This is a genomic window from Streptomyces sp. NPDC001941, assembly GCF_040296945.1.
Taxonomy (GTDB): domain Bacteria; phylum Actinomycetota; class Actinomycetes; order Streptomycetales; family Streptomycetaceae; genus Streptomyces.
Genome location: NZ_JBEOYE010000052.1, coordinates 1 through 57,671 on the forward strand (window position 1 = coordinate 1; position 57,671 = coordinate 57,671).

The 57,671-nt window shown below is 73.5% G+C and carries 43 protein-coding genes and 1 tRNA gene; 32 read left to right on the forward strand and 12 right to left on the reverse strand.

The window, feature by feature from the left end:
• Window positions 1–68: 68 nt before the first annotated feature.
• On the reverse strand, window positions 69–3,392 hold the full coding sequence (locus ABT160_RS29315; protein WP_351650891.1) for a LamG-like jellyroll fold domain-containing protein: 3,324 nt from the start codon (window positions 3,390–3,392) through the stop codon (window positions 69–71).
• A 545-nt stretch (window positions 3,393–3,937) separates the two neighbouring features.
• On the opposite strand from ABT160_RS29315, the gene ABT160_RS29320 reads away from it, so the two are divergent.
• The 23 genes from ABT160_RS29320 to ABT160_RS29430 all read left to right on the forward strand — a co-directional run bounded on the left by ABT160_RS29320 (window position 3,938) and on the right by ABT160_RS29430 (window position 28,459).
• A complete protein-coding gene (locus ABT160_RS29320) occupies window positions 3,938–5,023 on the forward strand; it encodes an ABC transporter substrate-binding protein (RefSeq protein ID WP_351650892.1) in 1,086 nt (361 codons plus the stop codon).
• Window positions 5,024–5,115: 92 nt separating this feature from the next.
• On the forward strand, window positions 5,116–6,795 hold the full coding sequence (locus ABT160_RS29325) for a sugar ABC transporter ATP-binding protein (protein WP_351650893.1): 1,680 nt from the start codon (window positions 5,116–5,118) through the stop codon (window positions 6,793–6,795).
• Entirely contained in the window at window positions 6,792–7,766 is a 975-nt protein-coding gene (locus ABT160_RS29330; RefSeq protein WP_351650894.1) for an ABC transporter permease, read from the forward strand. Before ABT160_RS29325 ends, ABT160_RS29330 begins: the two co-directional genes overlap by 4 nt.
• Window positions 7,763–8,812: an ABC transporter permease gene (locus ABT160_RS29335; protein WP_351650895.1), complete on the forward strand. Its 1,050-nt coding sequence runs from the start codon at window positions 7,763–7,765 to the stop codon at window positions 8,810–8,812. The genes ABT160_RS29330 and ABT160_RS29335 overlap by 4 nt, the downstream gene beginning before the upstream one ends.
• 127 nt (window positions 8,813–8,939) lie before the next feature.
• Window positions 8,940–10,025 carry a LacI family DNA-binding transcriptional regulator gene (locus tag ABT160_RS29340; protein ID WP_351650896.1) on the forward strand — a complete coding sequence of 362 codons (1,086 nt, stop codon included), beginning with the start codon at window positions 8,940–8,942 and terminating at the stop codon, window positions 10,023–10,025.
• A 49-nt stretch (window positions 10,026–10,074) separates the two neighbouring features.
• Window positions 10,075–11,166: an aldose epimerase family protein gene (locus ABT160_RS29345; protein ID WP_351650897.1), complete on the forward strand. Its 1,092-nt coding sequence runs from the start codon at window positions 10,075–10,077 to the stop codon at window positions 11,164–11,166.
• Window positions 11,167–11,244: 78 nt separating this feature from the next.
• Window positions 11,245–11,790 (forward strand): hypothetical protein, encoded by a 546-nt coding sequence (locus tag ABT160_RS29350; protein WP_351650898.1) that lies wholly within the window; start codon window positions 11,245–11,247, stop codon window positions 11,788–11,790.
• Between the two features lie 107 nt (window positions 11,791–11,897).
• The gene (locus ABT160_RS29355) at window positions 11,898–13,049 is read left to right on the forward strand and encodes a sensor histidine kinase (RefSeq protein WP_351650943.1); all 1,152 of its coding nucleotides are present in this window, start codon (window positions 11,898–11,900) and stop codon (window positions 13,047–13,049) included.
• Window positions 13,050–13,106: 57 nt separating this feature from the next.
• A complete protein-coding gene (locus ABT160_RS29360; RefSeq protein ID WP_351650899.1) occupies window positions 13,107–13,784 on the forward strand; it encodes a response regulator in 678 nt (225 codons plus the stop codon).
• 147 nt (window positions 13,785–13,931) lie between these two features.
• Entirely contained in the window at window positions 13,932–14,141 is a 210-nt protein-coding gene (locus tag ABT160_RS29365) for a hypothetical protein (RefSeq protein WP_351650900.1), read from the forward strand.
• Window positions 14,142–14,344: 203 nt separating this feature from the next.
• Entirely contained in the window at window positions 14,345–16,594 is a 2,250-nt protein-coding gene (locus ABT160_RS29370; RefSeq protein WP_351650901.1) for a PQQ-dependent sugar dehydrogenase, read from the forward strand.
• A gap of 206 nt (window positions 16,595–16,800) precedes the next feature.
• On the forward strand, window positions 16,801–17,412 hold the full coding sequence (locus ABT160_RS29375) for an SRPBCC family protein (RefSeq protein WP_351650902.1): 612 nt from the start codon (window positions 16,801–16,803) through the stop codon (window positions 17,410–17,412).
• A 183-nt stretch (window positions 17,413–17,595) separates the two neighbouring features.
• Window positions 17,596–17,904 (forward strand): hypothetical protein, encoded by a 309-nt coding sequence (locus ABT160_RS29380; protein WP_351650903.1) that lies wholly within the window; start codon window positions 17,596–17,598, stop codon window positions 17,902–17,904.
• A gap of 232 nt (window positions 17,905–18,136) precedes the next feature.
• Complete coding sequence (locus ABT160_RS29385; protein WP_351650904.1) at window positions 18,137–20,095, forward strand: S53 family peptidase; 1,959 nt, start codon at window positions 18,137–18,139, stop codon at window positions 20,093–20,095.
• Window positions 20,096–20,271: 176 nt separating this feature from the next.
• Entirely contained in the window at window positions 20,272–21,492 is a 1,221-nt protein-coding gene (locus ABT160_RS29390; protein ID WP_351650905.1) for an RNA ligase, read from the forward strand.
• A 3-nt stretch (window positions 21,493–21,495) separates the two neighbouring features.
• Entirely contained in the window at window positions 21,496–22,413 is a 918-nt protein-coding gene (locus tag ABT160_RS29395) for a phosphatase domain-containing protein (protein ID WP_351650906.1), read from the forward strand.
• Window positions 22,414–22,634: 221 nt separating this feature from the next.
• The gene (locus tag ABT160_RS29400; RefSeq protein ID WP_009192932.1) at window positions 22,635–22,838 is read left to right on the forward strand and encodes a cold-shock protein; all 204 of its coding nucleotides are present in this window, start codon (window positions 22,635–22,637) and stop codon (window positions 22,836–22,838) included.
• Window positions 22,839–22,892: 54 nt separating this feature from the next.
• Window positions 22,893–22,967 (forward strand) — tRNA-Met (locus tag ABT160_RS29405).
• 126 nt (window positions 22,968–23,093) lie between these two features.
• Window positions 23,094–24,119, forward strand: a complete 1,026-nt coding sequence (locus ABT160_RS29410; protein WP_351650908.1) for a Gfo/Idh/MocA family protein — start codon at window positions 23,094–23,096, stop codon at window positions 24,117–24,119.
• 117 nt (window positions 24,120–24,236) lie between these two features.
• Complete coding sequence (locus ABT160_RS29415) at window positions 24,237–26,306, forward strand: ATP-binding protein (protein WP_351650909.1); 2,070 nt, start codon at window positions 24,237–24,239, stop codon at window positions 26,304–26,306.
• Window positions 26,307–26,584: 278 nt separating this feature from the next.
• Window positions 26,585–26,788 (forward strand): cold-shock protein, encoded by a 204-nt coding sequence (locus ABT160_RS29420; RefSeq protein ID WP_007502648.1) that lies wholly within the window; start codon window positions 26,585–26,587, stop codon window positions 26,786–26,788.
• Window positions 26,789–26,982: 194 nt separating this feature from the next.
• Window positions 26,983–27,375 (forward strand): VOC family protein, encoded by a 393-nt coding sequence (locus ABT160_RS29425; RefSeq protein WP_351650910.1) that lies wholly within the window; start codon window positions 26,983–26,985, stop codon window positions 27,373–27,375.
• A gap of 142 nt (window positions 27,376–27,517) precedes the next feature.
• Entirely contained in the window at window positions 27,518–28,459 is a 942-nt protein-coding gene (locus ABT160_RS29430) for an AurF N-oxygenase family protein (protein ID WP_502984324.1), read from the forward strand.
• Between the two features lie 23 nt (window positions 28,460–28,482).
• Here the strand turns inward: ABT160_RS29430 and ABT160_RS29435 are convergent, their stop codons facing one another.
• The 6 genes from ABT160_RS29435 to ABT160_RS29460 all read right to left on the reverse strand — a co-directional run bounded on the left by ABT160_RS29435 (window position 28,483) and on the right by ABT160_RS29460 (window position 37,819).
• Window positions 28,483–29,508 (reverse strand): TolB-like translocation protein, encoded by a 1,026-nt coding sequence (locus ABT160_RS29435; protein WP_351650911.1) that lies wholly within the window; start codon window positions 29,506–29,508, stop codon window positions 28,483–28,485.
• On the reverse strand, window positions 29,505–30,824 hold the full coding sequence (locus ABT160_RS29440) for an MFS transporter (protein WP_351650912.1): 1,320 nt from the start codon (window positions 30,822–30,824) through the stop codon (window positions 29,505–29,507). The genes ABT160_RS29435 and ABT160_RS29440 overlap by 4 nt, the downstream gene beginning before the upstream one ends.
• Before the next feature lies 1 nt (window position 30,825).
• A complete protein-coding gene (locus ABT160_RS29445) occupies window positions 30,826–31,707 on the reverse strand; it encodes an alkaline phosphatase family protein (protein ID WP_351650913.1) in 882 nt (293 codons plus the stop codon).
• 163 nt (window positions 31,708–31,870) lie between these two features.
• The gene (locus ABT160_RS29450; RefSeq protein WP_351650914.1) at window positions 31,871–34,984 is read right to left on the reverse strand and encodes a CHAT domain-containing tetratricopeptide repeat protein; all 3,114 of its coding nucleotides are present in this window, start codon (window positions 34,982–34,984) and stop codon (window positions 31,871–31,873) included.
• A 269-nt stretch (window positions 34,985–35,253) separates the two neighbouring features.
• Entirely contained in the window at window positions 35,254–36,627 is a 1,374-nt protein-coding gene (gene gad, locus ABT160_RS29455; protein WP_351650916.1) for a glutamate decarboxylase, read from the reverse strand.
• A gap of 217 nt (window positions 36,628–36,844) precedes the next feature.
• Window positions 36,845–37,819, reverse strand: a complete 975-nt coding sequence (locus tag ABT160_RS29460; RefSeq protein WP_351650917.1) for a LacI family DNA-binding transcriptional regulator — start codon at window positions 37,817–37,819, stop codon at window positions 36,845–36,847.
• A gap of 368 nt (window positions 37,820–38,187) precedes the next feature.
• Between ABT160_RS29460 and ABT160_RS29465 the strand changes: the two genes are divergently transcribed.
• The 8 genes from ABT160_RS29465 (at window position 38,188) to ABT160_RS29500 (ending at window position 48,204) form a co-directional block, all read left to right on the forward strand.
• Window positions 38,188–39,564: an RICIN domain-containing protein gene (locus tag ABT160_RS29465; RefSeq protein WP_351650918.1), complete on the forward strand. Its 1,377-nt coding sequence runs from the start codon at window positions 38,188–38,190 to the stop codon at window positions 39,562–39,564.
• A 26-nt stretch (window positions 39,565–39,590) separates the two neighbouring features.
• Window positions 39,591–41,837: a pectate lyase-like domain-containing protein gene (locus tag ABT160_RS29470; RefSeq protein ID WP_351650919.1), complete on the forward strand. Its 2,247-nt coding sequence runs from the start codon at window positions 39,591–39,593 to the stop codon at window positions 41,835–41,837.
• Window positions 41,834–43,081 (forward strand): ThuA domain-containing protein, encoded by a 1,248-nt coding sequence (locus ABT160_RS29475; protein WP_351650920.1) that lies wholly within the window; start codon window positions 41,834–41,836, stop codon window positions 43,079–43,081. The genes ABT160_RS29470 and ABT160_RS29475 overlap by 4 nt, the downstream gene beginning before the upstream one ends.
• A 143-nt stretch (window positions 43,082–43,224) precedes the next feature.
• The gene (locus tag ABT160_RS29480) at window positions 43,225–43,677 is read left to right on the forward strand and encodes a phage tail protein (protein ID WP_351650921.1); all 453 of its coding nucleotides are present in this window, start codon (window positions 43,225–43,227) and stop codon (window positions 43,675–43,677) included.
• A 470-nt stretch (window positions 43,678–44,147) separates the two neighbouring features.
• Window positions 44,148–44,753, forward strand: coding sequence for a helix-turn-helix domain-containing protein (locus tag ABT160_RS29485; protein WP_351650923.1), 606 nt, complete (start codon window positions 44,148–44,150; stop codon window positions 44,751–44,753).
• Between the two features lie 282 nt (window positions 44,754–45,035).
• Entirely contained in the window at window positions 45,036–46,040 is a 1,005-nt protein-coding gene (locus ABT160_RS29490; RefSeq protein ID WP_351650924.1) for an asparagine synthetase A, read from the forward strand.
• Window positions 46,041–46,056: 16 nt separating this feature from the next.
• Complete coding sequence (locus ABT160_RS29495; RefSeq protein WP_351650925.1) at window positions 46,057–46,935, forward strand: helix-turn-helix transcriptional regulator; 879 nt, start codon at window positions 46,057–46,059, stop codon at window positions 46,933–46,935.
• Between the two features lie 12 nt (window positions 46,936–46,947).
• Window positions 46,948–48,204 (forward strand): ATP-grasp domain-containing protein, encoded by a 1,257-nt coding sequence (locus ABT160_RS29500; protein ID WP_351650926.1) that lies wholly within the window; start codon window positions 46,948–46,950, stop codon window positions 48,202–48,204.
• A 166-nt stretch (window positions 48,205–48,370) separates the two neighbouring features.
• On the opposite strand, the gene ABT160_RS29505 is transcribed toward ABT160_RS29500, so the two are convergent.
• The 4 genes from ABT160_RS29505 to ABT160_RS29520 form a co-directional block, all read right to left on the reverse strand.
• Window positions 48,371–51,451, reverse strand: a complete 3,081-nt coding sequence (locus tag ABT160_RS29505) for a non-ribosomal peptide synthetase (protein ID WP_351650928.1) — start codon at window positions 51,449–51,451, stop codon at window positions 48,371–48,373.
• A 75-nt stretch (window positions 51,452–51,526) separates the two neighbouring features.
• Window positions 51,527–53,344 carry an amino acid adenylation domain-containing protein gene (locus ABT160_RS29510; RefSeq protein ID WP_351650930.1) on the reverse strand — a complete coding sequence of 606 codons (1,818 nt, stop codon included), beginning with the start codon at window positions 53,342–53,344 and terminating at the stop codon, window positions 51,527–51,529.
• Entirely contained in the window at window positions 53,341–53,565 is a 225-nt protein-coding gene (locus tag ABT160_RS29515; RefSeq protein WP_351650931.1) for an MbtH family protein, read from the reverse strand. Before ABT160_RS29515 ends, ABT160_RS29510 begins: the two co-directional genes overlap by 4 nt.
• Window positions 53,543–54,823, reverse strand: a complete 1,281-nt coding sequence (locus tag ABT160_RS29520) for a glutamate synthase-related protein (protein ID WP_351650932.1) — start codon at window positions 54,821–54,823, stop codon at window positions 53,543–53,545. Before ABT160_RS29520 ends, ABT160_RS29515 begins: the two co-directional genes overlap by 23 nt.
• Before the next feature lie 248 nt (window positions 54,824–55,071).
• Here ABT160_RS29520 and ABT160_RS29525 point away from each other — a divergent pair, with 248 nt between their 5' ends.
• A complete protein-coding gene (locus ABT160_RS29525; protein WP_351650933.1) occupies window positions 55,072–56,238 on the forward strand; it encodes a LeuA family protein in 1,167 nt (388 codons plus the stop codon).
• Window positions 56,239–56,500: 262 nt separating this feature from the next.
• On the opposite strand, the gene ABT160_RS29530 is transcribed toward ABT160_RS29525, so the two are convergent.
• Entirely contained in the window at window positions 56,501–57,496 is a 996-nt protein-coding gene (locus tag ABT160_RS29530) for a TauD/TfdA family dioxygenase (RefSeq protein ID WP_351650934.1), read from the reverse strand.
• Window positions 57,497–57,671 lie beyond the last annotated feature (175 nt).

Genomic DNA, 57,671 nt, shown 5'->3' on the forward strand with positions numbered 1-57,671 from the left:
CCGTCCAGTGCGCGGGCCGGGGCCCCGGACGGCCGCGCGGTCGTCACCGCGCGGCCCCGCCCGCCGCCCTACGGCTTCTCGGCGGCGTACAGCGCGGACACCTCCTGGGGCGAGAGCGCCTTGTCGTAGGCGTGCACCTGGTCGACCGAGCCGTGCCAGAAGTCCACGTTCCCGCCGCCCCACTTGGCCCGGCCCACCGAGAGCGGGCCGGTGCTCACGTCGGCGGGACCCGGCGTCGCGGTGGCGGCAAGGACCCCGTCGACGTACAGCCGGATCTCGTTCCTCGCCGCGTCCCGCACGCCCACCAGGTGGTACCAGCGGCCCGGTTCGGGCGTCGTCGCGTACCGCGCCCGGTTGCCGCCCGGGGTGCTGAAGGCGAACGCGCCCTGCCCGTACTGGAGGTAGAAGGGGTTCTCCTGGCGCCGCCCGTCCTGGCTCACCACCGTGGCGTAGTTGCCCGGCAGCGAGTCGAGCGTCGCCCACGCGGACACCGAGTAGCCGGTGGTCGTGTCGAGCACCGGCCCCGCGGTCTGCGCGAAGTGGCCCTGTCCGTCGAACTTCAGCGCGCTCCCGCCGCGTACTCCGGCCGTCCAGGTGGTGCCCGGAGTCAGCGTCAGCGGGCTGTTGTTGGGGCCGGAGTCCCGTGCCGTCGTGCCGGATCCCTCGTCCAGGGCCCACGCGCCGCCGCCCGTCAGGGGGCCGCGCTGCCCGGCGGCGGCTCCGGCCGCGATGACCTTCAGGTTCACCTCGCGGACCCGGGCCGGGTCCACCTTGATCTCCCTGCGGTCGTACGTGTAGAGGCCGTTGAGCTCGTTCTCCAGGTCGGTGATCTGGGTGTACACCGAGCCGGACAGCTCGGCGCCCGCCGCCTCCAGGTAGAACTTCTCGGTGTTCTCGACGTACTTGCGGGTCAGGGCCTCCTTGTCGGCCACTCCGCTGTAGATGACCGTCGGGGCGCCCGGCCACATGTGGCCCGGCGTGCGCAGCGTGAAGCCGCCGTGCTCGCCGTCCATCGCGGCGCGCTTGTCGTCGGGGAAGGCCGGGTCGGTGTTGTTGTAGTCGTGGTGGTCGACGATGTCACCCTTGCCCGAATCCCCTTTGGAATTGCAGCAGTTGACGCCGCTGTGCGCGTTCACCACCCGGGACGGGTCGGCGGCCTTCACGGACTCCGCGAGCCGCCCGGTCTCCTCCCGGTCCCACTCGCCCCAGCCCTCGTTGAAGACGATCCAGCCGATCACGGCGGGGGAGTCGTGGTGCTCGCGCGCGATCTCGCGGCCCTGCTCGACGAAGGCCGTGCGGCCCGAGGCGTTCGGCAGGGCGCCGGAGACGAAGTCCTGCCACACCAGCAGCCCGAGCCGGTCGGCGTGGTAGAACCAGCGCTGCGGCTCGACCTTGATGTGCTTGCGCACCGCGTTGAAGCCCAGCTTCTTGTGCGCCTCCAGGTCGAAGGCGAGGGCCTGGTCGCTGGGCGCGGTGTACAGGCCGTCGGGCCAGAAGCCCTGGTCCAGCGTGGCCAGCGAGAAGACCGGCTTGTTGTTGAGCACCAGCTTCCGGAAGCCGCCGACGTCCGCGACCGCGATCTTCCGCATCCCGAAGTAGCCGTCGACGCGGTCCGCGGACCCGCCGTCGGTCAGCCGGACCTCCAGGCCGTACAGGTACGGGTCGTCCGGGCTCCACAGGTGCCGGCCCGCAACGGGCAGGCGCAGCTCGACGTTGGCGGCGCCGCTCACCCGGCCGACCACCTGGCCGGCCCTGTCCCGGGCCACGGCCTCGACGCGCGCCCCGGCGGACGCCTTCGCGGCGACGGCCTTCACCCGCAGCGTGCCGGTGTCGATGTCGGGCGTGCTCACCACGTCGTCCACGGCGACCGGGGCGACGGGCTCCATCCACACCGTCTGCCAGATGCCCGACGACTGGGTGTAGAAGATGCCGCCGGGATTGGTGGACTGCTTGCCGGTCGGCTGGTCGGCGCCACCGGTGTCGGTGACCGCGACGACCAGCTCCTGCGGGCCGCTGCCCCTGAGCGCGTCGGTCACGTCCGCCGTGAAGGCGTCGTAGCCGCCGGTGTGGTCGGCGACCTGCTTGCCGTTGACGTACACCCGGGCCCGGTAGTCGACCGCGCCGAAGTTCAGCCTGAGCCGGCCGGCGCCGGAGCCGGTGCCGACCTTCCAGTCGCGGGGCACGTCGACGAGCCGGCGGTAGACCATGTGGTCCTCGTGCCGCTCCAGGCCGGACAGCTGGGACTCCACCGGGAAGGGCACGGTGATCCGCTCCGGGAGGTCCTTGCCGAACACCGGGACGTCGTCCGTCCTGGCGCCCGTGAACTGCCAGCGCCCGTTGAGGTTCTTCCACCGGGAGCGCACCTGCTGCGGGCGCGGGTACTCGGGCAGCGGGTTGTTCCGGTCCACCTGATCGCCCCACGCGGTGGTCAGCCGGTGGGTGGAGGAGTTGGCCGCGTAGCGCAGGAGGCGGGGCACGGTCCTGTCGCCGTCCTTGAGCCCTCCCGCCCCGTCGTAGTCGACGCGGACCTGCTGGCCCTTCTGGACCGGCTCGGCCAGGTCCACGACCGCCGTCGTCGGGTCATCGGCCGCCGCGCTGACCGAACGCACCGTCAGGGGCGTGGTGTCGGCCTCGACCTTCAGGTGCCGGGCGACCCCGTCCAGGCCGCCCACCCGGTTGTCGAAGCGCAGCCGCACCCGGAGACCGTCCGCCGGGACGGTCGGCTCCACCGGGTAGACCTCGAAGTCGGCGGGCGGGGTGAACGCGGACTCCGGCACGAGCTGCTTGGGCAGTGCCGGGGTCGACCAGCGCAGGAACATGTTGGCCCCGCCCACGTCCTGGAACATCTCCAGGCGGAAGTCGTGGGCCTCGCCCGCGGTGAGCCGCAGCGGGGCGCTGGTCTGCTCCTTGTCCCAGTCGGGCACCCAGTGGTCGATCACCGCCTTGCCGTCGACGAACAGCCGGAAGCCGTTGTCCCCGATGGCGTGGAAGGTGTAGTCGCCGGTGGCGGGGGCCGTCAGGCGGCCGGTCCAGCGGGCGGTGGTGTGCTCGGTGCGCCCGGTCAGCGACTGGAACGTACCGGTGAGGCCGGAGAAGTTCACCTGGGGGTCGAGGGCGGTGCCGCCGAGTTCGGCGAAGTCCCGGGCGCCCGGGGCCGACATGCGGAAGTACTCGCCCTTGAGGCCGTGCACCACGATCGCCGCCTTCTTCGCGGCGGCGGCCCGCGGGGCGGCGGCGGGCGGCTCGCCCGTCACGGCCGGGCGCGCGCCGGGCGTCGTGGCGGCGGTGGTGGTCGTGGTGGCGGTGGCCTGCGGGGCGGCGGCCAGGAGCAGGGCCGCCGCTGTCAGCAGGGCCCATGTACCTCTTCTGGTGCGGGTGTTTCGTCGTGGCATCGAATCGTTCCTCATCCTCAACGGAGAGCGAAGGGGAGCCGGACCGAGAACACGTGACGCCGCGCGGCACGCGCGGCGAACAGCCCGCCCGGACGCGTGGAGGCGCAGGCAGGGGTGCCGAGGGGGCGGACGACCGTCTTTCCCCCGTGAGAAGGGCGCCGGACATGCGCCTTCCAACGTTGGAAAACCGTGTGCAGCGGAATGACAGCACGCGCCGTGGAGGCTGTCCAGCCCCCGTGCGCGTCCTCGTCGCCGTGGCGCCGGTGGCGGGTGCTCCACCGCCGGGACGCATTCCGGAAACGTTCGTCCCGAGGCCTTGCCGAGCCCGCCGGACCGCGCTTATAACGTTGTAAAGCCCGAGTCGCCGACCCCTCGGCCGACTGCTCCGAGCTGTGATCTTCCCTGTTCAGGGCCCCGGTCCCGGCTGACCGGGCCACCCGTACGACACGTCCGCCGCCCCGTGCCGCGGACCGGCTCCGCTTTCCCGTCCCGCGCGACCGCACGCCACTCGGCGGTGCTGTCCCCCGCCAAGGAGTGTCCCACCGATGACCCTTCCGCAGAGATCGCGCACGCTCTCCGTCGCCTGCGTCGTCGCCGCCACCGCCGCGCTCGCCCTGTCCGGCTGCGCCAAGTCGGAGACCACGGACGACGCGGGCGGCGACAGCGGCCAGGGCGCGCAGAAGGTCCAGACGCCGACCGCCTCCGCCGGGCCCGGCTGCACGCTCACGAGTTACGGCGCCCCGAAGCTCGACCTGAAGGACGCGGTCGTCGGCTTCTCCCAGTCGGAGAAGGAGGCCAACCCGTTCCGCATCGCCGAGACGCGGTCCATCAAGGACGAGGCCGCCAAGGCCGGGGTCAGGAAGCTGCTCACCACCAACGCGCAGTCGCAGCTGTCCAAGCAGATCAGCGACATCCAGGACATGCTCGCCCAGGGCGCCCAGTTCCTCATCGTCGCCCCGCTCAACTCCGACGGCCTCGAACCCGCCCTGCGGGCCGCCGCCGCCAAGAAGGTCCCCGTCCTCACCATCGACCGCAAGATCAACGCGACCGCGTGCAAGGACTACCTGTCCTTCCTCGGCTCGGACTTCGTCGAGCAGGGCAAGCGCGCCGCCGACGCCATGGCCAAGGCGACCGGCGGCAAGGGCAAGGTCGCCATCCTGCTCGGCTCCTCCGGCAACGGCGTCACCACCGACCGCACCAAGGGCTTCGTCGACCAGGTCGAGGCCGCGGCACCCGGGCTGCGGATCGTCGCCCAGCAGACCGGTGAGTTCGCCCGCGACAAGGGCCAGCAGGTGATGGAGCAGCTCATCCAGTCCAAGCCCGACATCACCGCCGTGTACGCGGAGAACGACGAGATGGCCCTCGGCGCGGTCACCGCGCTCAAGGCGGCCGGCAAGGCCCCAGGCAAGGACGTCAAGATCGTGTCCATCGACGGTACGCGCAACGCCGTACAGGCCCTGGTCAACGGCGAGTTGAACGCCGTGATCGAGTCCAACCCGCGGTTCGGCCCGCTCGCCTTCGCCACCGCGCGGAAGTTCTACGGCGGCGAGGGCATCCCCGAGGACGTCATCATCCAGGACCGCGCGTACGACCCCGCCAACGCCGAGCAGTCCCTGGGCGGGGCGTACTGACCGCCGTGTGACCGGAAGGGGACCGCGGTACGGGAGACCGGCCGCGGCCCCCGGGACCCGTCGCCACCCACCCTCCCCGGAAGGCCCTGCACATGGCACCCCCCGAAGCGGCGCCGGCCGCCGCGAGCGGCACCGCGCCCCCGGCCGCGCGGACCGTCCTCGAAGCGCGCGGCGTCGGCAAGCGCTTCCCCGGCGTGGTCGCCCTCGACGACGTCACGTTCACCCTGGCCGCAGGCGAGACCCACGCCCTCGTCGGCGAGAACGGCGCGGGCAAGTCCACCCTGATCAAGGTGCTCACCGGCGTGCACCGCCCCGACAGCGGCGAACTCCTGCTGTCGGGAAGGCCGGTGGCCTTCGAGCGGCCCTACGAGGCCCAGGCGGCGGGCATCTCCACCATCTACCAGGAGGTCAACCTCGTCCCGCTGATGAGCGTCGCCCGCAACGTCTTCCTGGGCCGCGAGCCCAGGAACCGGCTGCGCCTCATCGACTTCCCGCGGATGCACGTCGAGGCAGCCGACCTGCTGCGCGGATTCGGCGTCACCGTCGACCCGCGCCGCCCCCTGGGCACCCTGGGCCTAGGCACCCAGCAGATGGTCGCCCTGGCCCGCGCGGTCTCCGTCGACGCCCACGTCGTGGTCATGGACGAACCCACCTCGTCCCTGGAACCCCGCGAGGTCGAGACCCTGTTCGGCGTCATCGCGGACCTGCGCCGACGGGGCATCGCCGTCCTCTACGTCAGCCACCGCATGGACGAGCTCTACCGGATCTGCGACCGCGTCACCGTCCTGCGCGACGGCCGCCACGTACACACCGGGCCGCTCGACGGGCTCGACCGCGTCCAGCTGGTGTCGATGATGCTGGGCCGCGAGGTCGCCGAGGTCCGCAGGCACGGCGTCACCAGCTTCGCCGACGAGGGCCACGACATCGCCCGTACCCCCGTCCTCACCGCCGACCGGCTCAGCCGGCGCCACCAACTCGACCGGATGTCACTGGAGTTGCACCCCGGCGAGGTCCTCGGCCTCGGCGGCCTCCTCGGCTCCGGGCGCAGCGAGACCGCCAAGGCGCTGGCCGGCGCCCTGCCCCTGGACGCGGGGGAGGTGCGCGTCGGAGGGACCTCGATCGGCCGCCCCTCCCCGGCCGCCGCCATCCGCGCCGGCATCAGCCTGCTCCCCGAGGACCGCAAGGCGGAGGGCATCGTCCCCGGCCTCTCCGTGCGCGAGAACATCGTGCTGGCCGCGCTGCCGCGCCTCTCGCGCGCGGGCGTCGTCTCCCGGGCGCGCCAGGACCGGCTCGTCGAGGTCTTCATGAAGCGTCTGCGCATCAAGGCGTCCAGCCCCGAGCAGAAGGTCGGCGAACTCTCCGGCGGCAACCAGCAGAAGGTGCTGCTGGCCCGCTGGCTCTGCCTCGCGCCCAAGGTGCTGCTCCTGGACGAGCCCACCCGGGGCATCGACGTCGGCGCCAAGGCCGAGGTCCAAGCGCTCATCGACGAACTCGCCCAGGAGGGCCTGGCCGTGCTGCTCATCTCCTCCGACGTCGAGGAACTCATCGAGGGCGCCGACCGGATCGTCGTCCTGCGGGCCGGAGCCACCGTGGACGAACTCCTCGGCGACGACGTCCGCGAGGACGCCCTGCTCGCCGCCCTGGCCGACCACGCGCCCCCCGCCACCCCGCGCGACGCCCCCGGGCCGGAGGCGTCCGCGACGGACGGCGCCCCCGCCCCCGTACCCCTCACCAAGGACACCGCCGCGCGCCCCGAGGAGGACCCCCGATGACCACCCGGGCCCCCGCGGCCCCGGTCCGCGCCGCGAGGAGCGGGACCGGGACCGCCGCCTGGCTCCAGGAGTACGGCGTGTACGCGGCCGTGGCCGCCCTGCTGCTCTTCAACGCCCTCTTCACCGAGCACTTCCTCACCGCCGACAACCTGCGCACCCAGCTCGTCCAGGTCGCCCCGATCGTCATCGTCGCGCTCGGCATGGCCCTGGTCATCGGGACCGAGGGCGTCGACCTGTCCGTCGGCTCCACCATGGCCCTGGCCGCCGCCCTGCTGCCGCTCTACCTCGGCTACGGCCTGGTACCCGCGCTCCTCGTCGCCCTGCTCGCGGGCGTCCTGGTCGGCGCGGTCAACGGCACCCTGGTCTCCGTCGTCGGCCTCCAGCCCATCGTCGCCACCCTGGCCCTGTTCGTCGGCGGGCGCGGCCTGGCGCTCGTCCTCGCCGACGGACAGCTCAAGCAGATCGTCAACCCCGACCTGCTGGCCCTGGGCACCGGCAGCTTCCTCGGCGTCCCGCTCGTCGTCCTCGTCGCGGCGGTCCTCGCCGTCGCCGTCGCCCTCGTCGTCCACCGCACCACCTTCGGGCGCCAGGTCGTCGCCATCGGCGGCAACCGCGCCGCCGCCGCACTCGCCGGACTCCCCGTCAAACGCGTGCTGACCGGCGTCTACGTCCTGTGCGGCGTCCTCGCCGCGCTCGCCGGGGTGCTCGCCACCGCGCGCCTGACCGCCAGTGACCCCTCCTCGCTCGGCACCCTGATGGAACTCTCCGCCATCACCGCCGTCGTGGTCGGCGGCACCCCGCTCAGCGGCGGCTCCATCCGGGTGCTCGGCACCGTCGCCGGCGCCCTGCTCATGCAGCTGCTGCGCGCCACCCTCGTCAAGCACGACCTGCCCGACTCCACCGCCCAGATCGCCCAGGCGGCCATCATCATCGCCGCCGTCTACGTCGCACGGGAGCGCCGATCCCGATGAACACCGACTCGTCCTCCCTCGGCCGCGGACCGGGCCTCCCGGCCGCCCGCGCCACCGCCCCGGCCGAGGCCGGGCCCCGGCCCGGGGCCGCCGCGGCGGAGCGCCTCCTCGACCTGGTGCGGGGCCAGGGCGTCCTCGCCGTCCTGCTCCTCGTCGTGGTCGTCGCCTCGGTCGCGTACCCCACCTTCGCCACCCTCGACAACGCCCGGGGCGTCCTGGTCCAGGCGTCGTTCCCGGCCGTGGTGGCCCTCGGCATGACCCTGGTCATCATCACCGGCGGCATCGACCTGTCCGTCGGCTCCGTCTTCGCCCTCGGCGGCGTCCTCGCCGCCTGGGCCTCCCCGTGGGGCGTCCTGCCCGCGCTCCTGCTGCCGCTCGCGGTGTGCGGCGCCATCGGCACCCTCAACGGGCTGCTCATCGCCCGCGCGGGCATGGCGCCCTTCATCGTCACCCTCGCGTCCCTGCTCGGCGCGCGCGGACTGCTGCTCGCCCTCACCGACGAGGGCGCCACCACCTACCTGGTGCCCAAGGGCTCGGCGTTCGCCGCGCTCGGCCAGGGCAGCGTGGGCGGCTTCGGGTACCCGATCCTCATCGCCCTGGCACTGTTCGGCCTCGGCGGCCTGGTCCTCCAGCGCACCTCCTTCGGACAGACCCTGTTCGCCGTCGGGGGCAGCGGCGACGCGGCGACCCTGATGGGCCTGCCCGTCGCCCGCGCCAGGGCCACGGTGTACGTACTGAGCGGACTGCTCGCCGGGTTCGCCGGGGCGCTCAACGCCGCCCGGCTGTCCTCCGGGGTCACCATCATCGGCACCGGCATGGAGCTCGACGCCATCGCCGCCGTGGTGATCGGCGGCACCCTCCTCGCCGGCGGCGCCGGATCGGTCAGCGGCACCCTGTGGGGCGTCCTGCTGCTGGCCGTCATCCAGAACCTCATCAACCAGATCGGCTCGCTGAACTCCTCCTACCAGTCGGTGGTCAGCGGCGGATTCCTGATCCTCGTCGTCCTGGCGCAGAGGTACGTTTCACGCAAGCGAAGAACGCTCTGACGCCGGAACCACCCGCCCGGACCGCCCGGCCCACGGCCCCGCGGCGACCGGCCCGCCCCGGCGCGGGCCGGCCGCGGCCCGGGACCGCCCGGCGCACACCCGGTCAGAGCCGAACCAGAGGAGTTCCGTGGGCGTCAGCCTCAAGGACGTCGCGCAGCGGGCCGGCGTCTCGATCAAGACCGTGTCCAACGTGGTCAACAACTTCCCGCACGTCACCCCGCAGATGCGCGCCAAGGTGCAGCAGGCCATCGACGAGCTCGGCTACCGCCCCAACCTGACCGCCCGTCACCTGCGCAAGGGGCGCACCGGCATCATCGCCCTCGCCGTCCCCGAACTCGGCAACCCCTACTTCGCCGAACTCGCCGGCGCCGTCATCGACGCCGCCGCCCAGCACGACTACACCGTCCTCGTCGACCACACCGCGGGCCTGCGCGAGCGCGAGCTCCTGGTCTGCCAGGAGTTCCGCTCCCACGTCATCGACGGCCTCATCCTCAGCCCCATCCACCTGGAGAACGACGACCTGCTCGCCCGGCACGAGACCTCGCCCCTGGTCCTGCTCGGCGAACGCGAGTACCAGGCGCCCTACGACCAGATCGCCATCGACAACGTCGCCGCCGCGCGCAGCGCCGTACGCCACCTCCTCGACCTCGGACGACGGCGCGTCGCCTTCCTCGGCTCCCGCACCGGCCGCGAGCGCCAGCCCGCCCACCTGCGGCTGCGCGGCTGGCGGGAGGAACTGGCCGCCGCCGGGTGCACGCCCGACGAGGAACTGGTCGCCGTCACCGACGGCTACGGCCGCAGCGACGGCGCCGCCGCGATGGCCGCCCTGCTCGACCGGGGCGCCCGCCCGGACGCGGTCTTCGCCTACAACGACCTGATCGCCCTCGGCGCCCTGCGCACCCTCGCCGAACGCGGCCTGCGGGTGCCGGACGACGTCGCCGTCGTCGGCTTCGACGACATCGAGGAGAGCAGCTACGGCGCGGTCAGCCTCAGCACCGTCTCCCCGGACAAGCGGGCCATCGCCCGCCACGCCGTCGACCGCCTGGTCGCCCGGCTCGCCGGTGACACCGCCGCCGAACCCCGGCGCATCCGCCCCGGCTACCGCCTCGTGGTGCGCGAGTCCACCGGTGGTACGCACACGGTCGAGCCGGCCCGCACCGCACCCGCCACCGGGGGAGGGGCCGCCACCGCCGGGACCGCGACCGCCGACTGAGCCCCGCCGCCCGCAACCCGCACCCGCCCCCTGCCCCCGAGGACGCCCCATGCCCCGATCCGCCCCGCAGCCCACGCCGTTCGGCACCACCCCGGCGGGCGAGCCCGTCACCCGCTGGCGCCTCGCGTCCCCCTGCGGCGTCCACGCGGAGGTCCTCACCCACGGGGGCGTGCTGCACGCGCTCGGCGTCCCGGACACCGCGGGACGCACCGCGAACGTGGTCCTCTCCCTGCCCTCCCTCGACCAGTACGCCGAGAAGAGCCCCTACCTCGGCGCCCTCATCGGCCGCTACGCCAACCGCATCGCCCACGGCCGCCTCACCCTCGACGGCGCCGCGCACCAGGTCCCCGTCAACGACCGCGGCCACGCCCTGCACGGCGGCCCCGACGGCTTCGACGCCCGCGTCTGGCAGGCGGAGCCGTACACCGAGGGCGACACCAGCGCCCTGCGCCTCTCCCTGCACAGCCCCGACGGCGACATGGGCTTCCCCGGCGCCCTGGACGTCACCGCCACCTACGCCCTCGACGCGGCGGGCACCCTCTCCCTGGAGTTCACGGCCACCACGGACCGCGCCACCGTCGTCAGCCTCAGCAACCACGCGTACTTCAACCTGGCCGCCGACGGCCGCGACGTCCTGGACCACACCCTCCAGGTGACCGCCACCGGCTACCTCCCGGTCGCCCCCGACGGCATTCCGCTCGGCCCGGTCGCCGCCACCGGCGGCACCCCCTTCGACCTCGGTGCGCCCCGCCCCCTGCGCGACGGCGTCCTGGACGAGGGCGACGCGCAGGTCCGCGCCGCCGGGGGGTACGACCACTGCTGGACCCTCGCCGACCACGAGTCGGCCGTGCCGCGCCGCGCCGCGCGCCTGGCCACGGCCGACGAGTCCCGCGTGATGGAGGTCTGGACCACCGCCCCCGGCCTGCAGGTCTACACCGCCAACCAGCTCGACGGCACGCTCGGCGACCCCGACGGGCGCCCGCTGGTCCGGCACGGCGCCGTGTGCCTGGAGGCCCAGCACTACCCCGACGCCCCCAACCGCCCCGGCTACCCCAGCCCGGTCCTGCGCCCCGGTGACACGGCCCGCCGCCGCACCGAACTGCGCTTCCCGCACCTCGCGGCACCCGGATCCTCGTCCTAGCTCCACCCGAAGTCTCCACCCCCCTCTTCCACCCACGGGTCCAGGTGCGAGAGGCCCGGCGAGAACACCCTTGGAGGCATGACAACCACCGACTGGATCACCGACATCGCCCTCCTCCTCGTCGTCTTCCGCCAGCTGCGCGAAGGCGTCCTCGGCCCGAAGTCCTACCTGGTCCCGCTGGGCATCGTGGCCTTCGTCGCGAACTCCTACCTCGACACGATCCCGACCGCGGGCAACGACCTGGTCCTGATCGGCGCCCTGGTCGCCGTCGGAGCCGTGCTCGGCATCGCGGGCGGCGCCTACACCCGCATCCGGGTCTCCGGCGGGAACCTGCTGATCAAGGCCGGCGCCGTCTCGGCGGTCCTGTGGGTGGTCGGCATGGGCGCCCGGATGGGCTTCCAGCTGTGGGTCACGCACGCCGGGGGCGCCGCCGACGTCGCCCGCTTCAGCGCCGCGCACCAGATCACCAGCAGCGACGCCTGGGTCGCCGCCTTCGTCCTGATGGCCCTCACCGAGGTCGTCACGCGACTGGCCACGATCTTCGTACGCAGCCGGACGGTGGCCCGCACGACCGCCGCGGGCACCGCAGGGACGGCCGCCCCGGTCCTCGACCGCGTGGCCTGACCGTGGGCTATGGTCTGGCCGTGGCCCCCACCGAGACCGAACCGCCGTCCGGGACGCAGCCGTCCCGGGCGGCAGTCCCGCGCCGGGTCCCGGTGCGGGACCCGCGCGTGCAGTGGGTGCTGACCCTGGCGGTGATCGTCGCCGGGGTCCTGACCATCCGGCCCATGGGGTTCAGCGGGCGCGGGCTCGTCGTCGGCGCGCTCTTCGTCGTGAACTGCCTGGCGCTCCTCGCCCGGGCCCTGCCCGAGTCCCGGGTGCCGCCGCGCGCCGCCCTGGTCTGGCTCGGCCTGGGGGTGGTCGCGGCCGCGGCGCTCACCGGACTGGCCGCCAGCGGCTCCTCGTACCTCTTCGCCTTCTTCATCGCCGGGCACCTCGGCTACCGCCTGGAACCCCGGCCGGCGCTGGCTCTGGCCCTGCTGTGCAGCCTGCTGTGCGGCGGCGTCCTGTACTTCCGCATCGGGCCGGGCCATGAACTCGTGCCCTGGATGCTCGGTCTCGCCGCCGGCTCACCGGTCCTGGTCGGCATCGTCAACCGCAGCCAGTACCGCGCCGTCGAGGCCGCCATCTCCGCCGCCGAGTCCGCCGAACGGGCCGCCCGCGCCGAGGCCCAGGCCGCCGCCCTCGCCGAGCGCAGCCGCATCGCCCGCGACGTGCACGACGTCCTCGCCCACTCGCTGGCCGGGATCAACATGCAGCTGGAGCTCACCGACGCGCTGCTCGACAACGGCGACCTGGAGCGGGCCCGCGCGTCCAACGACAAGGCCCACGACCTCGCCAAGGACAGCCTGAAGCAGGCCCAGTGGACCGTGCACGCCCTGCGGGAGGACGCCCTGCCGCTGGTCGGGAGCCTCACCGCGATGTGCGAGTCCACCGGCCACCGCGACGCCCTCACCGTCACCGGCACCGTCCGCGACCTGCCGGCCCGGGTCTCCCAGAACCTGCTGCGCGTCGCCCAGGAGTCGCTGACCAACGCCGCCCGCCACGCCCCCGGCGGCACCGTCGCGGTGGGCCTCGCGTTCGACGCGGGGTCGACCGCGCTGCGGATCCGCAACGGCCCCGCCATCCGCGCCGTCACCGTCGGCGCGGGCAGCGGGATGGGCCTGATCGGCATGCGCGAGCGCGTCGCCCTGCTGGGCGGCACCATCACCGCGGGCCCGATCACTGAAGGACCGGACGCGGGCGGCTGGCAGGTGGAGGCGGTGATCCCCGACGCGGTGGGTCCCGTCGCCGGGGCAACGGACGGGAGCGGCCGCCGATGACAGTGGCCCACGACGAGATCCGGCCGACGACGACCGGCCCCGACGAGAGTGGATGCGATGAGTGAGCAGGCAGCGGGCGCGCAGGGGACACCCTCCGAGCGCCTGAGGGTCGTCGTCGCGGACGACCAGGCAGCCGTGCGCGAACCCCTCGCGGCGGTCCTCGGCCTCGCCGAGGACATCGACGTGGTCGCCGCCGCGGCCGACGGCACCGAGGTCCTCGCGGCGGTCGCGACGGGCCCCGTCCACGTGGTGCTGATGGACCTGCGCATGCCGGTCATGGACGGCATCGACACCACCCGGCGCCTCGCCCAGGAGCACCCGGAGGTCGCGGTGGTGGTGCTGACCACGTTCGCCGACGACGAGTCGATCCTCGCCGCGCTCAGCGCGGGCGCCCGCGGCTACCTGACCAAGAACGCCGGGCGCCAGGACATCCTGCGCGCCATCCGCGCGGCCGCCGCCGGGCAGTCCGTGCTCGACCGGGAGGTCCAGGACCGCCTGCTGGCCACCGTGCGCGGCAGCGCCCCGCCCGCCCAGCCGCTGCCCGCCGACATGACGCCGCGGGAGCGGGAGGTGCTGGCGCTGATCGGGCAGGGGCTGCCGAACCGGGCGATCGCCGAGAAGCTGTTCATCAGCGAGGCCACGGTGAAGACCCACATCAACAACCTCTTCGCCAAGGCCCACATCCGCGACCGCGCGGACGCCGTCCGCCGGGCGCTCGCCGCCGGGCTCGCCTGACCCGTCCCGGGGCGCCGACCGTCTCCCCGGCCCGGGGCCGAATGCCACGGTCGGCCACCCCATCAGCCGGTTCCGCGCACCGGAAAACGATCAAGCTCGTTGACGGGGCGGGGCCGCCGAAGGGCGGTGGTCCCGGGAAGGCGGAGCATGCACAGCACCCTGGTCGCCGTACTGGCCCCCCTGTCGCTCATCGCGGGCGCGGTGGCGGCCACCGCGCGGCTCTGCCCGGAGCGGCGCGAGCGGCCGGGGAGGAGCGAGGCGGGCAGGGTGCCGGGGCAGGCGAGGGTGCCGGACGGCGCGGCGGAGGCGGGTGCGGCCCGCGAGCGCGGCGCCAAGGTCCCCGCCTGCCGCTCCTGAGCGTCCCCGGCCCGGGAGCGCGCCCGGGCGGCGCGGCGCCCTCCGTCCCGAGGTCCGCAGCAACTCCCGTGCCGCGAGGGTGGGTTGTGGGGAGATCCGGTGCCCGGCATTCTTGTACCGCTCATGCCAAGGAGGCGGGGCGGAGGGGGCTGGAGCCGGTGAAGTCGATGCGTACGCACACGCGGTCCACGGGCCGCGCACGCGTGTCCGTGACCGCCCTCGCGGTGCTGGGGGCCCTGGTGGCGGCCCCGGCGCCCGCGCGGGCCGAGCCCACGTTCGCGGTGAAGGTGGACTTCGGGACCGCGACCACCACCCCGGTGTCCGGCTACGTGCTGGACTACGGGCAGCCCTACGGCGCCCGCACCGGAGCGGGCCAGGGCAGCGGACTGACGTACGGCTGGGTCGGGCTGACGAACGCGACCCCGCTGAACCTGGTCGGCAACGGCCGCGACCGGGGCACCGCCGAACCCGACCGGCTGCTCGCCACGCTGATGCACATGCAGCTCCCGGCGGGCTCGGCGGGCGTGCAGACGCCGGGCCGCTGGGAGGCCGCCGTGCCCAACGGCACGTACCGCGTCACCGTCACCACCGGCGACTCCACCGCCGTCAACAGCACCCACGCCCTCCAGGTCGAGGACCAGAACGCCGTCGACGGCTTCGTCCCGACGACCTCCACCCCCTACCGCACGGCCACGGTGTACGCCGACGTGACCGACGGCCGCCTCACCGTCAGCCCGGCCACCGGCACCAACACCAAGATCACCCACCTGACCGTGGACCCGGTCGCCGACGCGTCCCAGCACCCCGAGGTGCGCGCCGTCACCCCCGCCAACACGGCCACCGGCGTCCCGCCCACCAGCAGCATCGTCGCCGACCTGCGCCTGGTCGGCTCCGGCGTGGACGCGGCCTCGCTCTCGTCCTCCACCGTGACGCTCAAGGAGGCGGTCAGCGGCGCGGCGGTCGCCACCCACGTCATCACCTCCGGCGGCGGCGACGTCATCAACGTCTCGCCGACCGCCGGCCTCAAACCGAGCACCCGCTACGTCCTGGCCGTCACCAGCGGGGCCAAGGACCTCGCCGGGCACGCCTTCACGCCCTGGCGCTCGGTGTTCACGACCGGCGCGGGCAGCGGCGGCGGCTCCGTGGCCTTCACCAAGGTCGCCAGCGGCGCCTCGGGCCGCAGCTTCACCTCCGTGACCAAGGGCCCCGACGGCAAGCTGTACGCGGCCACCCTCGACGGCTACGTGATGCGCTGGACCATCGCCGCCGACGGCACCCTCACCGGCGCCCAGACCATCACCGCCGTCCGCGACGACGCCACCGCGCGCGGCCTGCCCGGCGCGCCCGATCGCACCGTCATCGGGCTCGCCTTCGACCCGGCGTCCACGGCCGCCGCACCGGTGCTGTGGATCAGCTCCAACACCATGTACGCGGGCGGCACCCCGAGCGAGCCCGACTTCTCCAGCAGCATCGGCAAGCTGACCGGCGCCTCCCTCGGCACGTACACCGAGGTCGTCTCCCACCTGCCGCGCTCGGTCAAGGACCACGAGACGAACTCCCTCGCCTTCGGGCCCGACGGCGCGCTCTACGTCACCCAGGGGGCCAACAACGCCATGGGCGCCGCCGACGGCGCCTGGGGCAACCGTCCCGAACGCCTGCTCAGCGCCGCCGTGCTGCGCCTGGACCCGGCCAAGCTCCCCGCCACCCTGCCGCTGAACGTGCAGACCGAGGGCGGCGGCAGCTATGACCCGTTCGCCGCGAACGCCCCGCTGACGCTGTACGCCACCGGCGTGCGCAACGCCTACGACCTGGTCTGGCACAGCAACGGGCACCTCTACACGCCCACCAACGGCTCCGCCGCGGGCGGCAACTCCCCGGCCACGCCCTCGCCGCTGCCCGCGTCCTGCGCCAAGCGCGTCGACGCCGCCGCGTCCGGTCCGTACACCGGACCGGCCGTCCCGGCGCTGACGAACAACCCCAACGCGGAGACCGACTACGTCTTCGACGTCAAGAAGAACCGCTACTACGGCCACCCCAACCCGGCGCGCTGCGAATGGGTCCTCGCGGGCGGCAACCCCACCTCGGGCACCGACCCCTTCCAGGCCGCCGCGTACCCGGTGGGCACCCAGCCGGACCGCAACCTCGACCTCGCCGGCATCTACGACGCCGGCCTGCACGCCTCCGCCAACGGGGTCGTCGAGTACCGCTCCGGCACCTTCGGCGGCGCCCTGCGCGGCAAGCTCCTGGTGGTGCGCTACTCCAGCGGCCAGGACATCGCCGTCTTCGGCGTCGACGCCCAGGGCCGCCTCGCCGCTCCAGTCACCGGCACCACCGGCATGACCGGCTTCCAGCAGCCGCTGGACGTCACCGAGGACACCGCGAACGGCAACCTGTACGTCACCGAACTGGGCGCCAACCGCATCACGCTGCTCCGCCCGAACCCGGCGGGCTGACCCACCGCACCCCCCGAGCGCCCCGTCGGCCGGTCCACGCGCTCTGCCCGGCCGACGGGGCTTCCTGCTGCGCGCCTCCGGCGCCCTCCGCCGGCGACGCACCCGTTCAGTGAGAGGGTCTCACGTTCACAATTGACGCTCGCCGCAAGAGAGTTATAGCTTCTCACTGTCACGAGAACGGCTAACTCACCTCCCGGGAGCCCGACATGCCCACCCGTGCCCGCGCCCGACGCCGCTCCGCCCTGCTCACGGTCCCGCTGGCCCTGGCGGCCCTCTCGACGGCCGCCCCCGCCCAGGCCCACCCGGCGCCCGCGCTCACCTGCCGGGGCCAGGGCGTCGACCCGGCCGCCAAGATCCGCTACCGCACCGAGGCGTTCGTCGCCGCGTCCGCGTCCGAGGTCTGGCGGCTGCAGACGGACGTGGCGCGGTGGCCCGCCTGGCAGTCCACGGTGACCAGTGCGAAGCGCCTCGACCCGGGGCCGCTGCGGCCCGGCTCCCGGTTCCGCTGGACCACCCCCGTGCCCGAGACGCCGACGACCCCCGCGACGACGCTGGTCATCACCTCGACCGTCCACCAGGCCCGCCCCGGCCGGTGCGTCCGCTGGTCCGGCCCGGCCGTCGGCGACGGCCTGCGCATCGACCGGGGCGTCCACGTCTGGACGTTCACCCCGGTACGGGGAGGGGTCGTCGTCCGTACGGAGGAGACCTGGTCCGGGGCCCAGGTGGAGGCCGACCCGGAGACGTCCCGCGGGTACCTCGCGCAGGGCCTCGACCTGTGGCTCGCCGACCTGAGGAAGACGGCCGAAGCGCGCGCCTGAGACGGCCGAGGCGCGCAGGTGAGACGGCCGAAGCGCGCATCTGAGACGGCCGAACCGTGCACCCGGGGCGGCCGGGGCACGCCCCTGAACGGGTGGAGTGCGCCACTTCGCACGTTTGGCCCGGGCCGGCCAGGGCGGCCGCACGGGCAGCCAACCAGGCAGCGGAACTGTGCGAGGAGCGCCATGACCACCTTCGTCATCACCGTCCCGGGCACGTTCACCGGGGATGTCGCCGACACCGCACGAGACTCCCTGCGGCGCCGACTGCTCCCGCAGCACTCGCAGGTCAGCGAGGATGAGGGGCTCGACCTGCTGACGGTGAACGACGACGACACCTTCTGCGTCCGCCTCGAGGTGGAGGCCGCCGACCGCTACGAGGCCGAACTGGACGCCGTACGGACCGTCGAGCGCGCGCTGGCGGACACCGGCATCGCCTCCGGCGACGCACCGCTGGGGCCGCCCGCGGTCACCGGCATCGACAGCGACATCTGACACCGGGGCCGATCCGCGGGGCCGTTTCCTGCCGCTTCATGTCGTGTCGTGACGGGTTGGTGACCTGGAAGTTCCCGCATGGCGCGACCATCTGTCCGCTCACCGAAGCTTTTTGTTCTCTCTTGGCACGTGCATGCCCCCTACATGAGACGTTCCTGACAAGAGTGGGGCCCCGCACCCGTGGGGCGATCAGCCCCGCGGGAACGGTCAACACCTCATAGCAGGGGGTTACATGAGAACGAGCCGCACTTGGCGGCGCACCGGCGTGGGCGTGGCGGTCACACTGCCCCTCCTCGCCGGCACGCTCGCCCTCGGCATACCGTCCGCCCAGGCGGCGGATCCCGTACCGAGCGGCCGCGCCGCCCTGGCGGGCACCAAGCCCGCGTGGGCCACCGGCTCCGCGGACCAGGGAGCCACCGCGGCCGGGAACTCCGTCCAGGCCCGGGTCTTCCTGGCGGGCCGGGACGCGAAGGGCCTCGACGCGTACGCCGCGGCGGTGTCCGACCCGTCGTCGTCCCTGTACGGGAAGTACCTCGCGCCGCAGGCCGCGCAGGCCCGCTTCGGGGCGACGCGGGCGCAGATCGACGCGGTCACCGCGTGGCTGAAGTCCTCCGGACTGACCGTGACGGGCGCCAACCAGCACTACGTCACCGTCACCGGCGACGTCGCGTCCGCACAGCGCGCGTTCGCGGTACGGATGCACAACTACCGCAAGGGCAAGCACACCTACCGCGCGCCCGCGCAGACGGCCTCCGCGCCCCGGGCGCTGAAGGACGCGGTCCTCACGGTCACCGGCCTGGACAACGCGCCGCACACCGCGACGCACCACGAGGAGCTGCCCCCGCCCGGACCGGGCTTCCGCAACTCGGGTCCGTTCTCCTCGTACTTCGGCTCCAACACCGCCAAGTCGGCGCCGAGCGCCTACGGTTCCAAGGCGCCGTACGCGATCAAGGGCTACACCGGCAAGCAGCTCCGCTCCGCCTACGGCGCGGGCGGCTACACCGGCAAGGGCGTCACGGTCGCCATCACCGACGCCTTCGCCTCGCCGACGATCGCGAAGGACGCCTCGACCTACGCCGCCCGCAACGGCGACAAGCCGTACAAGCGGGGCCAGTTGACGCAGGTCACCCCGGCTGACTACAACCACACCGAGGACTGCGACGCGGCCGGCTGGTACGGCGAGGAGACCCTCGACGTCGAGGCGGTGCACGCGGTCGCCCCGGACGCGAACGTCGTCTACGTGGCCGGCGCGTCCTGCCAGGACGCGGACCTGCTCGACGCCCTGAACAAGGTCGTGGACGGCCGTCTCGCCGACATCGTCTCCAACTCCTGGGGCGACATCGAGGCCAACGAGACCCCGGACGTGGCCGCGGCCTACGACCGTACGTTCAAGCTGGGCGCGATCGAGGGCATCGGCTTCTACTTCTCGTCCGGCGACAACGGCGACGAGGTCGCCAACACGGGCAAGAAGCAGGTCGACACCCCGGCCAACTCCGCCTGGGTGACCGCCGTCGGCGGCACCGCCCTCGCGGTCGGCAAGGGCGACAAGTACCAGTTCGAGACCGGCTGGGGCACCGTCAAGGCGAACCTGTCGGCCGACGGCAAGAGCTGGACGGACTTCCCCGGCGCGTTCACCTCGGGCGCGGGCGGCGGCACCAGCGCCACCGTGGGCCAGCCGTTCTACCAGCGCGGCGTCGTCCCGGACTCGCTGGCCAAGGCCAACGGCGCGACCCGGATGCGGACCGTGCCGGACATCGCCGCGGTCGCCGACCCCAACACCGGCTTCCTGGTCGGCCAGACGCAGAGCTGGCCGGACGGATCGGTGAAGTACGACGAGTACCGCATCGGCGGCACCTCGCTGGCCGCCCCGGTCATCGCGGGCGTCCAGGCGCTGGCGCAGCAGGCGCGCGGCTTCTCGATCGGCTTCGCCAACCCGTCGATCTACGCCCGCTACGGCACCCGGACCTACCACGACGTCACGGACCACCCGCTGGGTGCCCGCGGCATCGCCGAGGTCCGGGTGGACTTCGCCAACAGCGTGGACGCCTCCGACGGCCTGCTGACCTCGCTGCGCACGCTCGGCCGGGACAGCTCGCTCAAGGCGGTCAGGGGATACGACGACGTGACGGGTGTCGGCACGCCGGCCCCGGGCTACGTCACCTCGTACCGCCTGCCCCACCGGGGTCACTGACGGCCCCCGGCCACCGGGCGGGGAGCGCCCGCCCGCCCCTCGCCCGGTAGCCACCGCGACGCTCCGGACCCCGCCGCTCTCCCGGCGGGTCCGGGGCTTCGCCGTGCCCCGCGAAAACCAGTGTCCCGACGGCGTATGCGCAGGTGAGAATGGTTCCTCACCCACCAGGAGGAACCATGAGCCAGGCATCCCTGACTCTCGATTCGCTGCTGCCCGCACCCGAGCTGGCCGCCGCGATCAAGGACGGGCACGTCACCCGCAAGACCCACCCCGAACTGCCGCTGTCGATCTACACGTACACGCGTGCGTGCCAGTACGAGCGGGTCTGGAACCGGGTCACCACGCGCTGCCGCGGACTCGTCGCCGACGACGTCACCGGCGAGATCGTCGCCCTGCCGCTGCCCAAGTTCTTCAACGTGGGTGAGCACGAGAGCGGGCAGCCCTACGCGCCCGCGCTCCCCGACGAGCCCTTCGAGGTCTACGACAAGGTCGACGGCAGCCTCGCCGTCGTCTTCCACTACGCCGGCCGCTGGCGCGCCGCGTCCAAGGGCTCCTTCACCAGCGCCCAGGCCACCTGGGCGCAGCTGCGGCTCGACGCCCGCGACACCTCCGCGCTCACGCCCGGCACCACGTACCTGGCCGAGGCCGTCTACCCGGAGAACCGCATCGTCGTGAACTACGGCGACCGGCGCGACCTGGTCCTGCTGGCCGCCTTCGGCCCGGACGGCACCGAGGTGCCGCTGGCGCACGCCGCCGGCCACTGGGCGGCGGTGGGGTCCGTGGTGCGCACCTGGCCCGCCATGCCGCTCGACGAGCTCCTCGCCCTCACCGAGTCCAACACGCTGCCCGGCGGCGGGACGGCCACCGGCACCGACGCGGAGGGCTTCGTGCTGCGGTACGCCTCCGGGCTCCGCGCCAAGGCCAAGATCAGCGAGTACGTGCGCCTGCACAAGGTGCTGACCGGCGTCACCGAGCGGGACATCTGGCGCGCCCACGGCATCCAGCGCTTCGCCGGCACGTCCGTCAAGCGCCTCGCCCAGGGCCTGGGCTGCTCGGTCGCCGAGCTGTCCGGCGTCACCTCGCGGGGCGGCCGTCCGCTGGACGCGCTCCTGGAGCAGGTGCCCGACGAGTTCGACCACTGGGTGCGCGGCGTGGTCGCCGCCCTGGAGGACGAGGCCGCGGCCCGCGAGCGGGCCATCGACGAGGCGTACGCGCCGCTCGCCCATCTGGCGGCCGACCGGGGGGCCTTCGCGCGCGCGGTCAAGGCGCTGCCCGCCGCCCCCGAGGTACGGTCGGCGCTGTTCCTGCGGCTCGACGGACGCCCGACCGACCTGTACGTGTGGCGCTCCGTCCGCCCCGAGACCGCCGTACCTTTCACCACCGACGTGGAGAGCTGACCCGTGCACGAAGTACACGTCATGACCGGGCTCCCCGCCTCCGGCAAGACCACCGCCGCCCGCCGGCTCCAGGAGGAGTCCGGGGGCCGGATGCGCCGCGTCAACCTCGACGACCTGCGCGGGATGCTGGACGTCCCTGACCCCGAGCGGCGCCGCTCGCACGCCCACGAGCAGACCGTCCTCGACATCCAGGACGCCGCCGTGCGTTCGGCCGTCGAGGGCGGCTTCGACGTCGTCGTGGACAACACCCACCTCACGCCGCACATCCCCCGGCGGCTGAAGGCGGCCGTCGTCGGCCTCGACGCCCGGTTCGTGGTCCACGACTTCACCGATGTACCGCTGGAGGAGTGCCTGCGGCGGGACGCCGCGCGCGAGCGGCCCGTCGGCGAGGAGATCATCCGCATCCTGGCCGACAAGCACGCCAAGGCGGTACGGGGCGGCTGGAGGCTCACCTCCGAGTGGCTGGAGGCGCGCCCCGCCGCCACCCCGTACGTCCCGGACCCGGCGCTCCCCCCGGCCGTCCTCTGCGACATCGACGGCACGCTGGCGCTGCGCGGCGACCGCGGCCCCTACGACTTCGGCCGCTGCGACGAGGACCAGCTCAACGCCTCGGTGTCCGGTGCGCTGCGGGCCTTCCGGCGCGCCGACGGCGACACGATCGTGCTGCTCTCGGGGCGCAGCGAGGACCACAGGGCGCTGACGGAGGCGTGGCTGGCCCGCCACGAGGTGCCCTACGACGAGCTGTGGATGCGCGCCTCGGGCGACGGCCGCAGCGACGACGTCGTGAAGGCGGAGCTGTTCGACGCCCACGTGCGCGACCGGTACGCCGTCCGGCTCTCCCTGGACGACCGCGACCGGGTGGTCGCGCTCTGGCGCCACATCGGCCTGCCGACCTGGCAGGTCAACTACGGAAACTTCTGAGCGGGCGCGCGCGGAGAGTCATCGACGGCCCCGATCCGGGGCCGGTTGGACGCGGAGAGTGACAAAGGTGTCGCTGAGCCGAACCGACGCACGATATGACAGCCCCGAAGACGGGACAGTTGTGCCGTTCACAGGGTAGAACAGTGCTGGGCACCGTCCGGCGACGGACGGTCCCGTACACACACCAGCCGGTTTTCCGGCGATATCGAAGGATTCAGAGCATGGCCAGCGGCACCGTGAAGTGGTTCAACTCCGAGAAGGGCTTCGGCTTCATCGCCCAGGACGGCGGCGGACCGGACGTCTTCGCGCACTACTCCAACATCTCCGGCAACGGCTACCGCGAGCTCGTCGAGGGCGAGCCGGTGACGTTCGACGTGACCCAGGGCCAGAAGGGCCCGCAGGCCGAGAACATCGTGCGCGGCTGACAACGACAACAGCATCCGTCCCGTGACGGCCGCCTTGCAGCGCGTCCGTACGTGAGCAGGGCGGAGCAACTCGGTAGCTCGCTGGGCTCATGACCCAGAGGCGGCAGGACCCCGGTCCCGCTCCCGCTACGAGAAGACGAGGGGCCCGGCACCAGCCGGGCCCCTCGTTCGTTCCCCGGGCGCCCCGCGGGACCGCCCACCACCTTGAACACCCCTTGACCGGCGGACGCCCCGGGGACTGACACACTCCTCCCCATGCCCACCCGGATACGCATGGGGCTGCTCGGCGCCGCAGCCGTCGCCCCCGCCGCCCTCCTCGCCCCCGCCCGGCGCGACCCGCGCGTCACCGTGACGGCGGTCGCCGCGCGCGACCGGGCCCGGGCCGACGCGTTCGCCCGCAAGCACGGGATCCCGCGGGTCCACCACGGCTACGAGGACCTCCTCGCCGACCCGGACGTGGACGCCGTCTACGTCCCGCTGCCCAACGGGCTGCACGCGGACTGGACGCTGAAGGCGCTCGCGGCGGGCAAGCACGTCCTGTGCGAGAAGCCCTTCACCGCCAACGCCGCCGAGGCGGAGCGGGTCGCCGACGCCGCCCGGGCCGCCCACGAGCGCAGTGGCCTGGTCACCATGGAGGCCTTCCACTACCGCCACCACCCGCTCGCCGCCCGCATGCGCGAGATCGTCGACGGCGGTGAGCTCGGGACACTGCGCAGGGTCGAGGCCGAGGTCTGCTTCCCGCTGCCCCGCTTCGGCGACATCCGCTACTCCTACGAACTGGCGGGCGGCGCCACCATGGACGCGGGCTGCTACGCCGTGCACGTCCTGCGCCTGCTGGGGCCCGGCGAGCCCGAGGTCACCTCCGCACGGGCCCTCACGCTGCGCGGGGAGCCCCGCATCGACCGCGCGATGACCGCCCAACTGGCCTTCGACGACGGTACGACCGGTGGCGTCCGCGCCTCGATGTGGTCCCGCCGGCTGCTCTCGATCAGGGCGCGCGCCACCGGTGACGACGGCGCCCTCGACGTCACCAACTTCCTGATGCCGCACGTGTACCACCAGCTCACCGTCCGCCGTCCCGGCGGGCGGGGCGGCCGGGTCGTGCGCCGGGAGCGGCTGGCCCGCCGCCCGTCGAGCTACGACCACCAGCTGTCCGCGTTCGCGGCGGCGGTGCTGGACGGCGCACCGGTCCTGACGTCACCCGAGGACGCCGTGGCCAACCTGCGCGTACTGGACGCGATCTACCGGGCGAGCGGCCTGCCCGTACGCGGAACGCCGTGACGTCCGTACGCGCGTGGGCCCGGGAGCCCTGAGGGGCGGCCGGGACGCGCCCTTCCGGAATATGCCCGCCGCGCCATCGCCGGGGCCCCGACCAGCCGAACCGGTCACACTGGGGTGGTGACACGGAACTTGCACCCGGAAGCAGGGCTGTTCGTCGGCCGCCACCGCGAACTGCGCGCCCTGGCCCAGGCACTTGAGGACCACCGGCTGATCACCGTCAGCGGTCCCGGCGGAACGGGGAAGTCCCGGCTGGTGCGCCGAAGGGTGGAACTGTCCCTGCCCGGCTTCGACACCGTCTGCTGGGCCGACCTGTGGCCGTTACGCGACGAGGGGCTGATAGCGGCCGCCGTCGCCGAGGCGTGCGACCTGGCCGACCACTCGCCCCGGCCGCCCGTCGAAGCCGTCACCTCCTGGATCGGCCGTCGCCGCCTGCTGCTGGTCCTCGACTCCTGCGAGCACCTCACCGAGGGCTGCCGCCGCCTGGTCGGGACGCTGCTCGACCGGTGCCCCCGCCTCACCGTCCTCACCACCAGCCGCGAGGCCCTGGAGCTCAAGGACGAGTACGTCATCCACCTGGAGCCGCTGCCGCCTCGGCGCGAGGGCGTGGAACTCTTCCTGGCCCGCGCCGCCGAGGCGGGCCACCGGCCGCTGGACCGCGCCGAGCACGAGCTGGCCCTGGAGCTCTGCGCCCACCTCGAAGGGCTGCCGCTGGCCCTGGAGCTCGCCGCCGCGCAGCTCGCGGACAGCACCCTCGCCACCGCTGTGCGCGGAGCCGGCCGGCGGCTGGACCTGCCGCACGCCACCGGACCGTGCGCCCCGGAGCACCACCGGGCGCTGCGCAGCGCGGTGGGCTGGAGCCATCAGCTGTGCAGCCCGCCCGAACGCCTGCTGTGGGCCCGACTCGCCGTCGTGCGCGGCCCGTTCGACGCGGACGCGGCCGTCGCGGTGGCGTCCGGCGGCCCGCTCGCCCGGGAGGAGGTGCCGGGCGCCCTGGAGGCCCTCGTCCGCAAGTCCGTGGTCAACCCGCTGCCCGACGGCCGCTACCGCATGCTCGACACGCTGCGCGAGTACGGGGCGATGTGGCTCGACGAACTCGGCGAGGCCGAGCAGGCCGCCGACCGGCACGCCGCCCACCACCTGGAACGCGCGCGGCACGCCGACGGCGCGTGGTCGGGCCCGGAGCAGATCGCCGCGTACCGGATGATCGCCGACAGCCACCTCGACCTCTGCGCGGCCCTCGACCACCTGCTCGCGCGGCGCCCCGCCGAGGCCCTGGAGCTGGCCGGCCTCATCGCCTTCTTCTGGACCTGCTGCGGCCATCTGCACGAGGCCCAGAGCTATCTGGAGCGGGCGCTGGCCGCCGACAGCGCCTCCGACGCGCCCCGCGTACAGGCGCTGTGGGCACTCGGGCTCACGTACATCCTCCAGGGCGACTACGCGGCCGGGCACGGCGTCGCGTCGGCCTGTCTGCACGAGGCGCGCACCGCGCGCGACGCGCGGGGATTGCTGAAGGCCGCCTACCTGCACGGCCTCAGCGACCTCCTCAAGGGACGGCCCGAGCGTGCGCTGGAGCGCGTGGACGCCCTGCTGCCGCCGGCCGCCGCGGGGGCGTCCACGGACGGCGTGCCGGAGCTGCCGGGCCCGCCGGCGGGCGACGGGCCCGAGGACGCCGCCGCGCTCATGTGCCGGCTGGTCCGCGTGTTCGCGCTCACCGCCGGCGGACGGCTGTCCGAGGCGCGGCAGGAGGCGGAGGCGCAGCGCTGGCGTTCGGTGATCCAGGGCGAGCACTGGGCCCGCTCCTACCTGGACTACCAGCTCTGCCTCATCGCGCTGTTCCAGGACCGCCCCGAGGAGGCGATCCGGCACGCGCGGCAGATGCTCGCCTCCAAGCAGCAGATCGGGGACCGGTTCGGCATCGCGCTCGGCCTCGACGTGCTGGCCACCGCCCTGGCCGCCAGCGGTCGCGCCCACCAGGCCGCGCTGGCCTTCGGCGCGGGGCTGCGCTACTGGGAGTGCGTGGGCCACCCGCAGCGGGGCACGCCCGAGGTGGGCCTGCTGCGCGACCGCGCCGAGCGGACCGCGCGCGCGGCCCTGGGCAACGCCCGCTACGACCGGGCCTTCCGCACCGCCGGGGAGGCGCCCCTGCGGACCGCGCTGGAGCTGGCCGCCCGGGAGGACGACGGCTGACGACGGGACGAGCCCCGCCCCTTCGCCCATGAGGAGGCGGGGCTCTGTCCCCCCTTCCGGTGAGGGGCGTCCCGCGGATGCGCCCGGCATTCCCGGGCCGTGGCCCGTCGATGACACGGCACTGAGTTATCCGCGAATAACGCTGTGCTACGCTGCCGGAGTTGCAGTCGTGGTACCCATGAACTTAAGTGCGCCTCACGGGAACGCTTCTCGTAGGGCGCACTGTTTGTTGTCCGGACATCTCCGGATGGGGCCTCTGCCTACAGAAGGAGAAAGTCATGGCACAGGGAACCGTGAAGTGGTTCAACTCGGAAAAGGGCTTCGGCTTCATCGAGCAGGACGGCGGCGGCCCGGACGTCTTCGCCCACTACTCGAACATCGCCACCCAGGGCTTCCGTGAGCTGCAGGAGGGCCAGCGCGTGTCCTTCGACGTCACGCAGGGCCAGAAGGGCCCGCAGGCGGAGAACATCGTTCCCGCCTGATTTCGGACGCTCTCGTCCTCGACCGGGGTCCGCACCGTCACGGTGCGGGCCCCGGCTCGTTTCCGGACGGGTGAGGTGCGCGATACCGGCTACCGCCGATCGGATCGTACGGCTAATGTCTGCGGGGACATCGCGTGCCGGTCACCGACTGGGTGAGGCATGGAGGTGTCGGGACATGCCCTCGGAGGCATTCCTTGTCAGTCGAGTTGAACCACACGATCGTCCACGCCCGGGACAACCGGGAGTCCGCCGAATTCTTCGCCGGCCTGCTGGGGCTCGAAATCACCGCTGAGTGGGGCCCGTTCGTCGCGGTCGCCCTGGCCAACGGCGTCACGCTGGACTTCGCCGCCATCCCCGCGGAGCTCATCACACCGCAGCACTACGCCTTCCTCGTCTCGGAGGAGGAGTTCGAGGCCGCGTACGCGCGGATCCGGGAGCGCGGCATCGAGCACTACGCCGACCCGCACAAGCGGCAGCCGAACGCGATCAACCGCAATGACGGCGGTCGCGGGGTGTACTTCATGGACCCGGCGGGCCACGCCATGGAACTGATCACGGTGCCGTACGGCGGCCGGCCCGGGGCGTAGTCACCTGACCGCGGCCGGGGGCGTGAGCCGTGGCGCACGCCCCCGGCCCGTTCGGTGCGGCAGGTCTTGACGGCCTTGCTGACAAGCAGTCTCCTAAGGGGTAACCGCCGGTAACGTCGTCGACGTGAACAGGATGGCCCCGATGACCGCAGCCACCGCCACCGTGCCCCCGGCCGCTCTGAGCGACGCGCTCGGCGCCCTGCGTGACCGCGAGCACACCGCCCAGCGCCTGCTCCAGGCCTCGGCACGCCACTCCTTCGACCCCGACACCGAGCTGGACTGGGACGCCGACTGGGTGGAGGGCAAGTGGTTCACCCCGCCGGAGCTGTGCTCCCTGTACGGGACACCGCTGTGGGACGGGATGAGCCCTGAGCAGCGCATGGACCTCTCCCGGCACGAGGCCGCCCAGGTCGCCGCCTCCGGCATCTGGTTCGAGACGATCCTGATGCAGCTCCTGGTCCGCCACGCCTACGACTGCGACCTGACCAGCGGGCACGTGCGCTACGCGCTCACCGAGATCGCCGACGAGTGCCGGCACTCGATGATGTTCGCCCGGCTCGTGGACAAGATGGCCACCCCCGACTACGCCCCGCGCCCGCTCGACCACCAGCTCGGCCGCGTCCTGAAGACCGCGAGCACCGCCACCGTCACCTTCGCGGCGGCCCTGTGCGTGGAGGAGATCCTCGACTGGAACCAGCGGCTCACCTTCTCCGACGAACGCGTCCAGCCGCTGCTGCGCGGCGCCACCCGCATCCACGTCGTCGAGGAGGCCCGGCACGTCCGCTACGCCCGCGAGGAGCTGCGCCGCCAGCTGGTCGCCGCGCCGCGCTGGGAGCGGGCGGTGGTGCGCCTGGTGACGGCCGAGGTCATCCTCGCCGTGATGCGCACCCTCGGCCACCCGCGCGTGTACGCCGCCGTCGGCCTCGACCCGCGGCTGGCCGCGCAGGTGGCGCGCCAGAGCCCGCACCGCCGCCTGGTGCTCCAGCGCAGCGCCGAGCGCGTGGTCGCCTTCTTCACCGAGATCGGTGTCATCCGCGGCGCGACCGTACGCGCCGCCTGGCGCAGGGCCCAGCTGCTGCCCTGAGGCACCGGCCGGCGCCCCGGTCGTCAGCCGAGCGGAACGGGGGCGAGCCCCGCCGTCATCAGGCGCCTGGGCGCGCCCGTGCCGTCCGCCGGCAGGGTGTACAGGTCCGCGCCGAAGTCGCCGGGCAGCGAGTACGCGACCGTGCGGTCGTCCAGCCAGACGGCCTGGTCGTCCACGCTGCGCCGCTCTGCGAGCGCGGTCTCGCGCAGGGTGCGCAGGTCCAGCGCGTACGGGCGCCACGGGGCGTCGGCGGGGGCGCCCGCGACGCGCTTCTTGTAGACGATCCGGGTCTCGTCGGGGGAGAGGGACGGGCACTCGACGTTCCGGTGGAGCGTCGTCACCGAACGCGCGACCAGGTCGCCGCGCACCAGGTAGGTCGCGCCGCCGGTCGCCATGGTCGCGTAGAAGTGCCGGTCGTCGCGGGAGAAGGTGACGCCCCAGAAGTTGGTGTCCGCGGCGTGGTGGATCCTGCCGTCCTTCACGACCTCGAACTCTTCGAGCGAGGAGGTGAGCCGGCCGGTGCGGGTGTCCAGGACGGCCGTACGGGTGGAGAAGTTCGTCCCCGCGTACGAGTCGCCGCCGACGAACACCGTCCACGCCGCGAACCGGCCCGACGGGGAGACCCGGGCCCGGCTGGGGATGCCGGGCAGCGGGTAGTGCGCCCCCTCCTTGAGCCCGGCGTCCAGGACCACCGCGCGGTAGGTGTCACCGACCGCGCCGTGCCGGGCCTGGAGGCAGATCCCGGTGCCGCCCGCCGCGTGGAAGCGCAGGCACTTCACGCCGGACGCGGTGCGCCCGCCACCGGGCGCGGCGGCGGGGACGCTGACCAGCTCGTCGCGGTGCGGCCCCCAGGCCATGTTGCGGAAGACGATCCGGCGGCCGCCGCCGGGGGAGAGGGAGATCAGCCCGTCCGTCACGGCCGGACCGCCCGCCTGGGGCCGGTCCTTCTCGGCGGCCCGGTCCGAGGCGTGCAGCAGCGACGCGGTGGCGACGCCGCCCAGCAGGACGACCGCGACCAGCAGGACGAGGACCTTCAGGCGCAGGGTCATGCGGAACGCTCCTCGGAGTTCGCGGGTGAGGGGACGTCGCCCCGCATCGGTACGGCGGGGCGCAGGGCGAGCGCCCCCGTGGCGCACACCACGAGCAGCGCGGTCGCCGTGCCGAGCGCCGTCCGGTCGCCCCACGCGGTCCACGCCGCGCCGAAGCCGATCGAGCAGGCGAACCGGGCCAGCGCCTGGCCCGTCTGGACCAACGCGAGCCCGGAGGAACGCAGTTCGGCTGGTACGGGACCGGCGGCCGCGGCCATCAGCACCCCGTCGGTGGCCGCGTAGAACGCGCCGTGCAGGGCCAGCACCAGATAGGGCAGGGCGTCGCCCCGCCAGCCGGTGAGCAGCGCCGCGTACACGCACAGCAGCGCGACGTGCCCGCCGAGGAAGACCCGCCAACCGCCCACCCGGTCGGCCAGCCGGCCCAGCGGGACGGCGAGCAGCAGGAAGGCCGCCGCGGTGCCCAGCGGCAGTAGCGCGAACCAGCGGTCGCTGACGCCGAGGCGCCGCTGGAGCAGCAGGTAGACGAACGAGTCGCTCACCGTGGCGAGGCCCAACAGGACCGCGCAGAGGGCGAGTCGGCGCACCTCGCGCACTCGCAGCAGGGCCAGCGCGGCCTTCAGCGAGGCGCGCGGGGCGCCCTGTCCTTCAGCAGTGGCGCGGGCGGGGGCGGGCCGCGCGGGGCGCGACGGCACGAAGAGCAGCAGCACGAGCACGCCGAGCAAGGCCACGCAGAAGCTGACCGTGAACACCGCGTCGTAACCGTCCACCGCCTGACGCAGGATCAGGAAGGCGACCAGCGGACCGAGCAGGGCCCCGGCCGTATCCATCGCGCGGTGCACGCCGAACGCCCTGCCCCGGGACTCCCCGGGCGACGCCAGCGAGATCAGGGCGTCGCGCGGCGCGGTGCGCAGCCCCTTGCCGGTGCGGTCCACGGCGAGCACGGCCGCGATCGCCGGGAGCGAACCGGCCAGCAGCAGAAGGGGTTTGCACAGCGCGGAGAGCCCGTATCCGAGCACCGCGACCGGCTTGTGGCGTCCGCCGCGGTCGGCCAGGTGCCCGCCCACGAGCCGGACGAGGGCGCTCGCCCCGTTGTACACGCCGTCCAGGAGCCCGAAGCCGAGCGGTGAGAGGCCGAGGCCCGCCACCAGGTACAGCGGGAGCACGGCCGTGACCATCTCCGAGGAGACGTCCGTGACCAGGCTGACCGTGCCGAGCGCGAACACGGTGGGTGCGAGGGCGGACCGCCGCCCGGAGCGGGTGCTCCGGGCGGCGGGCGCGGCCGTCGCGGGGGTGCTGCGACTGTCCGCTACGTACACGTCACGACGTCCAGATGCCCGTGATCGGGGACGCGTTGGCGGCCTGTCCCGCGTGCGCGGTGCCGTACATGTCCTCGATGGTGCGCAGGAGGCTGTAGTGGTTGTACGTGGTCGAGGACGACGCGCCGGGGGTGACCGGCTGGCCGTACAGGACCGTGGCGATGCGGTTGCCCGCGAGCCTGTTGTCCTCGTCGAAGGTCACGGCGAGGACGCTGTTGTGGGTCTTCGCCCAGGTCGCGTACGCGCCCAGGTTGTTCTTCAGCCAGGTGTCACCGGTGCCGACCGAGCAGTCGTGCATGTCGCTGCACAGGTTCGGCACGACGAAGGACACCTGCGGCAGCTTCGTGTAGTCGGTGGGGAACTGCGCGAAGGTGTACGCCGACGAGGTCGGGACGTTGGAGAAGCCGAACCACGGGTTGTGCTTGCGGGCGTACTTGCCGCTGCTGCACGTGGTCGAACCCTGGCTGGGCAGCGTCTCGTTGTAGCTCGCCCAGGTCTTGCCCTTGGCGATGAGCTCCGAGGCCAGGTTGGGCTGCGACGAGAAGCCCGGGGTGTAGCAACTGTCGTCGGTGATGCCCTGGGTGGACCCGGAGAACAGCGCGAAGTAGTTCGGCTGGCTCGGGTGCGTCTGGGCGTACGACGCCGTCAGGTTGGCCCCGCCCGACTTGAGCGAGTTGATGTACGGGGCGCTGGAGCTGCCGATCACCTGGTTGTAGGCGTGGTTCTCGAAGACCACGACGACCACGTGGTCGGGGGTGGGCACGGTCGCGGCGGCCCGGGCCGACGAGGTGCCGCCGAGCCCGGCCCACAGGCCTGCGGAGGCGGCCGCCAGGCCGAGTGCGGAAAGAAGGGCGGTGCGGCGTTTGCTGGACGCGCCGGACACGGCTACCTCCGGGGGTAAGGGGGGTGGGGGCGGTGCATGCGAAGGCTAGGAGCCCACGGGTGACCCCGGAAGTGTTGTCATGCAAAGAACAAGGAAACGTCGGATGGCCCCTTCGTGTGCACGTGTCACTCGGCGGCCGCGGAAGCCTCGTGCCGCGTCGGGTTCAGGCGCCCGTGTGCAGGTGGGAGGCCCACAGGGACGGGGTCCTCGGGTAGCGGTCCCGTACCGCCCTGATGGCGTGGTGCAGGGCGGTCGCCGACCGGTCGGGGTCGAACGGTCCGGACGGGCCCTCCGCCAGCTGCGCGTAGAAGGACTCCGCGATCGTGACGGCCAGGCGGTCGTCGATCGGCCACAGGGTGGCCACGACGTGCGGGAACCCGGCGAGCTGGAACGCCCCGGCGAGGTGGATGGACTCGTCGAGCAGGTCCGCCCGGCCGGGGTCGGCGGTGCCGCAGGCGGAGAGGAAGGCCAGCCGCGCGCGGCCGAGGCTGACCCGGGCCAGGGCGGCGACGGTCAGCGGCGCGCTCGCGTGGTCGTGCAGGAACAGCCGGCTCAGGGAGGGGTCGGTGCGGTCGCCGACCGCGTGGCAGGCGAAGTGGGCGACGGCGCACTCGGGCAGCCGCGCCAGGACCGCGGCCAGGGTGGGGGTGCGGTCCGCGGGTGGGGCCGGGGCGCCCGCGCCGGGGTCGGGTGCGGGCTCGGTCAGCAGCGTCGGGCGGGGCAGCAGTGCGGCGAGGCGGCGGGCTTCCTCGGGGACGTACGGCAGTCGCGCGAGGCCGGGGGTGGTCGGCATGGCGACGATCAGCGACCTCAGGTCCCCGGTGTCCAGGGGGCGGGGGCGCCGGGCGTGGCGCAGGGCGCGGACCGTGGGCGTGTACGAGGAGACGACCCGGTCCAGGACCGTACGGCCGTGCGGCCCCTGCCCCGGGGACGCGTGGTGTCCCGCGGCGTGCAGGGGCAGCAGCCCGAGCATGCCGCCGGGAGCCCACCACAGCCGGGGCAGCTCGGGGCCGGCGGGCCGGAGCTCGTCGGCCAGGGCGGACAGGACCGGTTCGGCGGCGGCGTCCCACAGCCAGGCGAGGACCCGGCACAGCGTCCGCTGGGCATCGACGCGCCGGCCGTCCGGGGCGGTCGTCTCGGCCAGCGCCTCGTGGAAGGCGTTCACCTGCTCGACGACGGCCTTCTCGGTGAGCAGGGGCAGCGGGCAGGAGGTGACGCCGTCGCGCGTGAGCAGGAGCGCGTCGCTGCGGTAGCGGCTGATGTTGAAGGTCACCACCGGTCCCTGCGCCGCCTCGGCCCGGAGCTCGTCGAGCGTGGGCGGCAGCCCGAAGGCGGCGAACCCCTCGCAGGCGCGGATGCGGACCAGCAACGCCTCCAGCTCCCCGGCCGGTTCGTGGCGCGCGCGGCGGCGCGGGCCCGCGTGGTCCGGTGGCTCCGGCAGGTCTCCCGCCGATGCGCTCTGGTCCCGGACGGCGCCCTGGTCCTGGTCCAGCAGGGCCCGCAGCGCGCGGAAGCGCTCGGCCAGGTCCGGGTGTTCCTCGTCGAGGTCGGTCAGGTCGCCGCGGGTCTCCAGCGCCTGGGACAGCAGCACGGCACGTCCCGCCTCCGCGAGCCGCAGCGCCCGCGCCGGCCGCTCCCGGGCGTCGACGGTGGGGTCGGCGAGCGCCAGGGAGGCCGCTTCGGCGGCCAGGCCCGGGGCGAGCGCGCCGAGGACGTACTGCTGGTCACCGCGTTCGAGGCGGCGCGGCGCCAGTTCGGGCAGCAGCAGGACCGCCTGTTCCAGGAGGCGGGCGGCGAGGGCCGGGTCCGAGTCGGCCGCCCACCGCGCCGCCTCGCGCGCCGTCAGGACGCGCAGCCGCGGTGCGGCGCCCCGCTCCTCCACCGTCCGGGTCCACAGGGCCAGTTGCTCCGCCCGGTCCCGCCGCGCGGCGCCGTCCCGCTCGGAGCGCTCGCGCAGGGCGTCGCCGAGGGCGGCCTGGTAGGTGGCGCGCAGGGGGTAGTCGGCGGGCGTGCTGTCGACGGCGCGGCGCATCGCCTCCACGGCCTCGTCCAGGTCCGCCCCCGAGCGCGCGTGCTCGTAGCGCACCCGCAGGGCGGCGCCGAGCCCGAACAGCAGCATCGCCCGGTCGGCCACCGGGTAGTTGACGGGCGCGACGCGGACGGCCTCCCGGGACGCCGCCACCGCCTCGTCCAGATCGGCCGCCGTTCCCGTGGCGTGGAACCGGGAGACCAGGACGAAGGAGAGCCCGGACAGCCCCTGGGCGCGGTCGTGGCGGTCCTCGGGAGCGGCCTGGACGGCGGCACGGGCCAGCCGCACCCCCTCGTCGAGGTCGCGCGCGTCCCCGGTGCGCTCGAACCGGGTGCGCAGGACGCCGCCGAGGACGGACTGGTACCTGGCCCGGTCGGGATGGCCGGCGGGGGCGGTACGGGCCGCGGTGCGCAGCACCTCCGCCTCCTCGTCGAGGTCCGCGAGGGCCGCCGTGCGCTCGAAGCGCACGCCCAGGGCGAGACCCAGGTGGTACAGGCGGTCCACCCGGTCGGGATCGTCGGGGGCGGTGGCCCCCGCGGCGGCGCGCAGGGCCTCCACGGCCTCGTCCAGGTCGGCCGGCACCCCCGCGCGCTCGAACCGTGCCCGCAGGACCAGGCCCAGGTTGGACAGGTAGCGCGGCCGTTCGGGGTCCTCGCCGGGAACGGTCCGCACGGCCGCGCGGGCCATCTGGAGCGCCTGGTCCAGGTCCGCGAGGGACGCGGTGTGGACGGACCGGATGAGCAGGGCCGTCCCCAGGTTGGACAGCATCGCGGGACGGGCGCGGTGGTCCTCGGGCAGGGCGCCGACCACGCGCCGACACAGGTCGAGGGCCTTCTCCAGCACCGCCGGGTCGAACGTCGACTGGGCCAGGCCCAGCAGCCGCAGCGCGGCGGGCACCGCCTGTTCGGCGAGGGACGCGAGCAGTACCTCGGGCAGCGGCTCCCGGCCCGCCACGAAGCACTCGGTGAGCCAGTGGACCGCGAGCCGTCGGTCGGTCACCGCCTGCTCCGGGAGCCGCTTGTCGGTCCCCGCCTGCTCCGGGGCAGCGAACGCGGCGCGGTAGTGGTGCAGCCAGCCGAGGACGTGCCGGGCGTCGAGACCGAGGTCGACGCCGGCCTCGGACATCCTGGCCAGGGACCACGCCTCGGCGAAGGCGGCGGGATCCAGGACCGCGGACCCGTCCCCGGTGGCCGCCACCCGCTCCACCCTGCCGCGGACCGCGGCCAGCAGTTCCTCGCGCTCGCCCATGAACCTGCCCTCCCCGGCGGGGAGTCGGCCGCCGCGAACCCCGCAGGACGAGTGCCCCGTCCCGGCCGTGCACGAGCGTCATGGTCGCACGGGCGGGGGCGTCCGGTGCGGTGAATCCGGCACACCGGTCGTGGACGTCCCGGTGCGGTGGACTCGGCACACCGGTAGTCGACATGGGGTCCCGCGGGCACGGGGGCGATCGCGTGCTGCCGTCCCCGGCGGAGGCCGGGAACGGCAGCACGCGACCGCTCCGACGAGGCGCCCGGGCGTCAGGCCGGTGTCGTCGCCAGGGTCTGCGAGCACAGCGTCCGGGCCGTCTGGCGCAGGTCGTCCAGGAAGAGGGACGCCAGGCGCGGGGTGAACCCGGTGCGCACCACCACGCGCAGCGCCCAGGTGTCCGCCAGGCCCGTGGGCAGCGGGTAGGCCGGGACCTGCCAGCCGCGGGCGCGCATCGCCTGGGCGACGTCGCGCTCGTGCAGTCCGAGGGCGTGCGCGCGGTCGCTGACCCGGAACGCGAAGGCGGGCAGCTGGCTGCCGTCCGTGAAGAGGTCGAACATCTCGATCTCGGCGATGCCCGCGGCCACCGCGCGGGCGGTGCGGCGCGACTCCTGGTGCAGCCGCCGCATGCCCTCGTGGCCGTAGCGGTGGAAGGTGTAGTACTGGGCCGCCACGTGGGACGCGGGGCGGGTGAAGGTGAGCGAGAAGGTGTTCATCTCGCCGCCCAGGTAGTCGACGTGGTGCACGAGGTCGGCGGGCAGGGCGTCCGCGTCGCGCCACAGGGCCCAGCCGAGGCCGGGGAAGACCTGGCCGTACTTGTGGCCCGAGGTGTTGATCGAGGCCACCCGCGACAGCTGGAAGTCCCACATCAGGTCCGGGTCGAGGAAGGGCGCGACCAGGGCGCCGGATGCGCCGTCGACGTGGACCGGGATGTCGTGGCCGGTCGCGTGCTCGATGCCGTCCAGGGCGAGGCACAGGTCGGCGATCGGCTCGTAGGACCCGTCGAAGGTGGAGCCGAGGATGCCGACCACGCCGACGGTGCGCTCGTCGCAGTACTGGCCGAGCATCTCGGGCGTCAGGTGCAGCCGGCCCGGCGCCAGCGGCACCAGGCGCGGCTCGACGTCGAAGTACGAGCAGAACTTCTTCCAGCAGACCTGGACGTTGGCGCCGGCCACGATGTTCGGCCGCGCGGTGTCCTTGCCCGCCGCCCGCCGACGGTGCTCCCAGCGGCGCTTGAGGGCGAGGCCGGCCAGCATGGCGGACTCGCTGGAGCCGGTGGTGGAGCAGCCGGTGGCCCCGGCCGGGTCCGGGGCGTGCCACAGGTCGGCGAGCATCCGCACGCAGCGCGCCTCCATGTCGGCGACCTGCGGGTACTCCTCGGTGTCCACGAGGTTCTTGTCGGCCGTCTCGAACATCAGCCGGCGTGCCTCGTCCTCCATCCACGTGGTGCCGAAGGTGGCGAGGTTCAGGCGGGTGCGGCCGTCGAGGAGCAGTTCGTCGCGGATCGCGTCGTACACCTGGCGCGGGTCGGACTCCTCGTGCGGGAAGGCCGTCTCGGGGCGGGCGAAGGAGGGGACGGAGAGCGGTGGGAGCGGGGGCAGGGGCGCTAGGGGTTCGGACCGGTCGGAGGCGGAGGCGTAGGGCATGACCTCTCCAGGTTGGATGGTGGCATCAGCCGTTCACGCCGAACCTAGATCGGCCAAGGCCCGCCCGGCCTGCGCGGATTCACCCGCACGAGCTAAGGAAGACCGATGTATAACGCATATTTTACGGTTCGATTGACGGGCTTTACCCCATTTTGAGCGGGGCCGGACCCGGCCGGTCTCGTCCACGGTGCGGCGGGTGCGTGCGCGGACCTTGCGGTCAGGCGGAGTCCCGTACGACGAGTTCGGTGGGCAGGACCAGCGGCTCGCGCGTCAACGGCGCACCGCCCAGGCCGTCCAGCAGCAGCTGCGCGGCGCCCGCGCCCATCGCGCGCATCGGCTGACGGACCGTGGTCAGGGCCGGGTCGGTGTGCCGGGCCATCGGCAGGTCGTCGAAGCCGACGACGGCGACGTCGTCGGGGACGGTGCGTCCGGCGGCCCGCAGCGCGCGCAGGGCGCCGGCCGCGATGAGGTCGTTGTGCGCGAAGACCGAGTCGAAGCCGACCCCTCGCGCGAGGGCGTGTTCCACGGCCGTGCGGCCGGTCTCCTCGGTGAACTCGCCGTCGAGCGACAGCGCGGGGCGCAGTGCCGTACGGAATCCCGCCAGCCGGTCCCGTACGCATCCGAAGCGCGGCGGACCCGTGACCACCAGGGGGCGGCGGCGGCCCGCGGCGTGCAGCCGGGCCGCCGCGGCGGCGCCGCCCGCGCGGTTGGTGGTGGCGACCGAGGGCAGCTCGGGGCGGTGGTGGCCGTGGTCGTCGATGAGGACGACGGGCAGGCCCCTGCGGTGCATGTCGAGGACGGGCCCGAGGCTGCCCTCGGGCACGATCACCAGCAGTCCGTCGAAGGCGCGGGCGGAGAACTGGGCGGTGAAGTGGGCCGTCGAGCGTGGACCGCCGCCGGCGGTGAACAGCAGCATCCCGTAGCCGGCCGCCTCGACGGCGTCGGCGACGCCCTGGACCACCTCGCCCATCCACGGCCAGGTGAGCGACGGGATGAACATGCCGATGGTCCGGCTGCTGCCCCGGGCCAGTCCGACGGCGCCCAGGCGCGGTACGTAGCCGAGGGCGTCGATCACTTCACGAACGCGGACCGCGGTGGCCGCGTCCACCTCCGCACCGGTGTTGAGGACCCGCGACACCGTGCTCTTGCTGACCCCCGCCGCACGGGCGACGTCGGAGATGGTGACGGGCATCGAGGGGCCTCCTCGGGCAGCGCTGACATCGCTGTCGGAACCGGTTCCGGCGCGACGGTGGTGAGTCAACAGCGGTACCGCCGCGCCGTCAATACTTCACGCCGGAGCGGATGCGTCCTCAAAGGTCAGCGCCCGCACGGCAGTTGTGCGTTCAAGACCCGAAGGCGCACGGTCTTGACGTGTCTGGTTCAGACCTTTAGGTTCCCGGCTCAGAACGCGAGACGACGTTCATGGACGTGACCCCGTTCGCGGGTCCCAAGAGCCGGGCGGACCCGGCTCCCCGTGCCACCACCGCACCGCACCGCCCGGCGATCCCCGCTTCGCCCCGCCCCGCCGACGAGCCCGTCCGCCTGTCGAGAGGACCCCCCATGAAGTTCCCCCGCACCCCCGGCCGACTACCGCTGACCCTCGCCGCCCTCTGCGTCGCCGCGGGCAGCCTGACCCTCGCCACCGGCGCGCCCGCGTCGGCCGCCGCCGGACGTATCACCGGCCTCGGCGGCAAGTGCGTCGACGTCGCGGGCGCCAACCCCGCGGACGGCACCGCCGTCCAGCTCTACGACTGCAACGGGACCGCCGCCCAGACCTGGGACGTCGGCGCCGACGGCACCGTCAGAGCGCTCGGCAAGTGCCTCGACGTCGCCTCCGGCGGCACCGCGAACGGCACCCGGGTCCGGCTCTACGCCTGCAACGGCAGCGCCGCCCAGCGCTGGACCGCCAACGCCGCCCGGGACCTCGTCAACCCGCAGTCCGGCAAGTGCCTGGACGCCACGGGCAACAGCTCCGCCAACGGCACGCCGCTGCAGATCTGGAGCTGCACCGGCGCCGCCAACCAGAAGTGGACCGTGCCGGGCGGCGGCACCGACCCGGTCCCCGGCGGCACCATGGCGGTGGCCCCGTACCTGTACAACGGCTGGGGCAGCCCGCCCAGCCCGGTCACGGTCATGAACGCCACCGGCGTGAAGTGGTTCACCCTCGCCTTCGTCCTCAGCAACGGCTACTGCAACCCGCAGTGGGACGGCGGCCGCCCGCTCACCGGCGGCGTCGACCAGCAGACGGTCACCACGGTGCGCGCCGCCGGGGGCGACGTCATCCCGTCGTTCGGCGGCTGGAGCGGCAACAAGCTGGAGAGCTCCTGCTCCAGCGCCGGGGAGCTCGCCGACGCGTACCAGAAGGTCATCAACGCGTACGCACTCAAGGCCATCGACATCGACATCGAGGCCGAGGCCTACGACAGCCCGGCGGTCCAGCAGCGCACGGTCGACGCGCTGAAGACTGTCAAGAGCCGCAACCCCGGCCTGAAGGTGTACGTCACCTTCGGCACCGGGCAGAACGGCCCGGACACCAGCCTGATCAACCGGGCGGCGGCGGCCGGGCTCACCGTGGACAGCTGGACCATCATGCCGTTCAACTTCGGCGGCAACGGCCAGAACATGGGCACCCTGACGGTCCGCGCCGCCGAGGGCCTCAAGACCGCGGTGAAGAACGCGTACGGCTACGGCGACGACCAGGCGTACCGGCACACCGGCATCTCCTCGATGAACGGCGTCACCGACGTGGGCGAGACCATCACCCCGGCCGACTTCCGCACCATCCTCGCCTACGCGCAGCAGCGCCACCTGGCCCGCCTCACCTTCTGGTCGGTCAACCGCGACCGCCCGTGCACCGGCGGCGGCGCGGACACCTGCTCCGGCATCGGCCAGCAGCCCTGGGAGTTCACCCGGGTCTTCGCCGCGTACAACGGCTGATCCGCCACCCCCACCAAGGAGCCGCCATGCAACTCGTCCCCAGCGGGGCCGGAACCCGGCGCCCCGCCCGCACCCGAACGCGCTCGCGCACCCGCCGGCCCGGCGCCGCCCTGGCCGCCGGAGCGCTGTACTGCTCGGCGCTCGTCGCCCTCGCCCCGGCGCCCGCCCACGCCGCCGCTGCCGCCGCCGAGATACCCACCGGCACGGTCACGGTCGTGAACGCGGGCAGCGGCAAGTGCCTCGACGCCCGCGCCGCGTCGACCGCCAACGGCACCGCCGTCCAGCAGTACGCGTGCAACACCACCACCGCACAGCAGTGGACCGTCTCCGCCACCTCCGACGGGTACGTCAGGCTCGGCAGCCGCAACGACGCCGCGCAGGTCCTCGACGTCACCGGCGTCTCCACCGCCGACAACGCGAAGGTCCAGCTGTGGACCTACGGCGGCGGCACCAACCAGCAGTGGCGGGCCGTCGACGAGGGCGACGGCACCTTCCGCCTGGTCAACCGCAACAGCGCCAAGTGCCTCGACGTCCCGGGCGGCTCCACCGCCGACAGCGTCCAGCTGGTCCAGTACGCCTGCAACGGCACGGCCGCCCAGCGCTTCCGCGTCACCCCGGTCGCCACCGCGCCCGGCGACGTCGACCTCGGGCCCAACGTCGTGGTGTTCGACCCCTCCATGCCCTCGTCGAGCATCCAGAGCAGGCTCAACACCATCTTCCAGCGCCAGGAGACCAACCAGTTCGGCCCGGACCGCTACGCCGTCCTGTTCAAGCCCGGCACCTACGCCAACGACGTCAACGTCGGCTTCTACACCCAGGTCGCGGGCCTGGGCCAGTCGCCCGACTCGGTGACCATCAACGGCGCCGTGCACGTCGAGGCCGACTGGTTCCCGCCGCAGAACGCCACGCAGAACTTCTGGCGCGGCGCGGAGAACCTCTCGGTCAACCCCACCGGCGGCACCGACCGCTGGGCCGTCTCCCAGGCGTCCGCGTACCGCCGCATGCACGTGCGCGGAAACCTGGAGCTCAGCGACGGCGGCTGGTCCAGCGGCGGCTTCATGGCCGACACCAAGGTCGACGGCCAGGTGCGCTCCGGCACCCAGCAGCAGTGGCTGACCCGCAACTCCCAGCTCGCCTCCTGGACGGGGTCGAACTGGAACATGGTCTTCGTCGGCAGCCAGGGCGTGCCCGGCAACAGCTTCCCCAACCCGCCGCACACGACCGTCGACCGCACCCCCGTCGTACGCGAGAAGCCCTACCTCACCGTCGACGCCACCGGCGCGTACAAGGTCGTCGTGCCCGCCACCCGCGCCGACTCCACCGGCACCACATGGGCCTCCGGCACCGGACCCGGCACGCAGCTCGGCATCGACCGCTTCCACGTCGTCAAGCCCGGCGCGACCGCCGCCGAGATCAACACCGCGCTGGCCGCGGGCAAGGACCTCCTGGTCACCCCGGGCGTCTACCACCTCAACCAGACCCTGAGGGTGACCCGTCCCGACACCGTGGTCCTCGGCCTGGGCCTGGCCACCTTCGTCCCCGACAACGGCATCACGGCCATGACCGTCGCCGACGTCGACGGCGTGAAGATCGCGGGCGTCCTCTTCGACGCCGGTACGGTCAACTCCCCGTCGCTCCTGGAGATCGGGCCCGCCGGGTCGTCCGCCTCCCACGCGGCGAACCCCAGCTCGCTGCACGACGTCTACTTCCGCATCGGCGGCGCCGGCGTCGGCAAGGCCACCACCAGCCTGGTCGTCAACAGCGACCACGTCATCGGCGACCACATGTGGATCTGGCGGGCCGACCACGGCAGCGGCGTCGGCTGGACCACGAACACCGCGGACACCGGCCTGGTCGTCAACGGCGACGACGTCACCCTGTACGGCCTGTTCGTCGAGCACTACCAGAAGTACCAGACCGTGTGGAACGGCAACCGGGGCCGCACGTACTTCTACCAGAACGAGATGCCCTACGACCCGCCCAACCAGGCAGCCTGGACGAACGGTGCGACCCAGGGCTACGCCGCGTACAAGGTCGCCGACTCCGTCACCAGCCACCAGGCCTACGGCCTCGGCAGCTACTGCTACTTCAACGTCAACCCCGGTGTCACCGCCGAGCACGCCATCGAGGCGCCCAACCGGCCCGACGTCCGCTTCCGCTCCATGGTCACCGTCTCCCTCGGCGGCACCGGCACGATCCGCCACGTCGTCAACGACCGCGGCGGCCCGTCCAACTCCTCCACCAACGTGGCGAACCTGGTGAGCTACCCGTGAAACGACTCCTGCTGGGCCTGATCGCACTGACGGCGCTGCTCCTGGGCACGGTCGGGCCGCCCGCCCAGGCGGCCCCCGCCGCCCCCGACTTCCGCGTGCTCGCCCTCTACTCCGGCACCTGGGACGCGGCCCACATCGACTTCGTCAAGGAAGCCAACGACTGGTTCCCGAAGACGGCGGCGGCCAACAACTTCTCCTACACCTCCAGCAACGACTGGAACATCCTCGCGGGCGGCGGCGTGGACGCCTACGACGTCGTGCTCTTCCTCGACGACGCGCCCAAGACGGCCGCCCAGCGCACGGGCTTCGAGCGCTACGTCCGGGGCGGCGGCGCCTGGCTCGGCTTCCACGTCTCCGCCTTCACCACCGAAGCGTCCGCCTGGAGCTGGTACTACGACGACTTCCTGGGCAGCGGCAACTTCCGCTCCAACACCTGGGGTCCCACCACGGCGGTCCTGCGCACCGAGAACGCGGGACACCCCGCCGCCGCGTCACTCCCGCCGACGTGGACCTCGGCGGTCAGCGAGTGGTACAGCTGGTCCAACAACCTGCGGGCCAACCCCTCCATCAAGGTGCTCGCCTCGGTGGACCCGGTCAGCTTCCCGCTCGGCACCGACCCGAACCAGTCCTGGTACAGCGGTGACTACCCCATCGTCTGGACGAACACCAAGTACCGCATGCTGTACGCCAACTTCGGCCACAACGCGATGAACTACGCCACCAACACCCGCACCTCGTCCACCTTCGCCTCCGCCACCCAGAACCGGTTCCTGGTCGACGCCCTCAAGTGGCTGGGCGGCGCCCCCGCGTCCACCGGTCCCTGGAACACCCTCACCTCCCGGGCCAACGGCCTGTGCGTCGACTCCCGCGCGGCGTCGACGGCCAACGGCACGGCCGTGCAGCAGTACGCGTGCAACGGCACGGGGGCCCAGCAGTTCCGCCTCACCGCGACGGACGGCGGCTACGTGCGCCTCGCGAGCCGCAACGACCCGGCCCAGGTGGTCGACGTCACCGACCGCTCCACCGCCGACAACGCCCCCGTCCAGCTCTGGGCCTACGCCGGAGGCACCAACCAGCAGTGGCGGCCGGTCGCGGAACCGTCCGGCGCCCAGCACTTCGTGGCGCGCCACAGCGGCAAGTGCCTCGCCGTGGCCACCACGGCGGCGACCAACTCGGTGCAACTCGTCCAGCGAAGCTGCGACGACTCCGCGTCACAGAGCTTCCGCCTGACGGCGCAGCCCTGAGACCGCGCGTCCCCGAGCGGGGACGGGGACCCGCGCCCGTCGGCCTGTCGGCCGACGGGCGCGGGGTTTGCGCCGACGCCACCGGGACAGGCGCAGGTCAGAGTCCTTTTCAGCCACCCAGACCACCCAGACCGGAGCTGCCCATGACCGCGTCCGCAGGCACGGCCGAGTTCACCTACCCCGTTCCGCTCTTCGCCTTCTCCGTCGACTTCGGCGGTGAGGAAGGGGCCGACCTGCACGCCGGAGGGGTGAGCGGCCTGGAGCCCGGCGGCGGCGCGGGTCCGCACAGCGCGGGCGGCACCTTCCGGATCCACACCCGGCCGGAATCGCCGGAAGTCGCCTTCACCCGGTGCCGGCTCGCCGTCGACGGCCCGCTGTACGAGTGGATCAGCGGCTTCTCGCCGACGTCGGGCGTCAAGCAGGACCTGACGATCAGCCTCACCGACGAGACCGGGAAGAACCTCCTGGTCACCTGGGACCTCGTGGACGCCTTCCCCGCCGGGGTGGGCGCGGTGTCGGTCGACGACGCCACGGGGGAGGCGTCCGTGGAGTCGCTGGTCCTGCGCGGCGACAAGCTCCTGGTCACCGCCCACTGATCCGGGCCGGGTCCAACTAGCGTACAGATTCGGCCAATTGGCAGTTTTACAGTGGCGTACGCAGACCGTGCGGATCCGGCCGCCGGTGCCGCGCGGCCCCGTACGCCTGCCTCGCAGGTCAGACGTGACGAAGTCGAGAAGATCCTCCAACTCCCTTGCCGGGCCTGACCGTTCGGGCACCGGCTTTGCCCGTTCGGTCGGCGGGCGCGACGATGGCGGCCCGGAGTGGCGTCCCACCTGTGGATACGGGCCCGAGGGCGCGGGTCGCCCGAAGGTTGTCGTGAAGCGTAGGCGTGCGACGGTCCTTACCTGGAAGGCGTAGGAGGAAGCTTCCTATGGTGGAGGGACGACGTCGCCGGACGCGCCGAGCGCGGCGACACCGGAGGCCACGAAACGGATCCGGGGGAGCACGGTCCACCAGATGCCCGAGTTGTCGGAGTGACCTCATGGAGAATCCTCAATTCGCCGAGATGCTGATGCGTACCAGGTTGCGTTCCGGCATCACCCAACAGCAGCTGGCCGATCTCTCCACCGTCAGTTCCCGCGCCATCAGGAACCTGGAGAAAGGGCATGTGCGCCATCCGCGGAAAGAGACCGTCCAACTGCTCGCCGACGCGCTCCGCATCGACGGGTCGACCCGGACCCGACTGCTGACGCTCGCCGTCGACGAGAACTCCCGCCACGAGCGGCGCGAGGGACACGGGTTCCACGAACACCCCCTCGGGCACGTGCGGGAACCGGGATTATCCGGATCCGCGCTCGGCCAGGACGCGATTCCCCTCGCCTCTCCGGCCTCTCCTGCCATTCCTCCGGGAATCCGCCCGGGCGCCACACCGCCGGAAAGCGCCACCGCCGCATCCGGTGCTGACGCCGGTGCCGGCACCGGAACCGGCCGCGAAGAGGAACCTGCCGGTGGTCGCGGCGCACGGACCCCCGCGTACGAGTACAAGTCCGTGCCGCTGTCCGAGGGCGCCGACCCCGGCGCGACGGACATCCTGAACGGCGCCGCCCGCGAGGGCTGGCGACTGGCGGCCGTCGACTCCGGAACCGCCTACCTGGAGCGCCGCGCGGGCTGAGCCCGCGCCCGGCCGCCGTCGCGCGGCCCGCGCCCCACGGGAAACCGCTCCCCGAGCGGCACCGCCCGCGGGGCGCGCCGCCGTGCCCGTAACCGCTCGTCGAACTGCCGGAATTCCGGTCATATTCCGCCGGAAGATGCCGGAGTCGCAGCCTCCCTCCCCTAGCGTAAATCAGGCCAAGTTCTTCACCTGAGCCTTGAGCGAAGAGCCTCGAAGCCTCACGAGAAAGCTTCAGGAGAACGCCCCAGGAGAACGCCCCAAGAGAACGAGGGAGCACGAAGAATGTCAGCACCCGCGATCACTGCCACCACGGCCTTTCCACCCGGGCCGCGCGCCCACCTCACCTCCGACACCACCCGCGGCATTCTGCGCCTGCAGAACTCATTCCTGCGCCACGCCCGCGAATTCCTGCGCGAAGCCGGATTCGTCGAACTCCTCCCGCCCGTCATCGGCCCCGTCACCGACCCCGGGATCCGCGGAGCCAAACAGGTCGACGTCGATTTCTACGGCCACCGCTACAAACTCATGACGAGCGCCTTCGTCTACAAGCAGACGGCCCTGCTCGCCTACGACAAGATCTTCTACGTCGCCCCGAACGTACGGATGGAACCGCTCGAGACCTGTTCCACGCAGCGCCACCTCGCGGAGTTCCACCAGCTCGACATCGAGATGGCGCACACCAGCCGCGAACAGGTCATGGACCTGGCCGAGGAACTGATCGCCACCGCCACCCGCGCGGTCATCGCCGAGGCGGAACCCGAGCTGCGGGAGCTGGGGCGCGACGTCGACGCACTGCGGGCGATGCTCGCGGCCCCCTTCGAGCGGCTCACCCACGCGGACGCGGTCAGCCGCCTCGTCGACGGCGGCCACGCCCAGAGCGCCGCGGCCGAGATCGACTGGGAGGGCGAGCGGATTCTCTCCGAGGGCAGCGCCCGCCCGGTGTTCCTGACCGACTACCCCAAGGGCTCGCGCGTCTTCCTGGAGCGCGAGGACAGTGAACGGCCGCGCGTGCTGCGGACGTTCGACCTGCTCATGTCGGAGGGGTACGGCGAGGTCATCAGCGGCGGCGAACGCGAGTCGGACTACCGGCGGCTGATCACCCGGATGCGCGAGACGGGGGAGAACCCCGCCAAGTACGGCTGGTACCTGGAAGAGGTGAAGAAGGGCATCCCGCCGAGCGCCGGCTTCGGACTCGGCATCCAGCGCTTCACCCGCTACCTCGTGGGCGCCGACTACGTGTGGCAGACCACCGCCTTCCCGAAACTGCCCGGCGTCGTCTCGCCCTGACCGAGGAGATGCCGAGATGAGCCGCATCACGAGCCATCCGCACCGCGAGCACGGCGCGACCGCGCGGGGCGAGGTGCTGCCCGCTGCCAAGTTCCTCGACCACTTCCTGCCCCGGCACCCCCCACGCCCCGCCGGGGCCGCGGTGAAGGCGACCGCCGCGACCGGACCCGCCACGGCGCCCACGCCCGCGCAGGTCCTCCCGCCCCCGCCCCCGCCCGCCCCGCCCGCCGAACCGCCCAGGGTTCTGCTGGTCGACGGCGACCCCGTCTCCCGCCAGGTCTTCGGCGGCACGCTGCACGCCGACGACCAGGTCAGCCTGGTCGCCACCGGAGACATGCGCCGCCCGCCCGCCGAGTGGCCGCTGCACCGCGCCGACCTGACGATCCTGGTCTCGGGGCCCCTTGAGAACCACGTCCTCAAGGCCCAGGACGTCACCCGCCGCGGCGGCCGGACCCTCCTGGTCGGCGTCGACTGGACCAAGCACCGCCTCGACGCCGCCCTGGCCTCGGGCGCCTCCGGCTGCCTCAGCAAGGACTGGGCGCTGTCCCACCTGCCCCAGGCGGCGGCCGCCGCCGCGACCGGGCACGTCGTGCTCTCCCCGGACCTGGTCGGACTCTGCGTGGCGATGCGGCCCGCGGACGCCGGCCGCAACCTCGCGGTCCGGCTGCGCTGCCTGACCCGCCGGGAGCGGGAGGTGCTGACCCTGCTCGCGGAGGGGATGTCCACCGGAGAGGTGTCCGACTGCCTCGTCGTCTCCCCGGCCACCATCAAGAGCCACGTCTCCCACGCCCTGACCAAACTGTGCGTGCGCAACCGCCTCGAAGCGGTCCTGCTGATGCAGGCGGCCCTGGGCTGCGGTGTCCAGCACGGCGAACCCCGCCCCGGAGAGATCTGAAAGGTACCGTTCATGCCCGCATACGTCCTGGTGGGATACAGCGCGGACCTGCTCCGCATCCTCGACGGATTCCTGGCGCCCGACAGCGTCCTCGTCGTGGACGAACCCGAAGTGCTCGCCGTACGGGGCGCCCGCGACCGCACCGGCGAGATCCCCTGCTTCGCGGGCGTCGAGCCCGCACCGGTCCAGACCGGTCCAGACCGGCTCCCCGGACTGCTCGACCGGCCGCCCGGCGTGCGCGCCGTGCTGCCGGGCAACGACTACGGCGTCGTGGCCGCCGCCGTCCTCGCCGACGCCTGGGGCCTGCCGGGCCCGGGCACCGAGGCGGCCCGGGTCTTCCGCGACAAGCGCCGCCAGCGGCGGCTCGCCGACGAGGCGGGCATCCCGCAGCCCGCCTGGCGGGAGGTGACCGGAGCGGCCGAGGCGGCGGACTTCGCCGCAGGATGTCCCGACGGCTTCGTCCTCAAGCCCGCCACACTCCAGTCCAGCGAGGGCGTGCTGCTCCTGGACCCGGGGGCGGACGTGGCCGCCGCCTGGCGGCACACCACCGCGCCCAACGCCACCGGCGGGACCATGCGCCTGCGCGGCGGCCCGGGCTCCTACCTGGCCGAACGGCGGCTCCTGGGCGAGGAGTTCAGCGCGGAACTGCTCGTACGCGACGGAGTTCCGCTGTTCTTCAACGCGACCGCCAAGCGGCTGCTCGGCGGAGTGCACCCGGTCGAGATGGGACACGTCGTGCCGGCCCCGCCCGACGGCGGTGTCACCGGCGCACTGCGCGACAGCATGCTTGCCCTGGCCCGAGCGGCCGGGTTCCGCACCGGGGTCATGCACGGCGAGTGGATCGTCGAGGACGGTGTGCCGCACCTGGTGGAGTGCGCGGCCCGGCTGCCCGGCGACCAGATCCACCTGCTCATCGAACTCGCCTACGACTGGAGCCTGTTGCGGAACTGGTTCCGCGTCGCGGCCGGCGAGGAGCCCGAGCCGGTCCCCGCGCGGCCGTCCGGCGCCGCCATCCGGTTCCTCGGCGTGCCCCCGGGCCGCGTCACGTCCGTGACCGGGGTCGACGAAGCGTGCTCCACGCCGGGGGTGCACGACGTCGCCGTCTCCGTCGGGGTGGGCTCGCACGTCGAGCCGATCCGCAGCTCCTGGGAGCGCTCCGGCTTCGTCATCGCCACGGGCCAGGACGGCAGGGGCGCCGAACGCACCGCCCGTACGGCGTCCGAGCGCATCCTCATCAGCACCGAGCAGGACGCGATGGCCGGAGCCTGACGCACGCGGTCGTCGCACCACGCGCGTGCCCCGCCGGGATCCGGCGGGGCACGCGCATGCGTGGTACGGGCACGACAGCAGAGGAGAGCCACTGGGGTACGACAGCGGGACCGCCGTGCGTCGGCACGACGGTCCCGTCACCCGTGTCCGGCCGCGGCCGGTTCCGTCAGTCCCGGGCGGGCGCCAGCTCCTCGGCCAGGGCCGCCACCGACGGACGCCGCAGCAGCGTGCGCAGGCGCACCTCCTGCCCGAACTCCGCCTTGATCCGGCCCAGCAGGCGCAGCGCCAGGATCGAGTGGCCCCCCAGGTGGAAGAAGTCGTCCTCCACGCCGACCCGCTCCAGGCCGAGCACCTCGGCGAACACGACGGACAGCCGGGCCCGCAGGGGGTCGTCCGGGGCGGGCGCGGACGGTGCCGCCGACCCGTACACCGGGGCGGGCAGCGCCCTGCGGTCCAGCTTGCCGTTGGGTGTCGTGGGGAAGCGGTCGAGGGTCACGTACGCCACCGGCCTCAGGTGCTCGGGCAGCGCGGCGGACGCGTGCCCGCGCAGCTCCTCCGCCCCGGGCGCCGCGTCCCCGTCCGGCACCACGTAGGCGACGAGCCGCTGGTCCCCGGGGCCCTCGGTGCGCACCAGGACCCGGACGCCACGGACGCCCGGGTGCCGGGCGAGCGCCGCCTCCACCTCGGACGGCTCGATCCGGAAGCCGCGCAACTTCACCTGGTCGTCCCGGCGGCCCAGGTACTCCACGACCCCGTCGGCGCGCCAGCGGGCCAGGTCGCCGGAGCGGTACATGCGGCTGCCCGGCGGGCCGTACGGGTCCGCCACGAAGCGCTCGGCCGTCATCCCGGCCTCGCCCAGGTACCCGTGCGCCTCGCCCACGCCGCCGAGGTACACCTCGCCCACCATGCCGGGCGGCAGGACCCGCAGCCGGTCGTCGAGGACGTAGAAGTGCTTGTTGGCCACCGGGCCGCCCAGCGGGACGGCGCCGTCCAGGCAGTCGTCGAGGACCACCCGCCGGAAGACCGTCACCATCATGCACTCCAGCGGCGAGTAGGCGTTGACCAGGCTCAGCCCGGGGCGGCGGCGCAGCAGGCGCTCCAGGTGCCCGGGGGAGGCGGCCTCGCCGCCGGTCAGCACCAGCCGGACCGTGTCGAACGCCGAAGGATGGCTGTCCATCAGGAAGTTGAGGAGGCTGGAGGAGAAGTGGGCCACGGTGACGCGGTGCTCGCCCATCAGGCGCACCGCCACCTCGGGTTCGGGCGCCCCGCCCGGCTGGAGGACGCAGGTGGCGCCGGCGAACAGCGCCGAGAGCAGCTCGAAGGCGAAGGCGTCCCAGGACATCGGGGAGCACTGCAGCACCACGTCCGAGGGCGTCACCCGGGCGAACTCCTGCCCGAACAGGCTGCCGACGAGCGCGCGGTGCGGCGCCACCACGCCCTTCGGCTTGCCCTGCGACCCGGAGGTGAACAGCACGCAGGCGGGGTCCTCGCCGTCGACCGCCACCCCCGGGTCGGTCCCGGGCACCCCCTCCAAGACCGCCGCGTCGTCGATCCGTACGAGACGCGGGCCGTCCGGCCCCGCCACCGCGTCCGGCAGCGGCCGGTCGCTCACCACGGTCCGGCACCCGGTCGCCCGTACGCACTCGGCGGCCCGGGCGTCGGGGAAGTCCGGGTCCAGCAGGACGTAGGCGGCGCCGGACTTGAGCGCCGCGAGCAGCGCCGTGACGAGGCGGGGACCGCGCTCAAGGCGCACCCCCACCCAGTCGCCCCGGCCGACACCGAGCGCGACCAGGTGGTGCGCCAACTGGTTCGCGCGCCGGTCCAGTTCGCCGTACGAGACGCGCTCGCCGTCGAAGACCAGCGCCGTGGCGCGGGGCGCGCGTGCCGCCTGCTCGGAGAACACCGTGTGCACGCAGGGTTGTTGCGGCAGGGGGAAGCGCGCGCCCCGGCCCGCCGCCAGCATCCGCCCGGCCTCCTCGGCGTCGCACGGCTCCACGTCGCCGGGGCGCGTCGAGGGTGCGTCCGCGATGACGTCCAGGACGCGCGTCAGCTGCCGGGCCAGTGCGCGTGCGAGGGGTCCCGGCACCCGGCTCGCGTCGTGGTGCAGCCGCACCGAGAGCCGCTCGCCGGGCGTCACCACGACCGTCACCGGGTAGTGCGCCCTCTCCTCGACCCCGACGTCACCGACCCGCAGGCCGTCGAAGTCCTGTGTCCCGGTGGGTCCTTCGGGGGCCGCTTCCACGGCCAGCGTGGTGTCCAGGAGGGGGCTGGCGATACCGGCGGCCCGCGCCGCCTCGCCGAGTCCGGCGTGGTCGTGCGGGTGCAGGGCCAGGCGCCTGGCCCGTACGTCGGCGAGCAGCTCGGCCAGGGTCGCGGCCTCGCCCGTGCGCACTCGTACGGGCACCGTGTTGACGAGCATGCCCACCATGTCGTGCACGCCCTCCAGTTCGGCCGGGCGCCCGCCGAGGACGGCGCCGAACGTGACGTCCTCGCGGTCGGAGTGGCGCGCGAGCACCAGCGCCCACGCGCCCTGGACCGCGGTCGTGAGCGTCACGTTCAGGCTCCGCACCCGGGCGAGCAGGTCGGCCGTGCGCCGGGGCGAGAGTTCTTCCACGGCGGTCGCCCAGCGCGGGGGCGCACCAGCGGACTCCGGGGCGAGGAGCGTCGGGGGCGCGTCCGCCAGCTCCCGCCGCCAGGCCCGCTCCGCGCCCTCCCGGTCGCGCCCCGCCAGCCAGCCCAGGAACCCCCGGTACGGCACCGCGGGCGCGAGCTCCCGCCCCGCGTACCCGGCGAAGACCTCGCGCAGCAGCACCGAGGCGCTCCAGCCGTCGAGCACGCAGTGGTGCGCGGTGACCGCGAAGCGGTGGCGGTCCGCGCCGTCGCGCACCAGGTCGAAACGGATCAGCGGGCCGCCCTCGACCCCGAGGCCGTCCGTGCGCGCGGCCCGCAGTGCGGCGTCGCCGCCGCCCGGGCCCGCCACCGCCCAGCAGGGCTCCACCTCGTGCGGCACGACCTGCACGGGCTGCCCGTTGGCCCGGTGGTGGATCCGGGCCCGTAGATGGGGATGGCGCACCAGCGTCTGCCGTGCGGCGGCGCGCAGTCGCGCCTCGTCCAGCGGACCCTCCAGCGGGACGGTGTACTGCGCGACGTACACCCCGCGCGCACCGCCCTCCGCCAGCGAGTGGAACAGGATGCCTTCCTGCAGGGGCGTGAGGGGGAGTATCGCGTCGATGGCCGGTGCGGACATCTGTCCTCCACTTCGGGACGGGTCGGGTGGCCCGGTCCGGGCCACCCGCGCGGGGCGACCCGGCCCGGGCGGAGGTCAGCCGCGGGACAGCTGCGCGGCCAGGGAGTCGTACTCGCTCGGGTCGAGGTCGGGCAGCAGCTCCGGCTCCGGGGCCGTGTCCACCACCGGTTCCAACCGGTGTGCCACAGAGGCGAGTTCAGCGAGCGAGGCGGAGCCGACGACATCGGCGACGGTGAGCGCGAGGCCCTGTGCGCGAGCCCGGTTCACCAGGCGCATCGCCGTCATGCTGTCACCGCCCAGGCCGACGAAGGAGTGCCCCGGGGCCGCCTCGCCCGCCGGGCGCCGCAGCACCTCGTCGGTCGCGCCGCACAGCCACGCGGTCACGCCGTCGGCGGGCTCGGGGTTCGTTCCGTCGGCGGGCGCGTCGGGTTCCGCTCCGGGGCGCGGCGGCTCGGGCAGCGCCGCCCGGTCGAGCTTGCCGTTGCCAGTCAGCGGCACCCGGTCCAGTACCGCCCACGCGGTGGGGACCAGCGCGTCCGGCAGCGAGCCCCGAAGGTGTGCTGCCAACTCGCCTGCGTCGGGCGAGGGTTCGCCGGGCGCGGGCACCACGAAGCAGGCCAGCCAGCGGTCGCCGTCCGGCGGCCCGGCGAGGACCACCGCGGCCTGGGTGACCGCCGGGTGGGTGCACAGCACCGACTCGATCTCCCCGAGCTCGACGCGGCGCCCGCGGAACTTCACCTGGCCGTCGGTGCGGCCGATGAACTCCAGTGCCCCGTCGGCCCGTTGGCGCGCGAGGTCGCCCGTGCGGTAGAGCCGCGAGCCGGGCGGGCCCAGCGGGTTGGCCACGAACCGCTCCGCCGTGAGACCCGGCCGGGCCAGGTACCCTTCGGCGAGCTGCACGCCCGAGAGGTACAGCTCGCCCGTCACCCCGGCGGGCAGCGGCCGCAGGCGCTCGTCGAGCACGTGCGCACCGGTGTCCGCCACCGGCACGCCGATCGGCACGCCGTGCGGGTCGGCGCCGGGCAGGCAGGGCCACGCGGTGGCCGCCACCGTGACCTCGGTCGGCCCGTACAGGTTGTGCAGCTCGGCGTCGAGCAGGCCCAGGCAGCGGTCGCGCAGCGAGACCGGCAGCGCCTCGCCGATGCAGATGACCCGCCGCAGCCCCCGGCAGTGCACCGCGACGTCCGCGTCCAGGAACAGCCGCAGCATCGAGGGGACGAACTGCACGGTGGTCACGCCCCGGCGCGCGATGAGCGCGGCCAGGCCGTGCGGCTCGCGCTCCATCCCGGGCGGCGCGACGACCAGGGCGGCGCCGCACGTCAGCGGCCAGAAGTACTCGTACGTGGACACGTCGAAGCCCACCGGCGTCTTCACCAGGACCCGGTCGTCCGCCGCCGGTGGGAAGGCCCTCCGCATCCAGAGCAGATGGCGGGCGATCGCCTCCTGGCGCACCACGACGCCCTTGGGACGGCCGGTGGAGCCGGAGGTGTACATGATGTACGCGGGATCCTCCGGGCGCGCACGGACCACCGGGTCCTCCGCTCCCGCTGCCGCCGCACGGCGCGGCGCGGGAAGCGCCGTCAGCACCCGGTCGGGCGCCGCCTCCTGGAGTATCAGCGCGGCCCGGCCCTCCGGGACGTCCTTGTCCAGCGGCAGGTAGGCCGCACCGGCGGTCATCACGCCGAGCAGCGCGACCACCAGGTCGGGGGAGCGGTCCATGCGGACCGCCACCACGCTGCCCGGCCCGATGCCCTCCTGCCGCAGGGAGCCGGCCAGTTCCCGCACCCGGCGCCAGAGCGCCGCGTAGTCCAGGGTGACCCGGTCCGAGACCACGGCGGTGGCGTACGGGGTGCGCTCCGCCTGCGCGGCGACGAGTTCGGGGAGCGTGGTCACCGTACCGGCCCCGCTCCGGCCGGGGCCGGCTCGCCCGGCCGCGGGGCCACCACCGTGAAGTGGCGGTCCACGTACTCCAGGCAGGCCGCCCGGTCCCGTCGCGTCAGCACCACCCGCCAGCCGTCCGGCACGCCGATGCCGTCGGGCCACAGCGAGTGGCGCCCCTGGTCGTTGACGAGCACCAGGTAGGAGGCCGAGTCATCCTCGAACGGATTCGCCATGGGGCACCTCTTCCTTCCGTACGGTCGGCAGCGGGCCGACGTCGTCCCTGTTCACCGCGGTCGTGTCGTACTTGCCGAGGGCGCTGATCAGCATGCGCACCTCCAGGTCCAGGCAGGCCGCCAGCCTCAGCAGGCCCTCGTCGGGGTCCTCGTCGGCCGCGACCAGGGCCGCCCGGCCCAGGCCCACCGCGCGCGCCCCGAGCGCCAGGCTCTTCACCACCCGGCTCCCCTCCCACATCCGACCGCCCGCGAGCAGGCAACCGGGGCCGTCCCCGGCGGCCAGCAGGCAGTTGAGGAGCGGCAGGCCCACGTGGTCGAGGAAGCTGCCGGGCGCCCAGCCCGTGCCGCCCTCCGCGCCGTCCACCGTGACGCTGTCCGCGCCGGCGTCCCAGGCCACCCGGGCGGCGGCGCCCACGTCCCGGCCCGGGTGGAGCTTCACCCACACCCGGGCGCGCGGGTAGTTGTTGCGCATCAGGTTGACCTGCTGGCGCAGGATCTCCTCCGTGTACGTACCGGGGCTGGAGGCACGCAGCGTGCGGCCGTCACCGGGGATCGGCAGCAGCGCGTACTGCTCCGCCACCGCCGCCGCGGCCGCGCCGTCCATCAGCGTCATCCCGCCCAGGCCGGGCTTCGCGCCCTGACCCGTCTTCAACTCGAAGGCCAGCCGCCCCGCTTCGAGGAACGGCCGGGCCGCCGGATCGCTGTAGACCAGGTTCCACACCTCCGCGTCGGCGTCCTCGGTGCTCTGCTGCACCACGATGCCGCCGTGGCGCCCGTCGCCCTCCTCCCCGTACGCCTCGATCCTGGCGAGCAGCGCCTTGGCGGGCTGGGTGCCGAGCCGTCCGTAGCCGATGACCGGCACCACGTTCTCGCCGACGACCAGCGGAATGCCGAGCCGGGCCGCCTGGCGCCCGAGCGAGGTGCCCAGGTCGCCGCGGGCCGCGGCGGTGGAGCCGAACGCCGAGACGTAGAAGGGCAGTCGGGAGGGGAAACCGCCGATCGTGGTCTCCAGGCTCACGTCCGACGGCATCGGCTCCCGCCCGAGGTCGATCAGCTTCTCCAGCCGCTGCTCCATGAAGACCGGCGGCAGCAGCCGCAGCCGGTCCAGCGGGTCGTCCGGCGCCGGTCCGGCCCAGCCGCTGCCGTAGAGCGTGGCGCCGTAGCCGTCGAGCGGCGGGAAAGCCGCTTCGATCCCCGTGCGCGCGCGATGGCGCACGGCGGCCTCCGGAAATCCTGGCGCGCGCAGCATGCCGCTCATGCGGGCCTCCGTAAGGGAATGTGAGATCCCGTCGCAATGGTTCGCCATGGGTGGCCACCAACCTAGTCCGGGCCCCACGAGCACCCGGAACTTCCGGTCGGAACTTTCCCCGGAACCACGGAACACGGTCCGGAGGGTGAAGTCATCTCCGCCCGGGGTGGAGGGAGTTGGGCGCGGGAATGATTGACCGCCCCGCGGCCCGCGTGGCTCGATGTGGGGTACTTGGAAGGCCGCGAAAGGGGCTACCGATGGAAAAGCGTCGAGTTTCCATTTTCGACACCACTCTGCGGGACGGCGAACAGGCGCCGTGCAATTCCATGAAACCGAAGGAGAAACTGGAACTCGCGCTGCGGATCGAGGCGCTCGGGGTCGACGTCATCGAGACCGGCTTCCCCGCCTCCTCGCCCGCCGAGACCGAGGCCACCCGGCTGATCTCCCGCCACCTCACCCGTGCCAGGTTCACCACGTTCTGCCGCGCCGTGCGCTCCGACATCGACTGCGCGGTGGCCGCGGGCGGCACCCGCAACCACGAGGTCCAGATCCTGGCCACCTCCAGCGAACTGCACCTCGAACGCAAGCGCAGGATCTCCCGCAAGGAGTCCATCGACGAGATCGTCGACTGCGTCACCCACGCCCGCAGGATGGGCGTGCCGTACATCTCGCTCGCCCTCGAGGACGCCTCGCGGGGCTCCGACGAACTGCTGCGCGCCCAGATCGAGGCGGGCGTCGACGCGGGGGTCACCTGCGTCGTGGCGGCCGACACCTCCGGTTGCATGACACCGGCCGAGTACGGCGAGCTGATGGGCAAGGTGCGCTCCTGGACGCCCCGGCCCATCAGCGTGTTCACCCACTGCCACGAGGACTTCGGGCTCTCCACGGCCAACACCCTCGCCGGCCTTCAGGCCGGTGCCGACGGCGTGCAGACCACGGTCGGCGGCATCGGGGAGCGCGCGGGCAACGCCGCGCTGGAGGAGCTGGTCGCGCTCCTGTCGTACAAGAGCGACTCCCTGGGCCTCTACACCGACATCGACACCGTCGCCATGTACGCCGTGTACGACGCGCTGCGCGACGTCATCGGCCTGGAGCAGCCGCGCAACAAGGCGATCTTCGGCACGTACGCCTTCGGCAGCGCCGCCGGGATCCACCAGGCGGGGATCCTGCGGGACCCCTCGACGTACGAGTTCGTGGAACCCGACCGGTTCGGCCGCGAGCGCTCCCTGCTGATCGCCCGCCACTCGGGCCGCTCGGTGCTGCGCCACCTGCTGGACAACATGCGGGTGGACGTCGACGAGGACCGGATGGAGGCGCTCTACCGCCGGCACATCACCGAACGCGTCGGCGGCGACTGCGAGGACATCTCCGTGCTGCGGCGCAGGCTCGCCGACGAACTGCTCACCGTCGGCGCCGCGCGCTGAGAGACGGACCCGCCGCGCACGAGGGCGGTGGGAGGCGGACTTCCCGGTCCGGCTCCCACCGCCCTCGTCGTGCGCCGGGGCGCGTACGGCCCTCCTGCTACGCGTACGAGTCGTACGGCCGCGGAGTCCCCGCGCCACGGGCGCCCCGGCCTCGCCACGTGGGGGAGGAGCACGTGTGCGGCAGGGGCTCGTGTGTAGGCGGGGCACGCGTGTGGGCGGCCCGTCCACCAGGACGGGCCGCCCACTGACGGTTCCGGACGGTTCAGTCGTCGATCAGGCCCCGCACCCCGCCCTTCCAGCGCCCCGAGAACGCGTCGGCCGTCGCCTCGTCGCGGAACGCGTACGTCTTCAGCAGCCAACGCGTCGCGGCCCGGTCCGCGTCCAGGATCTCGATGCGGTCCCGGCTGTGCAGCCCGTCCTGGTTGGCGAAAAGCAGCAGGTCCCCGTCGCGCAGGCGGTGGCGCTGCTTCTCGGCCACGACCAGCGCGTTCTTCAGGGCGAGCAGCGCGTCCTTGGCCTCGCCGGGGGCGTCCGGCAGGACGGTGGTCGTCGTCTCCAGGTAGCGGATCGAGTGGTCGCCCTCCAGGATCGGGTGCGCGCCCGAGGAGCGCTGACTGCGGTTGGTGTCGCGGGAGAAGGCGTCGAACGACGTCGTGAAGTACGGCTTGCGCAGGATCTTCTGGTCCTCGTCCGCCAGGTTCCGCAGCAGGGCGCGACCGCTGACGAACGTCGTGTAGATGACCTCGTCCTGCGGGCAGCGCATGCCCAGCAGGGCGATGTGGTCGGCGCGGGCCCAGTGCGCGGTGCGGTCGTTGTGGAACGGCAGCTCGCTGTCGCTGAACCCCGTCTGCATCCCGCTGTACTTGTTGATCGCGATGACGTCGGTGAAGAAGTCCCCGTTGTTCCGGCTGCCGTACGCCATGAGAGGCGTCCGGGTCAGCCGGGCGACCAGGGCGAGGAACGCCTCGCCGACGAAGGTCGTCTTCTTGCGGTACTTGTCCGCGACCGGGTCGTCGAGGTCGAGTTCGGGGACCTGCGGGTCGACGGGGCAGTTGCGCAGCACGTGCGCCTCGCTGCGGCCGCTGCGCCGGTCGAGGCGGACGCGTTCGCACGCCTCCACCAGGAACCCCGGGGCGTCGACCTGCGCCACTCCCGCGACGAATTCCCGGTGGTTGCGGTACGGATTTCCTGGCACGGCGGCGAGCACGGCGGTCAGTTCGTCGCGCTGGCCCGGGGTGAGTACGTGAATCGGTTCCATTCCGCCATGCTCCGCCCGCGCTTCGCGCGATTCATCGGTCGACCGGCCGAGCGAACTCCACCCGGGGACGAGGGAGTTCATCACCCCTGTCGATTCACGGGCCCGTCCGCGGGTGTTTCGTTGAGCCGGAGGGAGCGATCACGGGCACCGGCCGGGAGGAGCGGGTCGCGAAAGC

Excerpts from the sequence above, each read along its gene's own strand:
- ABT160_RS29315 (WP_351650891.1), bottom strand. The coding sequence starts at position 3,392 with ATGCCACGACGAAACACCCGCACCAGAAGAGGTACATGGGCCCTGCTG.
- ABT160_RS29320 (WP_351650892.1), top strand. The coding sequence starts at position 3,938 with ATGACCCTTCCGCAGAGATCGCGCACGCTCTCCGTCGCCTGCGTCGTC.
- ABT160_RS29325 (WP_351650893.1), top strand. The coding sequence starts at position 5,116 with ATGGCACCCCCCGAAGCGGCGCCGGCCGCCGCGAGCGGCACCGCGCCC.
- ABT160_RS29330 (WP_351650894.1), top strand. The coding sequence starts at position 6,792 with ATGACCACCCGGGCCCCCGCGGCCCCGGTCCGCGCCGCGAGGAGCGGG.
- ABT160_RS29335 (WP_351650895.1), top strand. The coding sequence starts at position 7,763 with ATGAACACCGACTCGTCCTCCCTCGGCCGCGGACCGGGCCTCCCGGCC.
- ABT160_RS29345 (WP_351650897.1), top strand. The coding sequence starts at position 10,075 with ATGCCCCGATCCGCCCCGCAGCCCACGCCGTTCGGCACCACCCCGGCG.
- ABT160_RS29350 (WP_351650898.1), top strand. The coding sequence starts at position 11,245 with ATGACAACCACCGACTGGATCACCGACATCGCCCTCCTCCTCGTCGTC.
- ABT160_RS29360 (WP_351650899.1), top strand. The coding sequence starts at position 13,107 with ATGAGTGAGCAGGCAGCGGGCGCGCAGGGGACACCCTCCGAGCGCCTG.
- ABT160_RS29365 (WP_351650900.1), top strand. The coding sequence starts at position 13,932 with ATGCACAGCACCCTGGTCGCCGTACTGGCCCCCCTGTCGCTCATCGCG.
- ABT160_RS29375 (WP_351650902.1), top strand. The coding sequence starts at position 16,801 with ATGCCCACCCGTGCCCGCGCCCGACGCCGCTCCGCCCTGCTCACGGTC.
- ABT160_RS29380 (WP_351650903.1), top strand. The coding sequence starts at position 17,596 with ATGACCACCTTCGTCATCACCGTCCCGGGCACGTTCACCGGGGATGTC.
- ABT160_RS29385 (WP_351650904.1), top strand. The coding sequence starts at position 18,137 with ATGAGAACGAGCCGCACTTGGCGGCGCACCGGCGTGGGCGTGGCGGTC.
- ABT160_RS29390 (WP_351650905.1), top strand. The coding sequence starts at position 20,272 with ATGAGCCAGGCATCCCTGACTCTCGATTCGCTGCTGCCCGCACCCGAG.
- ABT160_RS29400 (WP_009192932.1), top strand. The coding sequence starts at position 22,635 with ATGGCCAGCGGCACCGTGAAGTGGTTCAACTCCGAGAAGGGCTTCGGC.
- ABT160_RS29410 (WP_351650908.1), top strand. The coding sequence starts at position 23,094 with ATGCCCACCCGGATACGCATGGGGCTGCTCGGCGCCGCAGCCGTCGCC.
- ABT160_RS29420 (WP_007502648.1), top strand. The coding sequence starts at position 26,585 with ATGGCACAGGGAACCGTGAAGTGGTTCAACTCGGAAAAGGGCTTCGGC.
- ABT160_RS29430 (WP_502984324.1), top strand. The coding sequence starts at position 27,518 with ATGACCGCAGCCACCGCCACCGTGCCCCCGGCCGCTCTGAGCGACGCG.
- ABT160_RS29435 (WP_351650911.1), bottom strand. The coding sequence starts at position 29,508 with ATGACCCTGCGCCTGAAGGTCCTCGTCCTGCTGGTCGCGGTCGTCCTG.
- ABT160_RS29450 (WP_351650914.1), bottom strand. The coding sequence starts at position 34,984 with ATGGGCGAGCGCGAGGAACTGCTGGCCGCGGTCCGCGGCAGGGTGGAG.
- gad (WP_351650916.1), bottom strand. The coding sequence starts at position 36,627 with ATGCCCTACGCCTCCGCCTCCGACCGGTCCGAACCCCTAGCGCCCCTG.
- ABT160_RS29460 (WP_351650917.1), bottom strand. The coding sequence starts at position 37,819 with ATGCCCGTCACCATCTCCGACGTCGCCCGTGCGGCGGGGGTCAGCAAG.
- ABT160_RS29465 (WP_351650918.1), top strand. The coding sequence starts at position 38,188 with ATGAAGTTCCCCCGCACCCCCGGCCGACTACCGCTGACCCTCGCCGCC.
- ABT160_RS29470 (WP_351650919.1), top strand. The coding sequence starts at position 39,591 with ATGCAACTCGTCCCCAGCGGGGCCGGAACCCGGCGCCCCGCCCGCACC.
- ABT160_RS29480 (WP_351650921.1), top strand. The coding sequence starts at position 43,225 with ATGACCGCGTCCGCAGGCACGGCCGAGTTCACCTACCCCGTTCCGCTC.
- ABT160_RS29485 (WP_351650923.1), top strand. The coding sequence starts at position 44,148 with ATGCTGATGCGTACCAGGTTGCGTTCCGGCATCACCCAACAGCAGCTG.
- ABT160_RS29490 (WP_351650924.1), top strand. The coding sequence starts at position 45,036 with ATGTCAGCACCCGCGATCACTGCCACCACGGCCTTTCCACCCGGGCCG.
- ABT160_RS29495 (WP_351650925.1), top strand. The coding sequence starts at position 46,057 with ATGAGCCGCATCACGAGCCATCCGCACCGCGAGCACGGCGCGACCGCG.
- ABT160_RS29500 (WP_351650926.1), top strand. The coding sequence starts at position 46,948 with ATGCCCGCATACGTCCTGGTGGGATACAGCGCGGACCTGCTCCGCATC.
- ABT160_RS29505 (WP_351650928.1), bottom strand. The coding sequence starts at position 51,451 with ATGTCCGCACCGGCCATCGACGCGATACTCCCCCTCACGCCCCTGCAG.
- ABT160_RS29515 (WP_351650931.1), bottom strand. The coding sequence starts at position 53,565 with ATGGCGAATCCGTTCGAGGATGACTCGGCCTCCTACCTGGTGCTCGTC.
- ABT160_RS29520 (WP_351650932.1), bottom strand. The coding sequence starts at position 54,823 with ATGAGCGGCATGCTGCGCGCGCCAGGATTTCCGGAGGCCGCCGTGCGC.
- ABT160_RS29525 (WP_351650933.1), top strand. The coding sequence starts at position 55,072 with ATGGAAAAGCGTCGAGTTTCCATTTTCGACACCACTCTGCGGGACGGC.
- ABT160_RS29530 (WP_351650934.1), bottom strand. The coding sequence starts at position 57,496 with ATGGAACCGATTCACGTACTCACCCCGGGCCAGCGCGACGAACTGACC.